Annotated in this window: 53 protein-coding genes (2 of these 53 cut by a window edge); 26 read left to right on the top strand and 27 right to left on the bottom strand. The window is 66.8% G+C overall.

The window, feature by feature from the left end; translation table 11 throughout:
* Nucleotides 1-1,990, bottom strand: the 5' portion of a protein-coding gene (locus ACT53N_RS06895) for a primosomal protein N' (protein ID WP_476063200.1). 170 nt of this gene lie to the left of the window's left edge; 1,990 of the gene's 2,160 nt are visible here — the first part of the coding sequence; it begins with the start codon at nt 1,988-1,990; its stop codon lies beyond the left edge, outside the window.
* Between the two features lie 125 nt (nt 1,991-2,115).
* Here ACT53N_RS06895 and ACT53N_RS06890 point away from each other — a divergent pair, with 125 nt between their 5' ends.
* The 3 genes from ACT53N_RS06890 (at nt 2,116) to ACT53N_RS06880 (ending at nt 5,901) form a co-directional block, all read left to right on the top strand.
* Nucleotides 2,116-2,796 (top strand): DUF484 family protein, encoded by a 681-nt coding sequence (locus ACT53N_RS06890; protein ID WP_476063199.1) that lies wholly within the window; start codon nt 2,116-2,118, stop codon nt 2,794-2,796.
* Nucleotides 2,793-3,707 carry a tyrosine recombinase XerC gene (locus tag ACT53N_RS06885; protein WP_476063198.1) on the top strand — a complete coding sequence of 305 codons (915 nt, stop codon included), beginning with the start codon at nt 2,793-2,795 and terminating at the stop codon, nt 3,705-3,707. The genes ACT53N_RS06890 and ACT53N_RS06885 overlap by 4 nt, the downstream gene beginning before the upstream one ends.
* A 172-nt stretch (nt 3,708-3,879) precedes the next feature.
* Nucleotides 3,880-5,901, top strand: coding sequence for a methyl-accepting chemotaxis protein (locus ACT53N_RS06880; protein WP_476063197.1), 2,022 nt, complete (start codon nt 3,880-3,882; stop codon nt 5,899-5,901).
* A 217-nt stretch (nt 5,902-6,118) separates the two neighbouring features.
* On the opposite strand, the gene lpdA is transcribed toward ACT53N_RS06880, so the two are convergent.
* From lpdA to ACT53N_RS06820, 12 genes are all read right to left on the bottom strand, one after another.
* Nucleotides 6,119-7,519 (bottom strand): dihydrolipoyl dehydrogenase, encoded by a 1,401-nt coding sequence (gene lpdA, locus ACT53N_RS06875; RefSeq protein WP_476063196.1) that lies wholly within the window; start codon nt 7,517-7,519, stop codon nt 6,119-6,121.
* 203 nt (nt 7,520-7,722) lie between these two features.
* Entirely contained in the window at nt 7,723-8,070 is a 348-nt protein-coding gene (locus ACT53N_RS06870) for a DUF3088 family protein (protein ID WP_476063195.1), read from the bottom strand.
* Between the two features lie 95 nt (nt 8,071-8,165).
* Nucleotides 8,166-9,383 (bottom strand): 2-oxoglutarate dehydrogenase complex dihydrolipoyllysine-residue succinyltransferase, encoded by a 1,218-nt coding sequence (odhB, locus tag ACT53N_RS06865; protein WP_476063194.1) that lies wholly within the window; start codon nt 9,381-9,383, stop codon nt 8,166-8,168.
* Between the two features lie 58 nt (nt 9,384-9,441).
* Nucleotides 9,442-12,405, bottom strand: coding sequence for a 2-oxoglutarate dehydrogenase E1 component (locus tag ACT53N_RS06860; RefSeq protein ID WP_476063193.1), 2,964 nt, complete (start codon nt 12,403-12,405; stop codon nt 9,442-9,444).
* A 178-nt stretch (nt 12,406-12,583) separates the two neighbouring features.
* Nucleotides 12,584-13,468: a succinate--CoA ligase subunit alpha gene (sucD, locus tag ACT53N_RS06855; protein WP_476063192.1), complete on the bottom strand. Its 885-nt coding sequence runs from the start codon at nt 13,466-13,468 to the stop codon at nt 12,584-12,586.
* Complete coding sequence (gene sucC, locus ACT53N_RS06850; RefSeq protein ID WP_476063191.1) at nt 13,469-14,668, bottom strand: ADP-forming succinate--CoA ligase subunit beta; 1,200 nt, start codon at nt 14,666-14,668, stop codon at nt 13,469-13,471. It abuts the gene before it with no gap.
* Between the two features lie 303 nt (nt 14,669-14,971).
* Nucleotides 14,972-16,288, bottom strand: a complete 1,317-nt coding sequence (locus ACT53N_RS06845; RefSeq protein ID WP_476063190.1) for a spinster family MFS transporter — start codon at nt 16,286-16,288, stop codon at nt 14,972-14,974.
* 68 nt (nt 16,289-16,356) lie between these two features.
* Nucleotides 16,357-18,597, bottom strand: coding sequence for a TonB-dependent receptor (locus ACT53N_RS06840; RefSeq protein WP_476063189.1), 2,241 nt, complete (start codon nt 18,595-18,597; stop codon nt 16,357-16,359).
* 172 nt (nt 18,598-18,769) lie between these two features.
* The gene (locus ACT53N_RS06835; RefSeq protein WP_476063188.1) at nt 18,770-19,480 is read right to left on the bottom strand and encodes a TetR/AcrR family transcriptional regulator; all 711 of its coding nucleotides are present in this window, start codon (nt 19,478-19,480) and stop codon (nt 18,770-18,772) included.
* Nucleotides 19,481-19,556: 76 nt separating this feature from the next.
* On the bottom strand, nt 19,557-21,008 hold the full coding sequence (locus ACT53N_RS06830; RefSeq protein ID WP_476063187.1) for a carotenoid oxygenase family protein: 1,452 nt from the start codon (nt 21,006-21,008) through the stop codon (nt 19,557-19,559).
* A gap of 10 nt (nt 21,009-21,018) precedes the next feature.
* Nucleotides 21,019-21,456, bottom strand: coding sequence for a DUF2141 domain-containing protein (locus tag ACT53N_RS06825; protein ID WP_476063186.1), 438 nt, complete (start codon nt 21,454-21,456; stop codon nt 21,019-21,021).
* A 37-nt stretch (nt 21,457-21,493) separates the two neighbouring features.
* Nucleotides 21,494-22,048, bottom strand: a complete 555-nt coding sequence (locus ACT53N_RS06820; RefSeq protein ID WP_476063185.1) for a DUF2306 domain-containing protein — start codon at nt 22,046-22,048, stop codon at nt 21,494-21,496.
* Nucleotides 22,049-22,110: 62 nt separating this feature from the next.
* Here ACT53N_RS06820 and ACT53N_RS06815 point away from each other — a divergent pair, with 62 nt between their 5' ends.
* Nucleotides 22,111-22,938, top strand: coding sequence for a LytTR family transcriptional regulator DNA-binding domain-containing protein (locus ACT53N_RS06815; protein ID WP_476063403.1), 828 nt, complete (start codon nt 22,111-22,113; stop codon nt 22,936-22,938).
* Between the two features lie 22 nt (nt 22,939-22,960).
* Here ACT53N_RS06815 and modB read toward each other — a convergent pair whose 3' ends face one another.
* Nucleotides 22,961-23,635 (bottom strand): molybdate ABC transporter permease subunit, encoded by a 675-nt coding sequence (modB, locus tag ACT53N_RS06810; protein ID WP_476063184.1) that lies wholly within the window; start codon nt 23,633-23,635, stop codon nt 22,961-22,963.
* Between the two features lie 2 nt (nt 23,636-23,637).
* Nucleotides 23,638-24,396, bottom strand: coding sequence for a molybdate ABC transporter substrate-binding protein (gene modA / locus ACT53N_RS06805; protein ID WP_476063183.1), 759 nt, complete (start codon nt 24,394-24,396; stop codon nt 23,638-23,640).
* A gap of 71 nt (nt 24,397-24,467) precedes the next feature.
* Between modA and ACT53N_RS06800 the strand changes: the two genes are divergently transcribed.
* Nucleotides 24,468-25,238, top strand: a complete 771-nt coding sequence (locus ACT53N_RS06800) for a TOBE domain-containing protein (protein ID WP_476063182.1) — start codon at nt 24,468-24,470, stop codon at nt 25,236-25,238.
* Nucleotides 25,239-25,247: 9 nt separating this feature from the next.
* Here the strand turns inward: ACT53N_RS06800 and ACT53N_RS06795 are convergent, their stop codons facing one another.
* Complete coding sequence (locus tag ACT53N_RS06795) at nt 25,248-25,796, bottom strand: GNAT family N-acetyltransferase (RefSeq protein WP_476063181.1); 549 nt, start codon at nt 25,794-25,796, stop codon at nt 25,248-25,250.
* Between the two features lie 13 nt (nt 25,797-25,809).
* Nucleotides 25,810-26,499, bottom strand: a complete 690-nt coding sequence (gene mtgA / locus ACT53N_RS06790; protein ID WP_476063180.1) for a monofunctional biosynthetic peptidoglycan transglycosylase — start codon at nt 26,497-26,499, stop codon at nt 25,810-25,812.
* Nucleotides 26,500-26,583: 84 nt separating this feature from the next.
* Here mtgA and ACT53N_RS06785 point away from each other — a divergent pair, with 84 nt between their 5' ends.
* On the top strand, nt 26,584-27,246 hold the full coding sequence (locus tag ACT53N_RS06785) for a nitroreductase (protein WP_476063179.1): 663 nt from the start codon (nt 26,584-26,586) through the stop codon (nt 27,244-27,246).
* A 143-nt stretch (nt 27,247-27,389) separates the two neighbouring features.
* On the opposite strand, the gene ACT53N_RS06780 is transcribed toward ACT53N_RS06785, so the two are convergent.
* Nucleotides 27,390-28,421, bottom strand: a complete 1,032-nt coding sequence (locus ACT53N_RS06780) for a WD40 repeat domain-containing protein (RefSeq protein WP_476063178.1) — start codon at nt 28,419-28,421, stop codon at nt 27,390-27,392.
* A 243-nt stretch (nt 28,422-28,664) separates the two neighbouring features.
* On the opposite strand from ACT53N_RS06780, the gene ACT53N_RS06775 reads away from it, so the two are divergent.
* Entirely contained in the window at nt 28,665-29,123 is a 459-nt protein-coding gene (locus tag ACT53N_RS06775; protein WP_476063177.1) for a biopolymer transporter ExbD, read from the top strand.
* Nucleotides 29,124-29,319: 196 nt separating this feature from the next.
* Here ACT53N_RS06775 and ACT53N_RS06770 read toward each other — a convergent pair whose 3' ends face one another.
* A complete protein-coding gene (locus ACT53N_RS06770) occupies nt 29,320-30,426 on the bottom strand; it encodes a CobW family GTP-binding protein (protein WP_476063176.1) in 1,107 nt (368 codons plus the stop codon).
* A gap of 42 nt (nt 30,427-30,468) precedes the next feature.
* The gene (locus tag ACT53N_RS06765; protein WP_476063175.1) at nt 30,469-31,098 is read right to left on the bottom strand and encodes a hypothetical protein; all 630 of its coding nucleotides are present in this window, start codon (nt 31,096-31,098) and stop codon (nt 30,469-30,471) included.
* A gap of 203 nt (nt 31,099-31,301) precedes the next feature.
* Here ACT53N_RS06765 and rplU point away from each other — a divergent pair, with 203 nt between their 5' ends.
* The 3 genes from rplU to ACT53N_RS06750 all read left to right on the top strand — a co-directional run bounded on the left by rplU (nt 31,302) and on the right by ACT53N_RS06750 (nt 32,834).
* Nucleotides 31,302-31,817 carry a 50S ribosomal protein L21 gene (gene rplU / locus ACT53N_RS06760; RefSeq protein WP_310217923.1) on the top strand — a complete coding sequence of 172 codons (516 nt, stop codon included), beginning with the start codon at nt 31,302-31,304 and terminating at the stop codon, nt 31,815-31,817.
* Nucleotides 31,818-31,847: 30 nt separating this feature from the next.
* Nucleotides 31,848-32,117, top strand: coding sequence for a 50S ribosomal protein L27 (gene rpmA, locus ACT53N_RS06755; protein WP_010918207.1), 270 nt, complete (start codon nt 31,848-31,850; stop codon nt 32,115-32,117).
* A 183-nt stretch (nt 32,118-32,300) separates the two neighbouring features.
* Nucleotides 32,301-32,834 (top strand): GNAT family N-acetyltransferase, encoded by a 534-nt coding sequence (locus ACT53N_RS06750; protein ID WP_476063174.1) that lies wholly within the window; start codon nt 32,301-32,303, stop codon nt 32,832-32,834.
* Between the two features lie 9 nt (nt 32,835-32,843).
* On the opposite strand, the gene ACT53N_RS06745 is transcribed toward ACT53N_RS06750, so the two are convergent.
* Nucleotides 32,844-33,803 carry a hypothetical protein gene (locus ACT53N_RS06745; protein WP_476063173.1) on the bottom strand — a complete coding sequence of 320 codons (960 nt, stop codon included), beginning with the start codon at nt 33,801-33,803 and terminating at the stop codon, nt 32,844-32,846.
* A 207-nt stretch (nt 33,804-34,010) separates the two neighbouring features.
* On the opposite strand from ACT53N_RS06745, the gene obgE reads away from it, so the two are divergent.
* The 11 genes from obgE to ACT53N_RS06690 all read left to right on the top strand — a co-directional run bounded on the left by obgE (nt 34,011) and on the right by ACT53N_RS06690 (nt 44,556).
* Nucleotides 34,011-35,075 (top strand): GTPase ObgE, encoded by a 1,065-nt coding sequence (obgE, locus tag ACT53N_RS06740; RefSeq protein WP_476063172.1) that lies wholly within the window; start codon nt 34,011-34,013, stop codon nt 35,073-35,075.
* Nucleotides 35,072-36,205, top strand: coding sequence for a glutamate 5-kinase (gene proB, locus ACT53N_RS06735; protein WP_476063171.1), 1,134 nt, complete (start codon nt 35,072-35,074; stop codon nt 36,203-36,205). Before obgE ends, proB begins: the two co-directional genes overlap by 4 nt.
* Before the next feature lie 206 nt (nt 36,206-36,411).
* Nucleotides 36,412-37,941 (top strand): UbiD family decarboxylase, encoded by a 1,530-nt coding sequence (locus tag ACT53N_RS06730; RefSeq protein WP_476063170.1) that lies wholly within the window; start codon nt 36,412-36,414, stop codon nt 37,939-37,941.
* A gap of 33 nt (nt 37,942-37,974) precedes the next feature.
* On the top strand, nt 37,975-38,514 hold the full coding sequence (locus ACT53N_RS06725) for a hypothetical protein (RefSeq protein WP_476063169.1): 540 nt from the start codon (nt 37,975-37,977) through the stop codon (nt 38,512-38,514).
* Nucleotides 38,511-39,089 carry a hypothetical protein gene (locus ACT53N_RS06720; RefSeq protein ID WP_476063168.1) on the top strand — a complete coding sequence of 193 codons (579 nt, stop codon included), beginning with the start codon at nt 38,511-38,513 and terminating at the stop codon, nt 39,087-39,089. The genes ACT53N_RS06725 and ACT53N_RS06720 overlap by 4 nt, the downstream gene beginning before the upstream one ends.
* 95 nt (nt 39,090-39,184) lie before the next feature.
* Nucleotides 39,185-39,751: a hypothetical protein gene (locus ACT53N_RS06715; protein ID WP_476063167.1), complete on the top strand. Its 567-nt coding sequence runs from the start codon at nt 39,185-39,187 to the stop codon at nt 39,749-39,751.
* Nucleotides 39,752-39,820: 69 nt separating this feature from the next.
* Nucleotides 39,821-41,653 carry a M14 family metallopeptidase gene (locus ACT53N_RS06710; protein ID WP_476063402.1) on the top strand — a complete coding sequence of 611 codons (1,833 nt, stop codon included), beginning with the start codon at nt 39,821-39,823 and terminating at the stop codon, nt 41,651-41,653.
* Between the two features lie 84 nt (nt 41,654-41,737).
* The gene (locus ACT53N_RS06705) at nt 41,738-42,139 is read left to right on the top strand and encodes an MAPEG family protein (protein WP_476063166.1); all 402 of its coding nucleotides are present in this window, start codon (nt 41,738-41,740) and stop codon (nt 42,137-42,139) included.
* Between the two features lie 55 nt (nt 42,140-42,194).
* The gene (locus ACT53N_RS06700) at nt 42,195-43,526 is read left to right on the top strand and encodes a TldD/PmbA family protein (protein ID WP_476063165.1); all 1,332 of its coding nucleotides are present in this window, start codon (nt 42,195-42,197) and stop codon (nt 43,524-43,526) included.
* Nucleotides 43,523-44,302 (top strand): 3'(2'),5'-bisphosphate nucleotidase CysQ, encoded by a 780-nt coding sequence (locus ACT53N_RS06695; RefSeq protein ID WP_476063164.1) that lies wholly within the window; start codon nt 43,523-43,525, stop codon nt 44,300-44,302. Before ACT53N_RS06700 ends, ACT53N_RS06695 begins: the two co-directional genes overlap by 4 nt.
* Before the next feature lie 20 nt (nt 44,303-44,322).
* The gene (locus ACT53N_RS06690) at nt 44,323-44,556 is read left to right on the top strand and encodes a DUF4170 domain-containing protein (protein WP_310217897.1); all 234 of its coding nucleotides are present in this window, start codon (nt 44,323-44,325) and stop codon (nt 44,554-44,556) included.
* Nucleotides 44,557-44,683: 127 nt separating this feature from the next.
* On the opposite strand, the gene ACT53N_RS06685 is transcribed toward ACT53N_RS06690, so the two are convergent.
* Nucleotides 44,684-45,349 carry a fused DSP-PTPase phosphatase/NAD kinase-like protein gene (locus ACT53N_RS06685; RefSeq protein WP_476063163.1) on the bottom strand — a complete coding sequence of 222 codons (666 nt, stop codon included), beginning with the start codon at nt 45,347-45,349 and terminating at the stop codon, nt 44,684-44,686.
* Between the two features lie 155 nt (nt 45,350-45,504).
* Between ACT53N_RS06685 and ACT53N_RS06680 the strand changes: the two genes are divergently transcribed.
* The 5 genes from ACT53N_RS06680 to lpxK are packed head-to-tail and all read left to right on the top strand — an operon-like array spanning nt 45,505 to nt 51,334.
* Nucleotides 45,505-47,328 carry an ABC transporter ATP-binding protein gene (locus tag ACT53N_RS06680; protein WP_476063162.1) on the top strand — a complete coding sequence of 608 codons (1,824 nt, stop codon included), beginning with the start codon at nt 45,505-45,507 and terminating at the stop codon, nt 47,326-47,328.
* A complete protein-coding gene (locus ACT53N_RS06675) occupies nt 47,325-48,041 on the top strand; it encodes a lysophospholipid acyltransferase family protein (protein WP_476063161.1) in 717 nt (238 codons plus the stop codon). Before ACT53N_RS06680 ends, ACT53N_RS06675 begins: the two co-directional genes overlap by 4 nt.
* 31 nt (nt 48,042-48,072) lie before the next feature.
* Nucleotides 48,073-49,080, top strand: coding sequence for a cation diffusion facilitator family transporter (locus ACT53N_RS06670; protein WP_476063160.1), 1,008 nt, complete (start codon nt 48,073-48,075; stop codon nt 49,078-49,080).
* Nucleotides 49,050-50,330 carry a 3-deoxy-D-manno-octulosonic acid transferase gene (locus tag ACT53N_RS06665; RefSeq protein WP_476063159.1) on the top strand — a complete coding sequence of 427 codons (1,281 nt, stop codon included), beginning with the start codon at nt 49,050-49,052 and terminating at the stop codon, nt 50,328-50,330. Before ACT53N_RS06670 ends, ACT53N_RS06665 begins: the two co-directional genes overlap by 31 nt.
* Entirely contained in the window at nt 50,327-51,334 is a 1,008-nt protein-coding gene (lpxK, locus tag ACT53N_RS06660; protein WP_476063158.1) for a tetraacyldisaccharide 4'-kinase, read from the top strand. Before ACT53N_RS06665 ends, lpxK begins: the two co-directional genes overlap by 4 nt.
* 36 nt (nt 51,335-51,370) lie before the next feature.
* On the opposite strand, the gene ACT53N_RS06655 is transcribed toward lpxK, so the two are convergent.
* From ACT53N_RS06655 to phoU, 5 genes are all read right to left on the bottom strand, one after another.
* Complete coding sequence (locus ACT53N_RS06655; RefSeq protein WP_476063157.1) at nt 51,371-52,660, bottom strand: metal-dependent hydrolase family protein; 1,290 nt, start codon at nt 52,658-52,660, stop codon at nt 51,371-51,373.
* A 4-nt stretch (nt 52,661-52,664) separates the two neighbouring features.
* Nucleotides 52,665-53,747, bottom strand: coding sequence for a phosphotransferase family protein (locus ACT53N_RS06650; RefSeq protein ID WP_476063156.1), 1,083 nt, complete (start codon nt 53,745-53,747; stop codon nt 52,665-52,667).
* Between the two features lie 77 nt (nt 53,748-53,824).
* Nucleotides 53,825-55,108, bottom strand: coding sequence for a phosphoribosylamine--glycine ligase (purD, locus tag ACT53N_RS06645; protein ID WP_476063155.1), 1,284 nt, complete (start codon nt 55,106-55,108; stop codon nt 53,825-53,827).
* Between the two features lie 355 nt (nt 55,109-55,463).
* Nucleotides 55,464-56,156 carry a phosphate regulon transcriptional regulator PhoB gene (gene phoB, locus ACT53N_RS06640; RefSeq protein WP_010918183.1) on the bottom strand — a complete coding sequence of 231 codons (693 nt, stop codon included), beginning with the start codon at nt 56,154-56,156 and terminating at the stop codon, nt 55,464-55,466.
* Nucleotides 56,157-56,176: 20 nt separating this feature from the next.
* Nucleotides 56,177-56,616: the 3' portion of a phosphate signaling complex protein PhoU gene (gene phoU / locus ACT53N_RS06635; protein WP_010918182.1), read on the bottom strand. It continues 253 nt past the right edge of the window; the window shows 440 of its 693 coding nt (coding positions 254-693); its start codon lies off the right edge, out of view; it ends in the stop codon at nt 56,177-56,179.

Below are 56,616 nucleotides of genomic sequence, written 5' to 3'. Positions count from 1 at the left end.
GGCCGAACACCTCCACGCCCTCGGCGTTGGGAATAACCGCCGCAAGCGCCTCGACATAGGCGTCCAGCGCCGCCCCGTCCGGCCCCGAGGCGATGACCGCCGCCAAACGCCCGAAAGGCGGAAGACCCGCGTCCTCGCGCATCGCCATCTCGGCCTCGATGAAGGCGTCACGGTCTTGCGCCGCCAGGGCCTGCATCACCGCGTGGTCGGGCGCATAGGTCTGCAACAGCGCGCGCCCGGGCTTCTCGTGCCGCCCCGCCCGTCCGGCCGCCTGGGCGAGAAGCTGGAACGTCCGCTCCCCTGCCCGCAGGTCGCCCCCGCGTAGCGACAGATCGGCGTCGACCACGCCCACCAGGGTCAGGTTCGGGAAGTTGTGGCCCTTGGCGGCGGCCTGGGTGGCCACCAGAATGTCGATCTCTCCGGCCGCCATGCTGGAGACGAGCGCCTTGGCCCCCTCCGCATCCATCACCGTATCGGACGAGAAGACCGCCACGCGCGCGTCGGGGAAGATATGCCGCGCCTCTTCCTCGACCCGCTCCACGCCAGGACCAATCGAGACCAGCGAGTCCTTGGCGCCGCAATGGGGGCAGGCCTCGGGCTTCTTCATCGAAAAGCCCGTCAGGTGACAGACCAGCCGCCCGGTGTAGCGGTGCTCGACCAGCCAGCTGTCGGTGTCGGGCGACTTCATCTTCTCACCGCAGGCCTTGCACAGAACGAGCGGCGCATAGCCCCGCCGGTTCAGAAACAGCATGGCCTGCTCGCCGCGCTGCAGCGTCACAGCCATCGCCTTGATCAGCGGCGGCGATAGCCAGCGCCCCGGTTCGGGCGGAGTCTGACGCATGTCGATCAAGCCGATATCCGGCAACTGCGCCGCCCCGTGCCGAGCCGACAGCCGCAGCCAGCGATAGCGGCCGGTCTGGGCGTTATAGAGGCTCTCCAGCGACGGCGTCGCCGAGGCCAGCAGGACGCTGGACCCCTCGATCTTGGCCCGGGCGACGGCCAGATCGCGGGCCTGGTAGATGAAGCCTTCTTCCTGCTTGAACGAGCTGTCGTGCTCCTCGTCCACGACGATCAGCCGCAGCTTGCGGAACGGCAGGAAAAGCGCCGAGCGGGCCCCGACCACGATGCGCGCGTTCCCGTTGGCGACGGCTTCCCAGACCTGCCGCCGACGCGGCGGCGACACGCCAGAGTGCCACTCGGCCGGGACCGCGCCGAATCGCTGCTCGAACCGCGCCATCACCGCCTGGGTCAGGGCGATCTCAGGCAGCAGCACCAGGACCTGCGCGTCAGGGTCCTTGAGCGCCTCCGCTACGGCTTCCAGATAGACCTCGGTCTTGCCCGAGCCCGTGACGCCGTCCAGCAGGGCGGCCTGGAAGCCGCCGCTGTCGACCATGTCCTTCAGCACCTCGACACAGGCGGCTTGACCCGGGTTCAGGGCGCGCGCCGGCAGCGAAAGATCGGGCTGCGGCAGGCCGCGTTCGGGCTCCACGAGCTCGATGGCCAGCACGCCTTCATCGACCAGGCCTTTGACGACGCCCGCGGAAACCCCCGCCACCGACGCCAGGGCCGCGCCGGAGAGCCGGGCGTTCTCTGCGGCGGCCATCACCTTCAGCCGGGCCGGTGTCACGCGGGCAGGCTGGACGCCCGTCAGCGTCAGCACCTTGTCGGGCTTGGGCGGCGGATGGCGCAGGCCGCGCAGAGCCATGGCCAGCGGCCAGCCGGGGACATCGACCGAATAGCGCGCCGCCCACTCCACAAACGCCAGTGCTCCAGGCGGGAGAGGCGGATCGTCGACCCGCTCCAGGATAGGTTTCAGCGGTCGATTGCCGCCCGCGCCGTCCCTAACCGCCGTCACCACGCCCCGGACCACGCGCGGTCCAAGCGGCACGGTCACATGATCGCCGACGGCCAGCGAGAGGCCTTCCGGTTCGGCGTAGTCAAAGGCCTCCGGCAACGGCATCGGCAGCAGGACGGAAGCAATGCGCGGCATGGCGAGAGCTTCTGCCGCGAAACCGTCCCCAGGTCGAGAGCGTCGGGCGCGGGCGGCATCAAGCCGCTGTTAACCGTCTTGGCGCTTCATCTGGTCGCCTTGAGTCTGTAGCCGGTGGGGACGAGATGAGCGACGCGACGCGAGCGACCAGAACGACGGTCGTGGATGCCGAGAGCGTGCGTGACTTCCTGCGCACCGAGCCGGAGTTCCTCCGTCAGGACGAAAACCTGCTGGGCGAGCTGGGCCTGCGGGTCGACGCGGCGAACGTCGTTGACTTCGGTCCGCGCGCCCTGGCCCGCGCCGCCGCCGCCCATCGCCGCGAAGCCAGCGTGCGACAGGCGATCGAAGCGAATGCGCGCGCCAACTACTCGGCCCAGGCCCAGACCCACGCCGCCGTCATCGACATGCTCGACGCCCGCAACCACTCCGACCTCGCGCGCCGCGTGGACGAGATGGCCCAGCTGCGGTTTGGACACGCCGCCGGCGTGATCGCGCTGGAAGGTCCCAGCCGGGTGCCAGCAGGATGGCGCGCCTTGGCCGAAAGCCAGGTCGACATGCTGTTGGGCGACGCGCCGATCGCGCGCATGGGCTTCTTCGCGCCGGCGCTGCCGCTGTTCGATGAAAAGGCCGAGACGATTCGCAGCATGGCCATCGTGCGCATGGCGATCTGGGAGCCCCGTCGCGAGGCGCTGATCGCGTTCGGCTCGACCGACCCTGAAGGCTTCACGCCGGACATGGGGACGGAGCTGGTCAATTTCCTGGCCCGCGTCGTCGAGCGCACGGCCGAACGCTGGCCCGTCCTGTGAGCGCCCGCCAGGCCTACGCCGCCTGGCTGGACCACCTGACGTTTGAGCGTCGGGCCTCGCCCCGCACGGTGCGGGCCTATGGCGACAACGTCCTGGCCTATCTGAACTTCCTCGAACGCCATCGGGGCGAGACGCTCAGCCTTGCCGCGATGGGTGAGATCTCGGCGGCCGACCTGCGCGGCTATCTGGCCGCCCGCCGCCAGGGCGAGAACGCCCTGGCCCCGCGTTCGCTGTCCCAGGCGCTGTCGTCGATCCGCGCGTTTCATCGCTATCTCGACCAGCGCTACGGCGTGTCTGACGCGGGCGTGGCGCTGGTGCGCGGCCCCCGGCTCAAGATCGGCCTCCCCCGACCGGTGTCCGAAGACCAGGCGCGTGACCTGATCACTGAGGCCGCCGTAGACACCGAGCGCGATCCTTGGGAGACGGCCCGCGATGAGGCCGTGCTGACCTTGCTCTGGGGATGCGGCTTGCGGATCAGCGAGGCCCTCTCCCTGCGCATGAGCGATGCGCCGTTGGCGGCGGCGCTGCGGATCACCGGCAAGGGCGGCAAGACCCGCATCGTGCCCGTGCTGGACGCCGTTCGCGACGCCATTGGGGTCTATCTGGACGAAATCCCGTTCGTGCTGGGCCCGGACGAGCTCCTGTTTCGCGCCAAGCGCGGCGGGCCGCTGTCGCCGCGCCACGTCCAGGGGTTGGTGCAGATCCTGCGCGGACGCCTGGGACTATCCGACCGCGTCACGCCCCACGCCTTTCGACACGCGTTCGCCACGCACCTTCTTGGGGCCGGCGCCGATCTCAGGGCTATCCAGGACCTCTTGGGGCACGCTTCGCTCTCCACGACACAGCGATACACCCAGGTAGACGCTGCAGGCCTTCTGACCGCCTATCAGGCCGCGCACCCAAAAGCTTGATGAAAAGCAAGGTCGCCATCGCGCCTAAGTTGATCGAAGGGCCCGATCCGGGTGCGGCAGACTGTCGCGACGCCTGTCTCAAGGGCGAGCGTTAACCGCGATTTTACCGCGCGAGAGCGTTCTGGAAACTGACATTTGCACGATTGCGCGTCCGCTCGTCGACGAGGCCCCTATGAACTTCGACAACTTGAAGATCTCAACCAAGGTGGCGCTGCCGGCCATCGTGTTGACCATAGTCGCCTTAGTGGTCGTCGGGATGGGGACCTACCAATCCCGTAAAGCTCAAGCGAACGAGAAGATTCTCGTCGAGCAACGGGCGCCGGCCGAACTGGCCACCGCGCGTTTTAATCGGCGGGTCGTGGCGATCGGCTATGCCGCCTACCGGACCGTTTCAAATCCCGGCAGTTCCGCCGAGGCCAAGGCGGCGAGCGAGGAAATCGACCACGCCTATAAGGAAGGCAAGGAGCAGCTAGCGAAGATCAAGGCGGCTGATCCGACTGCCGCAAAGAAGGTCGCCGATTTCGCCGCGCGGTTCGACAAGATCTATACGAGCGCGCGTCAGGGCGCGGACCTTGGCCTGCAGGACGCCAATGAGGCCGCCATCATGGTGATGGCCGTGATCGACCCTGAAATCGCCGCGCTCAACAAGGACGCGGCGGACTTCACCAATAGCCACGCCGACGAGACCGACGCCATGGTGATGGAGTCGCGCAAGGCGGCGGCCGCCAGCACGATCTTCTCGATTATATTCGGCTTGATCGCAGCAGGCGGGGCTCTGCTCTTCGCCCTGTGGATCGGCTCCAAGAAGATCGCCGCCCCGTTGATCGCCACCGCCAAGACCATGGACATCTTGGCCCAAGGCTCGGTCGACGTCGAAGTGCGCGGCGCCGATCGCAAGGACGAGGTCGGCGCCATGGCCCGCTCGGTCCAGGTGTTCAAGGACAACGCCGTGGCCCTGCGCACCGCCGAGGCCGCGCAGCAGCGCGCAAGCGCCGAGGTCGAAGCCGAGCGTCGCCGCAACCAGGAACTGGCCGAGGCCGCCGCCAAGGAGCAGGCGTTCGTGATGGAAGCCATCGCCGGCGGGCTGGCCCGCCTGTCGGACGGCGACCTGACCTATCGCCTGGATCAGCAATTCCCAGAGGCCTACAAGCGCCTACAGACCGACTTCAACGGCGCCATCGCCCAGCTGGAAGAGGCCATGGGCACCATCGTCCACGCCGCCAGCAGCATTGGCGCGGGCTCGGATGAGATCGCCTCGGCCGCCGACGACCTTTCGCGCCGCAGCGAGCAGCAGGCCGCCAGCCTGGAAGAAACCGCCGCGGCTCTGGATGAGATCACCGCCACCGTGCGGCGTTCGTCGACCGGAGCGCAGGAAGCTTCCAAGGTGGTCGGCTCCACCCGTTCGGACGCCGAGCGCTCCAGCGTCGTGGTGCGCAACGCCGTCGACGCGATGAACCAGATCGAGAAGTCCTCGCAGTCGATCAGCCAGATCATCGGCGTCATCGACGAGATCGCTTTCCAGACCAACCTTCTGGCCCTGAACGCCGGCGTCGAAGCCGCTCGCGCCGGCGAGGCCGGCCGTGGCTTCGCCGTGGTCGCCCAGGAAGTTCGCGCCCTGGCCCAACGCTCGGCCGACGCGGCCAAGGAGATCAAGACCCTGATCTCGACCTCGTCCCAGCAGGTCAATCAAGGCGTCGCCATGGTCGGCCAGACCGGCGAGGCCCTGCAGGCCATCGTGGTCAAGGTCGGCGAAATCGACGCCCTGGTCAGCGAGATCGCAGCCTCGGGCCAGGAACAGGCCACGGGCCTCAACCAGGTCAACGCCGCCGTCAACCAGATGGACCAGACCGTCCAGCAGAACGCCGCCATGGTCGAGCAATCGACGGCCGCCTCGCATGCACTCAAGAGCGAAGCCGGCAACCTGATGCAGATGATCTCGAAGTTCCGCGTCAAGGGCTCGGCGAGCATCGCCGCCGCCGGCGGTTCCAAGCGCGCTAGCCGCTCGGTCGCCCCGCCGCCTGCCGCACCGCGCGCTTCGGCCCCCGCCCCGGCGCCGTCCTCGTACTCGGCGTCGCCCGGCCCCGCCCTCGCCAGTTCGGCCAGCCGCCCGGGCGCTAACCCGGTCGCCGCCGCCCAGGCCAAGCTGGCCAAGGCCGTCGGCGCGTTGTCCAGCGACGACTGGGAAGAATTCTAAATCGTTTCAGTACGCGTAAGCCCCGCCGCCCCTCTGGCGGGGTTCCTCCCCTCGAAAAGCAGACTGGCCCCGCCTTCCCTGAAAGGCGGGGCCATTTTTCTGCGTGGAGGATCTGATCGTCGCGGCCAGACACAAAAATGGCGGGGCCCGTGCTCCGAGCCCCGCCATACTTGTCTCTAAACGATTGTCGCTCCCGCGAAGCCGGGGCGACCAGGCCTTAAGCCTGCATCGTCCATCCTTCGACGCCCATGGCCGCCTGGCGCAGGGCTTCCGAGCGGGTCGGGTGCGGGTGGCAGGTCCGGGCCACGTCTTCCGAAGCGCCGCCGAACTCCATGGCCACGCAGTACTCGGCGATCATGTCGCCGACGTTCGGGCCCACCATGTGGGCGCCCAGGATGCGGTCGGTCTTGGCGTCGGCCAGGATCTTCACGAAGCCGTCGGTCTCGTGGTTGATCTTGGCGCGGCTGTTGGCCAGGAACGGGAACTTGCCGACCTTGTAGGCGACGCCCGCGGCCTTCAGCTCGTCCTCGGTCTGGCCGACCGTGGCCACCTCGGGACTGGTATACACCACGCCCGGGATGATGCCGTAGTTCACGTGGCCGGCCTTGCCCGCGATCAGCTCGATGCAGGCCACGCCTTCGTCCTCGGCCTTGTGGGCCAGCATCGGACCCGAGGTCACGTCGCCGATCACCCACACGCCCGGGGCGCCGGTCTTGAAGTGGTCGTTGGCGATCACGCCGCGCTTGTCCGGCGTGATCCCGACCGTCTCCAGGCCAAGGCCCTGGGTGTAGGGACGACGGCCGATGGCGACCAGCACGTAGTCGGCCTCGATCGTCTGAGCGTCGCCGCCGGCGACCGGCTCGAAGCTCAGCTTGACGCCCTTGGCGCCGGCTTCAGCGCCCGTGACCTTTGCGCCCAGCTGGAACTTGAAGCCCTGCTTGACCAGGATCTTCTGGAAGGCGTTAGCCACTTCAGTGTCGGTGCCCGGCAGGATACGGTCCAGATACTCGACCACGGTGACCTCGGCGCCCAGGCGCTTCCAGACCGAGCCCAGCTCCAGGCCGATGACGCCGGCGCCGACGACCACCAGACGCTTGGGCACTTCCGGCAGCGACAAGGCGCCCGTGGAGTCGATGATGCGCTTGTTGTCGACGCTCACGCCCGGAAGCGGGGTGGGCTCCGAGCCGGTGGCGATGACGATGTTCTTGGTCTCGAGGGTGGCTTCCGAACCGTCCTCGGCCTTGACCACGACCTTGCCGGCGCCGGCGATCCGGCCCCAGCCCTTCACGTACTCGACCTTGTTCTTCTTCATCAGGAACTCGACGCCCTTGGTCAGGGCTTCGACGCTCTCGGCCTTCTGGGCCATCATCTGGGAGAGATTCAGCTTCGGCTTCACCTCAATGCCCAGCTTGGCGAACTCAGGGCCCGTCGCGGCGGCGTACAGCTCCGAGGCGTGCAGCAGGGCCTTGGAGGGCATGCAGCCGACGTTCAGGCAGGTGCCGCCCAGCTTGCCGCGTCCCTCGATGATCGCGACCTTCAGGCCAAGCTGGCCGGCGCGGATCGCCGCGTTGTAGCCACCAGGACCGCCACCGATGATGACGACGTCGTACTGAGCCATGGGTCTATCGCCTTCAGGACGCGCCATAAGCGGCGCCGGACAAATGTAGGGCCTCGCCGGCCGCTTTGTCAGACCTCTGGAGGCGCGTGTTCCTTAGAGGGAACCCGGCTAAAACGGAACCCGCTTTCGACGCGTGCGGCCTTGAATCGCAAGGGAAATGGCCGACTGCGCCGCCATCGCGCGCGCGTTCGGTCCGGCGCTTGTTACGAGAGTGGCGAAGCCAGCCCATGGCGCTCCGCCAGCCATCGCGTGATCGGCCGCGCGTCGGTCAAAAAGGACAAGCCTCTCGAAGACTGGATCTCGCCTTGCGGACCGCCGTCGGCCGAAGCCTCCGCCAGGATCAAGGTCGGGGCGTTCTGGTGATCTTCCCCCAGGCGCTCGACCAGTGCGGCGCGAGGACGGGCGTAGTCGACATAGACGATCTCCAACGCCTCGCGCAGCGCCGGATAGGTCGCCAAGTACCCTTCCATCATCGCGCAGTCCGGACAGAAGCGTTGCGCGCCGTCCTTCTCGAAAGCCGGCTTGAGCAGATACAGCGTGTCCTTGGCCATGGCGTGGGTCCCAGAAAGGCGAACGGCCCCGACGTAGGACGTCGGGGCCGCAAAAGCAAAGAAGCCCGCCGATGAAGGCGGGCTTCCCGAGTCTCTTAGAGCTCCAGCAGCAGCCGCTGCGGGTCTTCGATGGCTTCCTTGACCTTCACGAGGAAGGTCACGGCGCCGGCGCCGTCGACGATGCGGTGATCGTACGAGAGGGCCAGGTACATCATCGGGCGGATCTCGATCTTGCCGTTGATGACCATCGGGCGTTCCTTGATGGCGTGCATGCCCAGGATCCCCGACTGCGGCGCGTTGAGGATCGGGGTCGACATCAGCGAACCGTAGATGCCGCCGTTGGTGATCGTGAAGGTGCCGCCCTGCATGTCCTCGATGGCCAGCTGGCCGTTGCGGGCGCGCTTGCCAAGGTCGCCGATGGTCTTTTCGATACCGGCGAGGTTCAGGGCGTCAGCGTCACGGACGACCGGAACCACCAGACCCTTGTCGGTGCCGACGGCGACGCCGATGTCGTAGTGGTTCTTGTAGATGACGTCCTGACCGTCGATCTCGGCGTTGACGTCCGGGATCGCCTTCAGAGCGGCCACGCAGGCCTTCACGAAGAACGACATGAAGCCCAGCTTCACGCCGTGCTGCTTTTCGAAGACGTCCTTGTACTGGGCGCGCAGGGCCATCACCGCGCTCATGTCGACCTCGTTGAAGGTCGTCAGCATGGCGGCGGTGTTCTGGGCTTCCTTCAGGCGGCGGGCGATCGTCTGACGCAGGCGCGTCATCTTCACGCGCTCTTCGCGCTCGTGCAGGGCGCGCGGCGCGGCGGCGGCGGCGGCCGGAGCCGGGGCGGCGGCGCGGGCTTCCAGAGCAGCCAGGGCGTCGCCCTTGGTCACGCGGCCGTCCTTGCCCGTGCCCGCGACCTTAGAGAGGTCCAGACCGCTTTCGGCCGCGATGCGGGCCGGAGCCGGGCTGACCGGGGCGGCGGCGGGCGCAGCGGCCGGAGCCGGAGCAGCGGCGGGCGCAGGCGCCGGCTTGGGCGCTTCAGCCTTCGGAGCCGGGGCGGCGGCGGGCGCGGCCGAGGCGGTCGCGCCTTCGGCCACGACGCCCAGGACCGTGCCCGGAACGACCGTCGCGCCTTCCTCGGCGCCGATCGCCGATAGCACGCCGTCGGCGGGCGAGGCGACTTCGAGCGAAACCTTGTCGGTTTCCAGCTCGACGAGGATCTCGTCCTTCTTCACGGCCTCACCGACCTTCTTGGTCCAGCGCGCCACCGTGGCTTCGGTGACGGATTCGCCGAGGGCGGGCGTATTGATGTCGGCCATGGGGCTTTCCGAGTCTCTCTTGCTTGGTCCGGCGGGTTTGTTGGTAACGGGGCCTCGCTTACGCGAAGGCCTCGTTGAGGAAGGTTTCGAGCTCTTTCAGGTGGCGGCTCATCAGGCCTGCGGCCGTCGATGCCGAAGCCGGGCGGCCGACGTACTTGGCGCGCTTGGCCTTGATGTCCAGCTTGTCGAGCGTCATTTCCAGCCAGGGATCAACGAACGTCCAGCCGCCCATGTTCCGGGGCTCTTCCTGACACCAGATCAGGTCGGCGTTCTTGAAGCGTCCCAGCACGTTCATCAGCGACTTCATCGGCCACGGATAGAACTGCTCCAGACGCAGCAGATAGACGTCGTCACGGCCGAGCTTTGCGCGCTGGTCGACGAGGTCGAAATAGACCTTACCCGAGCAGACAATCACGCGCTTGATCTGATCGTCGCTCTTCAGCGTGATGCCACCCACGTCGCAGCCGGCCTCGGCGCCGTCCACCATCACGCGGTGGAAGGCCGAGCCTTCGGCGAAGTCCGACAGGTTCGAGACAGCCCGCTTGTGGCGCAGCAGGCTCTTGGGGGCCATGACGATCAGCGGCTTGCGGAATTCGCGGTGCATCTGACGACGCAGGGCGTGGAAGTAGTTGGCCGGGGTCGTGCAGTTGACGACCTGCATGTTGTCTTCCGCGCACGACTGCAGGAAGCGCTCCAGGCGCGCCGAGCTGTGCTCGGGGCCCTGGCCTTCGTAACCGTGCGGCAGCAGCATCACGAGGCCGCTCATCCGCAGCCACTTGCGCTCGCCCGAGCTGATAAACTGGTCGATGACGACCTGGGCGCCGTTCACGAAGTCGCCGAACTGGCCTTCCCACAGGGTCAGGGTGTTCGGATCGGCCAGCGAGAAGCCGTATTCGAAGCCCAGCACCGCCTCTTCCGACAGCGCCGAGTCGATCACTTCATAGTGCGCCTGACCGGGGCGGATGTTGTTGAGCGGCGTGTAGTGCTCTTCGGTCTTCTGGTCGATGATGTCCGAATGGCGCTGGGTGAACGTGCCGCGCACCGAGTCCTGACCCGACAGGCGGACCGGAATGCCTTCATCGAGCAGGGTGGCGAACGCCAGGTGCTCGGCCGCGCCCCAGTCGATGCCCTCGCCCTTCTCGAACGCGTCGCGACGGTTCTCGATGGCGCGGCGCACGGTCTTGTGCGCGTCGATGCGCTCGGGGATCGTCGTGATCTGGCGGCCCAGTTCGCGCAGCCGCGTCGCCGGGAAGGCCGTCTTGCCGCGACGATCCTCGTCGCCCGGCAGGGTCAGGCCGGCCCACTTGCCGTCCAGCCAATCAGCCTTGTTGGGCTTGTAGGTCTTGCCGGCGTCAAACTCGGCGTCGAGGAACTTCTCGAACTCCGAGACCCAGCCGTCGCTGTCGGCCTGGGTGATGACGCCCTCGGCGATCAGGCGGTTCGAGTAAAGCTCACGCGTCGGGGGGTGACCCTTGATCTTCGCGTACATCAGCGGCGACGTCATGGTCGGGTCGTCGCCTTCGTTGTGGCCGAAGCGACGGTAGCAGACCATGTCGATGACCACGTCCTTGCCGAACTTCTGCCGGTACTCGGTGGCGACCTTGGCGGCGAAGACAACGGCTTCGGGATCGTCGCCGTTCACGTGGAAGATCGGGGCCTCGACCATCAGCGCCATGTCGCTCGGATACGGCGAGCTGCGCGAATAGCGCGGGCTGGTGGTGAAACCGATCTGGTTGTTGACGATGAAGTGGATGGTGCCGCCCGTGCGGTAGCCCTTCAGGCCCGACAGGGTGAAGCACTCGGCCACCACGCCCTGGCCGGCGAAGGCGGCGTCGCCGTGCAGCAGCAGCGGCAGCACATGGCCACGGCCGGCGTCCGGCTGTTCGCGCAGGGTGAAGGCCTGCTTGGCGCGGGCCTTGCCGATCACGACCGGGTTGACGATTTCCAGGTGCGACGGGTTGGCGGTAAGCGACAGGTGGACCTTGTTGTCGTCGAACTCACGGTCCGACGAGGCGCCCATGTGATACTTCACGTCGCCCGAGCCCTCGACGTCCGAGGGCACCGACGAGCCGCCTTGGAACTCGTGGAAAATGACGTGGTAGGGCTTGCCCATAACGGCGGCCAGCACGTTCAGGCGGCCGCGGTGCGGCATGCCCAGGACGATGTCCTTCACGCCCAGCGCGCCGCCGCGCTTGATGATCTGCTCCAGCGCCGGAACCATCGCCTCGCCGCCGTCCAGGCCGAAGCGCTTGGTGCCGGGGAAGCGCTTGTGCAGGAACTTCTCGAAGCCCTCGGCCTCGATCAGCTTCTTCAGGATGGCGACCTTGCCCTCCTTGGAGAAGGTGATTTCCTTGTCGCGGCCCTCGATGCGCTCCTGCAGCCAGGCCTTCTCGGCCGGGTCGGAGATGTGCATGTACTGCACGCCGACATTGCCGCAGTAGGTGCGGCGGACGATCGACAGGATCTCGCGGACGGTGGCCGTCTCCAGGCCCAGCACGTAGTCCAGGAAGATCGGGCGGTCGTAGTCGGCTTCCGAGAAACCGTACGAGGCCGGGTCCAGCTCGCTGGCGTCCTTGGGCGGATCCAGGCCCAGCGGGTCGAGATTGGCGGCCAGGTGACCCCGCATCCGGTAGGCGCGGATCATCATGATGGCGCGCAGGCTGTCCAGCGTGGCGGCGCGGACGGCCTCGGCGTTGGCGCCGGGCGCCTTAGCCTCGATGGCCTTGGAAACCTTGGCTTCGACGGCGGGGGCGACGGTGGCCCACTGGCCATCCAGGGCCGACAGCCAGTCCGGACGGACGGTGGCGACCTTCTTGGGGGTCCAGGCCGGATCTTGCGCGGCGCGCTTAACCTGGTCGGCCTGTTCCTGCAGGCTGGCGAAGAAGGCGTTCCACGAGGGCTCGACCGAGGCGGGATTCTCCGCCCACTGGGCGTAGAGATCTTCCACGAACGCCGCATTGGCGCCGTAGAGGAAGCTGGTCTCGGTCAAGACCTGGTTGATGATGCCTGCGTCGTCCGCCATGGATTTGTCGCCTTCAGATCCGCTGCTTACGGGAGCGCTACCGCACAGCCCGTAAATATAGTCTCTCAATCACCCGGGCGCCCGTCGCTTAGCGGGGGCCCAGGTGATTTTTTCGGATCGTCGACTGGCGGTCGCAAAAAACCTGGGCCCCGCGCGAGGCGGGGTCTCGGTGTCTAGTTTAGCCCTTCAGGACTTCCAGCAGGGTCTCGCCCAGCTTGGCCGGCGACGGTGAGACGCGGATGCCCGCCTCTTCCATCGCCGCGATCTTGTGCTCGGCGCCGCCCTTGCCGCCCGACACGATGGCGCCGGCGTGGCCCATGTGACGACCGGGAGGAGCCGTGCGGCCGGCGATGAAGCCGACCATCGGCTTCTTGCGACCGCGTTTGGCTTCGTCCTTCAGGAACTGGGCCGCTTCTTCTTCGGCCGAGCCGCCGATTTCACCGATCATGACGATCGACTTGGTGGCTTCGTCGGCCAGGAACATTTCCAGGACGTCGATGAACTCGGTGCCCTTGACAGGGTCGCCGCCGATACCGACGGCGGTCGTCTGGCCAAGGCCCGCGTTCGTGGTCTGGAACACCGCTTCATAGGTCAGGGTGCCCGAACGCGACACGACGCCGACCGAGCCTTCCGAGAAGATCGAGCCCGGCATGATGCCGATCTTGCACTGCTTGGGCGTCAGCACGCCCGGGCAGTTCGGGCCGATCAGGCGCGACTTGGAGCCAGCCAGAGCCTTCTTGACCTTGACCATGTCCAGCACCGGGATGCCCTCGGTGATGCAGACGATCAGCGGGATCTCGGCTTCGATGGCTTCCAGGATCGAGTCGGCCGCGAAGGGCGGCGGGACATAGATCACCGAGGCGTCGGCGCCGGTGCGGTCCTTGGCTTCGGCGACGGTGTCGAACACCGGCAGGCCGATGTGGGTTTGACCGCCCTTGCCCGGGGTGACGCCGCCGACCATCTGCGTGCCGTACGCGATGGCCTGCTCGGTGTGGAACGTGCCTTGAGCGCCGGTGATGCCCTGGCAGATGACCTTGGTGTGGGAACCGATCAGAACCGACATTTAGCGGGCGCCCTTCACAGCGGCGACGATCTTCTCGGCGCCGTCAGACAGATCGTTGGCGGCGATGACGTTCAGGCCGCTTTCCGAGATGATTTTCTTGCCGAGTTCGACGTTGGTGCCTTCCAGACGGACGACCAGCGGAACCTGGAGACCGACTTCCTTCACGGCGGCGATGACGCCTTCCGCGATGATGTCGCAGCGCATGATGCCGCCGAAGATGTTGACCAGGATGCCCTTCACGGCCGGATCGGCGGTGATGATCTTGAAGGCCGCGGTGACCTTCTCCTTCGAAGCGCCGCCGCCGACATCAAGGAAGTTGGCCGGCTCGGCGCCGTACAGCTTGATGATGTCCATGGTGGCCATGGCCAGACCGGCGCCGTTGACCATGCACCCGATTTCGCCGTCGAGGGCGATATAGGCCAGGTCGTACTTGCTGGCTTCGATTTCCTTGGGGTCTTCTTCGCTCTCGTCGCGCAGCGCCTTGATGTCCGGGTGACGGAACAGGCTGTTGCCGTCGAACGACAGCTTGGCGTCGAGGACGCGCAGGTGATCATCCGCCGTCACGATCAGCGGGTTGATCTCCAGCATGGCCATGTCCTTGGCCATGAACGCCGTATAGAGCTGGTTCAGCAGCGAGGCGGCTTCCTTGGCCAGACCGCCGGTCAGGCCCAGAGCCTTGGCCAGGGCGCGCTGATGGGTCGGCCACACGCCCGTCGCCGGGTCGATGGTGAAGGTGTGGATCTTCTCGGGCGTCGAGTGAGCGACGTCTTCGATGTCCATGCCGCCTTCGGTCGAAGCGACCACCGAGACCTTGCTCGAGGCGCGGTCAACCAGCAGCGACAGATAGAATTCCTTGGCGATCGCCGCGCCTTCTTCGATGTAGAGGCGGTTGACCTGCTTGCCCTTGGGACCCGTCTGGTGCGTCACAAGGACGCGGCCCAGCATTTCCTCGGCGTTCGAACGGACTTCGTCGACCGACTTGACGACCCGGACGCCGCCCTTGGCGTCGGGGCCCAGGCCCTCAAACTTGCCCTTGCCACGGCCGCCGGCGTGGATCTGGCTCTTCACGACGAAGACCGGCCCGCCCAGCTTTTCGGCGGCGGCGGCGGCTTCATCGGGCGTGAACGCGGCGAAACCGCGCGGCACGGGGGCGCCGAACTCGGCGAGTACGGCTTTGGCTTGATGTTCGTGGATGTTCATGTGGGCCCGGTCTCGACGACGGCTTTCTGAAATGTGGCCGGGTTATAGGAGCGCTATTTCGCAGGCGCAACCGCGCGCGGACGATAAGGTGAAGGCTTGCGCGGTTATCTTGTCCGATAGGCCGCAGTCGCCGTCTGTTTGGGCGGGCGCGGCAAGGAAGCCCTTGACGGGGCGGCATTGTTACCGGTCCCATCCCTTTCACGCCACAGTGCTGGTCGAGCGACTTGAGAGCGTCCGCGCAATGGCAACGTTGTCATTGCGGGAATGCAGCCTCAGACGGTCGACGTAACGGCCCTGCGGGCCCTACTCAGCCCAGTCCTTTTGCAGGCGACGCGAGGCGATGATCAGCAGAGCGGCGGCGAGGACATAGAAGCCAAGCCCGTAGTAGAGCGCGTAGCGCATCGACTCCGCGCCATAGCGCGGGGTGAGCAGGTCCGACACAAAGCCGAAGAACCAGAGCCCGACCGCCAGGCCCAGTAGATTGTTGATCAGCAGGAAGAGCGCCGAAGTGGTCGTCCGCATCGACGCCGGCGCCAGATGCTGCACAGCCGCCACCACCGGACCCAGCCACGCCAGGTTCAGGCCCGTCGGGATCAGAAAGAGCAGGAACGCCACGACCATCGACTGGACGTTCATCGCCAGCAGGAAGCACGGCAGAGCCACCAGGAAGCAGATCGCCGGCGCCAGGGCGTAGGCGGCCTTGTTCTTGGCGCCGAAGCGGTCGGCCAGAACGCCGCCCAGCCAGATGCCCGCCACGCCGCCGATCAGCGACAGAGCGCTGTAGTAAAGCGCGCGGTCGGTCAGCGAGAGCCCGAAGCTGCGCTGGAAGAAGGTCGGCAGCCAGAACGCCACGCCATAGCCGCAGATCGACGAGCAAGCCGCGCCGAACGACAGCAGCCAGAAGCTGGGTTTGGGCATGATGGTGGCCAGCACCTGGCCGAACGCCGGCGCCTTGGGCGGCTCGATCGGCGCGACCTCGCCGGGCGCGCGGTCGAGACCGCCGCGCACAGGGTCCTTGACCACCCACTTGAAGATCGGCGCAAGCACGACGCCAGCCAGACCGACAGCGATGAAGGCGAAGCGCCAGTCGACATAGGCGGCGATCAGGCCGCCGAACAGCACGCCCAGCGCCGTGCCCAGCGGAATGCCGAAGGAATAGACCGCAAGCGCCCGGGCCCGCTGCTCCTTGGGGAAGTAGTCCGCAATCAGCGAGTAGGCCGGCGCCACGCCGCCCGCCTCACCGACGCCGACGCCCATGCGCGCCAGGAACAGACTCCAGAAGCCGCCGGCAAGGCCGCAGGCGACGGTGAAGCCGCTCCATACAGTCAGGGCCACGGTCATGATCCAGGTGCGGCTGACCCGGTCAGCCAGCCAAGCCAAAGGCACGCCCAGCGTCGTGTACAGCGCGGCGAAGGCGACCCCGCCCATCAGGCCCAGCTGGGTGTCCGTCAGATGCAGCTCGGCCTTGATCGACCCAGCCAGGATCCCGAGGATCTGCCGGTCGAGGAAGTTGAAGGTGTAGGCCAGGATCAGCATGGCCAGCACCACGTAGCGGTAGCGGCCGCCCCGCCCGGCCGTTTCGGCCTTGTTCACGTCCTCGCTCATGCTCGCCCTCCTCAACGCCCGTCCAGATACAAAAAGGGCGGGACCTGTTGCAGCAAGTCCCGCCCGAGCAGCTATCGCCTAGATTAGAACGCCACCTCGATGGAAGCGGCCACGGTGCGCGGCGGACCGTAGAAGCCAATCACCGCATTGTTGTAGGTCGGGACCCCGAAGTTGTAGCCACCGGTGCGGTACTTTTCGTTGGTCAGGTTCTTGCCGGTCAGGGCCAGCTTGTAGCGGCCGCCCGGAGCGGTCCACTGGGCCGTCAGGTCCACCAGGGTGAAGGCCTTCTGGTCCAGCAGCGGCAGGGGCTGCTCGAACTGCTGGTAGGCGTCGCGATAGCTGACCATCGGCGTGATCGCCAGATCACCGCCCGCCAGTTCGCCGCGCCAGGTCAGGCTGACATTGCCCGTCCACTCCGGCGTGTTCTGGAAGCCGTAGAGGTCGGCCACGTTGATGATCTGGCCGGTGGCCAGGGTCGTCGACGGGTTCAGCGGGTTCGGCGCGCCGGCCGGCACGAAGCGGCTGAAGGTGTCGTACTCGGCGTGGATGTAGCCCAGAGCGACATTGGCCGACAGGTTCGCGCTCAGCTTGGCGTTGGCTTCAAACTCGACGCCGTAAAGGGTCGAGGCGCCGGCGTTGTCGACAGAGCTGGCGATGCCCGAGGGCACCACGACCTGGGTCGTGACCTGCTGGTCGGTATATTTCGATAGGAAGGCCGCCGACGAGAACGAGACCCGGCGGTCGAGCATGTAGCCCTTCAAACCGGCTTCGTAGGTCTTCACGACCTCGGGTCGGTAGCCGTTGACCGTCTGCGGGGTGATGAACGCGTCGCCGCGCATGTCCCAGCCGCCCGACTTGTAGCCCTTCGAGAACGAGACGTAGGTCGTCAGGTCGTCGCTGAGGTCATACGAGGCCGAGATGCGCGGCGTGAACTGCTCGAAGGTCTTTTCGGCGTTGTAGTTGGTGCGCGTCTGCAGGATCGGACGGGGCGTGCCGCCCTGATAAGGCGTGCGCGTCGCGCCGAGATAGAAGAAGCGATAGGCGTTAACGCGCTTGGCGTCGCGGGTGGCGCGGGCGCCCAGCGAGACCTTGAACTTGTCGGTGAAGTTGGCGCTGAAGTCGAAGAACGCCGCGAAGCTCTGGGTGTTGACCTTGCCGCCGTTGGCGATGGCCACGCCGAGGTTTCCGGCGATGGTGTCGAACTCGCCCGAGGCCTGGCTGTTCATGTAGTAGAGGCCAAACACGCCCTGGACGGTGTCGTCCGAATAGACGGCTTGCAGTTCCTGCGAGAACGAACGGTCGTCATAGGTGGCCGGCACGTCCAGCGTCGGCAGCGGGGTGCCGTCGAAGTCGATGACGGTGTCGGTGTGGCCGCGACGGTTGGCGGTGATCGACTTGAGCGTGACTTTATCGGTGGCGTTCCACTGAGCGGTCAGCGATACGCCCTTGGTCATCACGTGGTTCTTGTCGCCCAGGCCACTCTGAGTGTCATAGATGTCCAGCACCTTATAGCCACCGACCAAGGCCGGCAGTTCACGGTGGCCGTGGCGGGCGTTGGAGTCGTCCACGACCTTGTCATAGGCCAGGCGGAAGAACAGGTCCTCGGTCGGCTGATACTCGGCGCTGAGACGGAAGGCCTCAACGTCCTTGTTGTAGTGCTCCGCGCCGGTCGTGATGTTCGCGCCATAGCCATCACGCTTGTAGAGCGCATAGGCGCCGCCGACCGACAGGCCGCCGCCGACCGGGGTCTGACCCGAGACCAGAACGTCGGTCTGATTGTAGCTGCCGTACGTGCCCTTGATCTTGGCGCCGGCTTCGTCACCAAGACGCTTGGTCACGTACTTGATCGCGCCGCCGATGGTGTTGCGGCCGTACAGCGTGCCCTGCGGGCCGCGCAGCACTTCGATACGCTCGACGTCGAAGATGTCGAGCACTGCGCCTTGCGGGCGATAGATGTAGACGTCGTCGACATAGAGGCCGACGCCGGGCTCAAAGCCCCAAAGCGGATCCTGCTGGCCGACGCCGCGGATATAGCTGATCAGGGTCGAGTTCGAACCGCGAGCGGTCTGCACCGTGATGTTTGGCGTCGTCTGCGACAGGACGGTGATGTCCGTGCCGCCCGAGCGCTCGAGCTTCTCGGCAGAGAAGGCCGAGACGGCGACAGGAACGTCCTTGAGATTTTCCTCGCGACGACGCGCGGTGACCGTCACCTCGTCGACCGAGACCGAGCTGTCAGCGGCCGGAGCCTGCTGAGCCGACGCAGCGCCGGCGATCGTGCTCCACGCAGCGCCAGCCAGCAGCGCAGCCTTCCACATCGAAGTCATGGGTTTCCCCTCCCTAGTGTTCCGCCCTCCCAAGCCGGATCCGTCTTTCGCGGACGCGAGCTCAGGGTTCGCCAATTCATCGAACAGCGAATTGCAGCCACCATCACCCGATCAGGCGCGGGACGCCAGCCCTTTTTCATCAAGTGATGAAAAATGGAGCGCGTGTGGCGGATCAGACGCGGGCCAGGGCCTTGTTCTGCTTGGCGATCACGGCCTCGAAGCCTGCTGCGCAATAGGCGAAGAGGCGCTGACGGACGGACTCAAGATCACTGGAGTGGCACTCGCCCTCAGACAGGGAGTCGATCCGTCCCGTTTCTGAAAGGGTCAGCATCATCGAGCCGGTGAGAAACTGGTAGCACCAGTAGAGGTCACGATAGGCCGCCTCGGGCCGCACCGCCTTGAGCGTCTCGACCAGTTGATGAACCACCGGATCGAAGAAGCGGGTCATGGTCTCCCCACCCCAGGCCGGGGTGTTGTTCACCTGGGCGACCAGGACGAAGTAGCTCTTCCAGCCCTGCCCCCCGTCCTGCGAGATCCGCAACAGCGGGTCGATGAAGGCCTCAATGACCCCCTCGACCGTCATCGCGCCGGCGTTGGCCTTCACATAGGCGTTCATCGAAGCTTCGCGGGCCTGGTTGAGGATCTCGGCGCGACGCAGGAACACCGCGTCGAACAGCTCGCGCTTGGCCCCGAAGTAGTAATGGATCAAGGCGGTGTCGACGCCAGCCTCGGCCGCCACCTGGCGCGTGGTGACGCCATAGAAGCCGTGACGCGCGAACAGCCCCTCGGCCGCATCGAGGATGGTTTCCTTCAGGTCCAGACCCTTGGCCTTGGACGGGCGCCCCCGTCCGCCGACGCGGGCGCGAGACTTGGTTGCGGTCATGGGAAGGGCCCGCCTTGATGAAGCTCCGCCCCCGGATAGGCGCAACCCAGCGGCCCTGGCAAGGACCGCTGTTCGCTCAAGCGCCGGCGAACACCCCATGGAACGTCACCGGCAAGGCCACCGGCGCGCGCCAGGTCGCCATCGGCCCCCGATCCACGTGGCGAGCGTCGAACACGTGCAGCTCGGTCGCGCGGGCGTCGAGGTTGATCGTCGTGCCGACCAGCCAGCCGTCCAGTTCCGCCGAAGATCCGGGGCGCGGTGCGAAGACCATCTCCTCGACAAGATGACGCGCGCCGAAATCGAAGACCTGATCGCGGTCCGTCTTCCAGTCGCGGACAGCCACGCCCTGGAAGAGCGGGCGATCGGGCCGTTCGTTGGTCAGGTGAACCGAATAGCGCCGGGCGAGACCCGCAAAACGCGGATCCGAGCGCGGGAACTCAGCGCTGACCGCCTCTGCGGCCAGCTCGGCCTGGCCGTTGGCGCGCAGCGTGATCATGGCCCGGCGCGGCGGCGGCGCCTTGAGGAACTCGCCGCGCACGATCGCCCCGCCGTTCGCCGCGGTTCCGGAAGGATCCTTGTCGATGCAGGCGTCGAAACGGATCGTCCCGTCCGCCTCTTCCCAGGCGTCGCCCAGATGGAAGAAGAAGAAGGGGGGCAGCTCGAACACGCGACGCTTGGAAAGATCGTCCTTGTCGAGCACCAGGACCTTGGTCCCCAGCTCCGGCCGCCAGACCATGTTGGTCGCGATCGGCATGCGCATGCCTTCCTGCACCCAGGGCTGGAGGATGATGACGAGACTGCGCGCGGTGGCGGTGAAGTCATGCATGTAGCCGGCGCGCGGCAGGGTGATGACCTCGGCCTTGCGCAGGGCGCCGTCGGCCGAGAGGTTCCATACCACCGCCCGCTTGCCCGCCAGGCCCAGGTTCCAGACCGTGCCATCCGGCTCGACGCGCGGATGGGCCAGGAACGGCATGCCCTTCATGTCGGGCCTCAGCGCCTTGAACCCGCGCGTCTCCAGGGAGACCGGATCCATCGCCGTCGGCGAGCCGGCTTCCCACAGCGCCCAGAGCTCGCCGCCCGCCATCATCACCGAAGTGTTGGCCGCGTTGGCGTCATCGGCCGACCCGACCCGCGCGCCCGCCCCTCCCGTCGTGCCATAGCCAGGAGTGATCACCGCATCAGCGGCGGTGTCTTGGCGGCGCTTGACGGTGTCGACGAAGCGAGCCGCCATGCGCGCCTGACCATCGCCCATCTGGAACTTGCGGACCATGCCGTCGCCGTCAAACCAGTGGCCGACCGAACCGCCGGGCCTACGGAACTTGGCCGGACCGTTGCGGAAGAGCGTGCCCTTCAGGTCGATGGGCGCACGACCGTGAACCAAGGTCATGCCCGTGGGGGCGATATCGGCCTCGACATCGGCCATGCCCAGGGTCCAGTCGCTGACGGCGGCCGCCCAAAGCGTTTCGGGGGTGAGGATAGCGGCGGCGCCCGTCAAGACTGCGCCGCGGAGGATGTCACGCCGGTTCATGGCTGGGCTCTCAGTTCAGGCGGAGGGATTGCGCGTTGGCGCCGGCCTTGACCTCAAAGGCGGCGGCGTCGAACGACGGCGGGCCCATGTTCGGTTGAGCGTCGCGCGAGAATCCGTAGGGCTCGGTCGGCATACCGAAGGGGTTGGTCCCCATCTTGCCGTCGCCATCGACGTCCTGGAAGGCGCGTACGGCGTAGAAGCCTGGCGGCAGAGCCAGGATCTTGGCGGCGGCGGGATCGGCGGCGGCGGACGCCATGGCGACCCGGACGGGTTTGCCCGCCGCCCAGCCCTGGGCGCTGTCGAACACGGCGATCATGATCTGGCCCTGCTTGGCCTTCAGGCCGGGGAAGGTGAGCGTCACCTCGCCCATAGCGTCCTGAGCGCGGGCGGCGGGAACCAGAAGGGCGGCAGCGGCCAAGGCCAGGCCAAGGGTGCGAGCGAAGGTCATGTCAGAGGTCCTTTGTGGAAGCGAAAAGGGAGAGGGTTCAGCCCAGGAACACCGTCCAGAGCAGGCGACCAGGGAGGAAGGTGAAGAGACCAGCCACCAGCAGGCCGCCGACGAACATGCCGGTCATGGCGCGGCGGTGCGCCGAGACCTTGCCGCGCTTGATGGCGTAGACCGCGCCGGGCAGGCCCACGATCGTCCAGCCCGACAACAGGTGGATGAAGCTGAAGGCGCCGTGGTTGATCTCGCGGATGAACAGCGAACTGAGCGCCGTCGAGCCCATCGCCAGCACCCAGGTCCACCCCAGGAGCTTGTGCAGGGTCGTGCCCTTCACCCGCATCATCAGGACGACGCCGATGGCCAGAGCGGTCAGCGCCGAGAACAGGTGCAGTTGGACCACCGCCGGCGCGGCGGCGATGCGCGAGAGATCGGGCGCGTGAGGCTGGAGCCGTTCGGCAAGAGCGCCAATGTCGGTGAACACGCCCGGCGCCGTCAGCGCGACGATCAGTGTCGCCGCGCCGACGCCCAGGGCGGCGTTGCGCAGACCGCTCCAGCGATCCGAAGCCTGCGAGATTGACTTGCCATGCGCGGCCATCTTCCTTCACTCCCGGTTCGAGCGGGGCGGTGGATCGCCTCGCTGTCGAAAGCCTTGGTGGAGTGGTCGGGTTCGTGTCTCAATCGTCGTTGCGCCAGTCACCGGCCTCGTTTCGTGAACGGCTCGCCGGCGCCGTTCACGCTTCGCGAACGGCCATGGTCCGGCAGGACAGTCTTCGAGGCTTTGGCGTCTCGGCGGCCGCCGGCGTGTTCCTGGCGCTGATCGGCGCGTTCGGCAGCGACGCCGCGCCCGTTGGTGTCCGCCTGGCGTATTGGGTCGGTTTGTGTCTGGCCGGCGCCGTGGTCGGCACGGGGATCACGCATCTGATCGGCCGTGAAGGCCGAGCCGATGCGCGGCCTTGGCTTTACGGCGCGCTGACGGCGATCAGCATCACCTTGCCCTTCACAGTGGTGGTCTGGCTGGTCAGTGAGCTGGCCTTTCACGGCCCGCCCCGACCACGCACCTTGCCCTTCTATCTCGGGCCTGTGTTCATCGTCACCGTGGCGATGACGGCGCTGAACTTCATGGTTCAACGGCGCCCCGTGGAGACCCACGCCGCGCCGACCGGGGCCTCGCCCCCCCGCTTCCTCGAACGGCTGCCGCCCAAGCTGCGCGGCGCCGAACTCTACGCCGTCGAGGCGCAAGACCACTATCTGCGCCTGCACACCTCGCGCGGTCAGGACCTGATCCTGATGCGCCTCTCCGACGCCGTGGCTGAGTTGGAGGGGATCGAGGGCGCCCAGACGCACCGCTCGTGGTGGGTCGCCAAGAGCGCCGTCGAGGACGCCCGTCGCGGCGATGGTCGGGCGACGCTAAAGCTCAAGGGCGAGATCGAGGCGCCCGTCAGCCGGGCCTACGCCAAGGCGCTGCGCGAGGCGGGCTGGTTCTGATCGGTCAAGCGGTCGCCGCGCCTCAAGCCCGCGTACGCAGCACGATCTTCGACCGCGCCTCCAGCGCCAGCAGGACGAACAGCACCAGGAACGCGAAGGCCAGCAGCAGCAGCGACAGGCGGTGAGCCTCGCCCCATTCCAGCGCCTCGACCAGGCGGTAGATCTCGGTCGACAGCATCGTGGTCTCGCCCGGGATGTTTCCGCCCAGCATCATCACCACGCCGAACTCGCCAACCGTGTGGGCGAAGGTCAGGATCGCGGCGGCGACATATCCCGGAACCGCCAAGGGCAGCGCCACCCGCCAGAAGGTCTGCGCGCGCGAGGCTCCGAGGCTAGCGGCGGCTTCGAGCGGCTCGTCGCCGATGGCCAGGAACGCGTTGCGCAGCGGCTGAACGGCGAACGGCAGCGAATAGATCAGCGAACCAATCACCAGCCCTTCGAAGGTGAAGGCCAGGGTCCGCACCCCGAACGGCTGCAGCAGCGCCATCAGCGGGCTGTTGGGTCCCAGAGCGATCAGCAGATAGAAGCCCAGCACGGTCGGCGGCAGGACGATCGGCAGTGCGACGATGGCGGTGACGGGCGTGCGCAGCGGTGAACGGCCTCGGGCCAGCCACCAGGAAAGCGGCGTGGCCAGCAACAGCAGAAGCAGGGTGGTGATCCCCGCCAGCTTCGCCGTCAGCCATAACACCTCGGCCATCCTCAACGCACCTCGTAGCCGTAACGGCGGATGATGGCCTTGGCCTCGGCGCTCTTCAGGAACGCCAGAAAAGCCTTGGCGGCGTCGCTGTTCGCGCCGATCTTGAGCAGCACCGCCTGCTGCTCGATCGGGGTGTGGTTCGCGGCCGGCACGATCCAGCGCGAACCGCTCTTGTCGTCAACGACCTGCGACAGCGCCACGAAACCCAGCTCCGCCGCCCCGGTCTGGGCGAACTGATAGGCCTGAGTGATCGATGCGCCTGTGACGATCTTCGGCTTCAGAACGTCGTAGAGCTTGAGCTTGTTCAGGGTTTCGAGCGCCGCCTGGCCATAGGGCGCGGCCTTGGGGTCGGCGATGGCCAGCTTGTCGAACCGGCCGCTCTTCAGCACCGCGCCCCCGCCGTCGACAAGGCCCGGCGTCCGGCTGAACAGCACAAGACGCCCGGTCGCGTAGGTAAAGCGCGTTCCAGCCACGGCCAGCCCCGCCGCCTCGGCCTTCTGGGGGCGTTCGACGTCCGCCGACAGGAACACCTCGTACGGCGCGCCGTTGGCGATCTGGGTGTAGAACTGGCCCGACGAGCCGAAGCTGAGCACGACCTCATGACCGGTCCTGGCCTTGAAGCGCGCGGCGATCGCCTTGGCGGGCTCGGTGAAGTTGGCCGCGACCGCGACCTTGGTCTCGCCGGCCAGGGCCGCACCGGCCACCGCCAGCGACCATAGGCCAGCCAGAGCGGCGATCAGCGTCGGACGGCGAGCGATCATCTGATATGCCTTGAGGTCAGCGCTACGGTTATGCAGTCAGACTACATAACGACGAATTCGAGATCCGACCAGTGAGCAACGCCGCCGATTTCAGCGCCTCCTTGATCCTCAAGCGCGAGGGGCTGGCGCGGGTGGGGCTGGAGCGCATCGCCCTTCTGGAAGCGGTGGCGCGGCATGGCTCGATCACGGCGGCCGCCAAGGATGTCGGTCTCTCCTACAAGGGCGCCTGGGACGGCGTGCAGGCGCTGAACAATCTGTTCGAGACGCCGCTGGTCAGCGCCGCGCCGGGCGGGCGCGCCGGCGGCGCGGCGCAGGTGACCGCCCGGGGTCACGCGGTGATCCGCGCCTTTCGCGCCGCCGAGCGAGAGATAAGCGCCGCCTTCGCGCGGCTGGAAGCCGACCTGACCAGCGACGCCGAGCTGCTCTGGGGCCTTGGCCTGCGCACCAGCGCCCGCAACGCCCTGCGCGGCCTCGTGACGAAGGTCAGCGCAGACGATGTCACCGCCGCCGTCACCCTGGACGTCGGCGAGGGTCTGGCGGTGATCGCCCGGGTCACCCGGCGCAGCGTGGAGGACCTTGGCCTCGCACCAGGTCACCCGGCCATCGCCTTGATCAAGTCCAGCTTCATCCGGCTGGACGGGGCGCCGGCGGAAAACAGGCTGGAGGGGCGGATTCTCGACCGCGAGGGCGGTCAGGCCGCCGCCGAAGTGACGATCGGTCTGTCCGCGGGGAAGTCGCTGGTGGCCACGGTCGCAGCCGGCGCGCCCGGCTGGGCGCTTGCCGCCGGCGATCCTGTTATCGCCTCGATCGCCGCAGCCGACATCATCCTGGCGGTGGATTGAGCGTCCGCACTACCTCTTGCGACGGGCTCGCCATTGGTCGGCGGTCTGCCCCCAGATCTCGATGACATGATCCTCGAAGGGCGGCGGCAGACGCCCCAGCCCGCGATTGACCGAACCCAGTCGCGCAGCCACCGCCTGGGAGGGCGTGTTCTCAGGACCGATGCAGTGGATGACGTCGGTCCAGCCTAGGTGATCCACGACCCAGTCGATCGTGGCGGTGGCGGCCTCGACCGCATAGCCTCGACCCCAGGCCTCAGGATGCAGACCCCAGCCGACCTCGGTCCCCGGCCAACCCTCAGGCCGCCAGGGCCCGATGCGGCCAAGCCATTGGTCAGAGGCCTTCTCGATGACCGAGAACATGCCAAATCCGTTGAGGGCCCACGAGCCGGCCATGGTCGCCATGAACCGCCAGGCCGTGGCGCGGGGTTGCTGGCCACCAATAAAGCGCGCCGCGACCGGATCGGCCATCATCTGCGCCCAGCGGTCCAGATCCGCGTCAGCCGGCGGTCGCAGGATCAGGCGTTCGGTCTCAAGCGTCGGGCCGGGGGCGACAGGCATGGCGATCTCCGTCTCAGGCCACGCAGTCAGCCAGACCGTCGCGCCGCACCGCGCCCGAGGCCTTGCCGATCTTCTTGGTGCGCTTGGCGACGTACTTGCCCGGCTTGATCACCTTCCACTTCAGGGGGCTGGGCAGGATGGCGGCCAGACGCGCGGACTGGGCCTGGGTCAGCTTGGCGGCGCTGACGCCGAAATAGCGCTGGGCGGCGGCCTCGGCCCCGTAGATGCCCGAGCCGTACTCGATGGAGTTCATATAGACCTCCATGATCCGCTTCTTGCCCCAGAAGGTCTCGATCAGCACCGTGAACCAAGCCTCCAAGCCCTTGCGGACATAAGAGCGCCCCGGCCACAGGAAGACGTTCTTAGCCGTCTGCTGGCTGATCGTGGAGCCGCCCCGGATCTTCCGGCCCGACTCGTTGTTCTCGTAGGCCTTCTGCAGCGCTTCGAAATCGAACCCGCGGTGGTCGCAGAACTTGGCGTCTTCCGCCGCGATCAGCGCTCGCGGCAGGGCGGGTGAGATCTTGTCCATCGGTCGCCAGCGATGATCCAGCCCGCGTCCCTCGACAGCGCGGATCACCATCAGCGGGGTCACCGGCGGCGGAATGAAGCGATAGAGAATGACCGCCACCACGGGCCCGGCGACCAGCACCAGGAACACCGCCAGCAGAAGATTGCGCAAAAGCCGCCGCACGAAACGCCCCACTTGTCTTGACGCAGCGGACGGATGCTAACCACAGCCAACGCCGCTGTCGCGCGGGATAAATCTATTCGGTTAAGGGAGCCTTCGATGGACGTGATCGACGCCGTGAACCGCCGCATGTCGGTGCGCGCCTTCAAGCCCGATCCGGTGGACGCCGGACTGATCCGCGACCTTTTGGAAGCGGCCGCGCGGGCCCCGTCGGGTGGCAATCTCCAGCCCTGGCGGGTGCAGGTCGTGGGCGGCGCGCCGCTGGAGGCGCTGAAGGCCGCCATGCTGCAGCGTGTGGCCTCGCCCGATCCCACCGAATATGACGTCTATCCGGCCAACCTCTGGGAGCCGCTGCGCAGTCGCCGCTTCCAGGTCGGCGAGGACATGTACGGGGCGCTAGGCATACCACGCGAGGACAAGCTGCAGCGCCTGCAATGGTTCGCCAACAACGGCCAGGGCTTCGGCGCGCCGGTGCAGCTGTTCTTCTCGATCGATCGCCGCTGCGGTCCGCCGCAGTGGAGCGATGTCGGCATGCTGATGCAGACCTTCATGCTGCTGGCCGTCGAGCGCGGCCTCGACACCTGCCCGCAGGAGTTCTGGTCGCATTACAACAAGCTGGTCGACGAGCATGTCGGCCTGCCCGAGGGCCACATGCTGTTCTCGGGCATGGCGCTGGGCTACCGCGACGCTGACGCCCCCGTGAACAATTTCCGTTCACGCCGAGCGCCGTTCGAAGAGTGGGCGGAGATCAAGGGGTTCTGAGGGCCTTACTTCCGATCCCCCGGCGAACGCCGGGGCCCAGATCCAAAGGCATCCGGGTGATTGGAAGAGCGCCGAGCTCGTGGCGGACACGTCAGCGCTTTTCCATCTTGGTCCCGGCATTCGCCGGGAAGGTCGGATGGACGTTACCCCACGAACTGGCGCGGACCGGAAAGGTCGGGGATCTCGATGACCCCGGCCTCGCCGCTCTCGTCGCCCCACGCCATGCGCTGGCCGTCGGCGCTAACCGACAGGGCGCTGATCGGCGCGCCCTTCTCGGCCTTGAGGGTCTCGATCCGGCCGTTGCGCATGTGGGCGGCCCAGATCTTGCCGTTGTCCTGGCCGGCGATGCAGACGGGCTGAGGGTCGATCCCCGCCACCCGAACCACCATCGAATCGCGGGAAAAGCCGATCTCGGCGGCTTCCTTGCCCATCGGACCGTTAGCGCCCGCGAACGGCCAGATCACCGCGCCCGAAGCGCCGGCCGTCGCCAGGAGATTGCCCTTGTCGAAGAAGGCCACGCTCTTGATCTTGGACGGATAGCCGCCCATCCGCATGTCCTTGCCGTCGGACAGCCGCCAGCCGTGCAGTTGGTTTTCCTGCATCGACGAGATCAGGAACTTGCCGTCCGGACTGAACGACACCGCGATATGGCTGCCGGCCCATTTGAGGATCGTCGGCTTCTGATCGGCGATGCGCGCATACCAGAGATAGGCGCCGCCATAGGTCGCCGAGGCCAGGCGGCGGCCCTTGGGTTCGAACGTCAGGCCCGACACCGTCTTCTCGTGCGCGAACACCCGCGCGAAGGCCGGGTCGGCTGCGTCGCGGACATGGACCTCCTTGCCGGCGGTGAAGGCGATCAGACCCGAAGCGGCGCTCGTCGCCACGTGCTCGATCCACCTGTTTTTCACCTCGGCGATCAGGGTGGCGGCGACCTCGCCCCCTTCGATTCGGCTCCAGACCACGCGGCCGTCGTCGCCACCGGTGACGATCCCGATCCCGCTAGGGTGAACAGCCGCCGCCAGGACGGCGCCGCCGAGCGGGCCGCCGTGCGCCTCGACCGTGACGAATCCCTCCTCGGTCTGCAGGCGCACCGTGCCGTCTCCGAGAGCAAACATGGCCCGGCCGGAGCGGTCGAACAGGGCGTTGGTGACGAAGGCGTCGAACGAAAAGATCATGCGCGCGAGATAAGACAGGAGGATCGCGACGACTAGACTCTTTCGAAAAGCGTCACATTCGCGCGTCGCGCGAACCCCGGTGCGGCCAGGCGCCCATTCGAACGGCGTTCCGCCAAAAAGAGTCAAAAAGGGGGTTGCTATTGCGCCGCGTCGTCGGGCTTTACTTCCGCGCCCGTCTGCGCCAGACGTGGCGAGGTAACGACATTTCAGGCCTGTGCGACGCGCGCGGCCTTCTGGGAGACAGTGCAGGCTATGGCGGCTAAACTTGCTGGCGGCGGTGGTGGCCGTTACGATCTGGGCCAGAACTCCGAAATCAACGTCACGCCCTTCGTGGACATTCTGTTGGTTCTGCTGATCATCTTCATGGTCGCCGTGCCGATGGCCGTGACCTCCATCAAGATCGACCTGCCGCCGGCGGTTCCGCCGCCGCCGAACGCGCCGAAGCCGAAGGAGCCGGTCTTCATCTCGATCCAGAAGTCGGGCGCGATCTTCATCGCTGACAAGCAGAGCAGCCTCGACAACCTCGAGTACGATCTGAACGCCAAGTTCACGGCCACCGGTCAAGCCGGCCCGAAGGACGAGCAGCGCATCATGATCCGCGCCGACGCCGACGTGCTGTACGCCGACTTCATGGGCGTGCTGAACCAGCTGCAGACCTCGGGCTGGTTCAAGGTCGGCCTGATCAACGAGGACATCCACTAAGGATCCTCAGGCGGAAGCCAGAAACACGAAAGCCCCGGAGCTTAAGGCTCCGGGGCTTTTTGTTTGTCCGAAATCCTCTCCCAAGGGAGAGGTGTCGGCTCGAAGAGACGACGGAGAGGGAAGAACCAAGGCCCAGGAAAACTCCCCCTCCGGTCGCTTCGCGCCCACCCTCCCCGCTGGGGGAGGATTTAAGCACTTAGGCCGCCGTCGCCTCGAAACCCGCGCGCAGCTCGGCCTCGTCGAGATCGCGGCCGATGAAGACCATGCGGCTGTAGCGCTTGTCCTTGTCGGTCCACGGGCGCTGGAAGTCGCCTTCCAGGATCATGTGCACGGCCTGGAAAACGAGGCGCTTGTCCTCGCCCTTCACGTCGATGATGCCCTTGGCGCGCAGGATGTCGGGGCCGCGACGGGCCAAGAGGTCGTTGAGCCAGGCGGTGATCTTCTGGCCATCCACCGGCTTGTCCAGCGTCAGCGAGATCCCTTTGACGCCGTCATCGTGGACGTCGCTCTTGTGGTCGTGATGATGATGATGGTGGTGGTCGTGGCCGCAATGCTCGTCATGCACATGGCCATGATCATGGTGGTGATGATGGTCGTGGTCGCAGTGCTCATCGTGCACGTGGCCGGGTTCGACGTGAGCGGGATTGAGGAAGTCCGGCTCTAGGTCGGTGATCCGCTCCAGGTCGAAGCTGTGCTTGCCCAGGATGGCGTCCAGCGGGACGTTCGAGCGCTGGGCGCGATGGATCGGGGCCAGCGGGTTGATCCGACGGATACGCGCCTCGACGTGGCGCAGATCGTCCTCGGACACGAGGTCGGTCTTGTTCAGCACGATCTGGTCGGCGAAGGCGATCTGCTCGACGGCCTCCTTGCTGTCCGACAGGCGCAGCAGGATGTGCTTGGCGTCGACCACGGCGGTGACCGAGTCGAGCGCCGTGCGCGCCTTGACGTCGTCATCGACAAAGAAGGTCTGGGCCACGGGGCCGGGATCGGCCAGGCCCGTCGTCTCGACGATGATCGCGTCGAAGCCGCCCTTGCGCTTCATCAGGCCCTGGAGAACCCGGATCAGGTCGCCGCGCACCGTGCAGCACACGCAGCCGTTGTTCATCTCGAAGACTTCTTCGTCGGCGCCGACCACAAGGTCGTTGTCGATGCCGACCTCGCCGAACTCGTTGACGATCACGGCGTAGCGCTTGCCGTGCTCCTCGGTGAGGATGCGGTTGAGCAATGTGGTCTTGCCGGCGCCGAGGTAGCCGGTGAGCACGGTGACAGGGATCTTGCCGGAGGTCGGAACAGTCTGGGTCATGGCCGCTATTTAGGCGCCCTGACCGCCGAACGAAAGCGGGCTTTACGTCTTGAGGAACGCGACGGCCAGGCCGACCAGAACAAGGGCGACGCCTAGGATGGTTTCCTCGTAGCGCTCGACCCATTGCAGGCCCAGGCGCTTGAAGCCGGCCAGGCTCAGGCTGGTGAAGATCAGCATGCCGGCTGCGGTGGCGGCCATCAGAACGCCGCTCAGCACCAGGAAGGCGACCCAGCCGTGCTCCATGCCCGCCAGATAGTAGGGCAGAAAAGCCTCACAGGGCGACAGCGTCAGGAGCGTCACCAAGGCGGCGACCGCCGCGCGGTCTGAAGCGTAGACCCGGCGACTGGCCTCAGGCAGCGCATGGTTGTGCCGCCCCCGAATAATATAAAAGACGCCGACCGCGATCATCAGTCCGCCCACGATCAGGTGGAACAGCCCGCCTAGCGACGGCTGCAGGGCCATCCCCGCCAGCACCAGCGCCAAGCCCAACGCGATCGTCAGGCCGACGTGGCCGACACCGGCCAGCAAGGTCACGCCCAGCGTGCGGCCGGTGGACCATTTCTGCGCGCGCCCGACCAGCACGAACGGCAGCCAGTGTGTCGGCAGCGCGGCGTGCAGGAAGGCGACCGCGAAGGCGGTCACAGCGATCGAGGCGAAGAAGGGCGAGGTCACGGAAGGGCATATAGCGTGTTATAAAGTAACATTCCAGAGGCTTCCCACCCACTTGCGTGCTTTCGTCGCGCGCCGCGGCTGAATCCTCCGCTACGCCGTTGACTCCCGGGCCTTGGGCTGTATAAGTCGCGCCCTCTTCGCCCGCCGGGTTTCCGAGCGGGCGTTCCCTATTTTGCGAACGCACGTTTTTAAGGCGCTAACCTATGTACGCGGTGATCAAAACCGGCGGCAAGCAGTACCGGGTTCAAGCCGGCGACCTGCTGGTGGTCGAAAAGCTCGAAGGTGAACCCGGCGCGGCCGTGGCCTTCGGTGAAGTCCTGATGCTTGGCGAAGGCGAGGCCGTGACGGTCGGCGCCCCCACCGTGGACGGCGCTGTCGTCTCCGGAACCCTGCTCGAAACCCGCAAGGGCGAGAAGGTGAAGATCTTCAAGAAGATCCGCCGCCAAGGCTACCGCCGCACGCGCGGTCACCGCCAGTTCGAATCCGTCGTGCGCGTCACGTCGGTCGCCGGCGCTGGCAAGGAAGCCAAGTGGGAAGGGTCGATTGACCTGACCCCGAAGGTCATCCTGAACGCTCGCGCCCGCGGTCTCGGCGACGCCGCCGTTCCGGCGACGATCCCCGCCCCGGTCGAAGCGGCTCCGGCCAAGGCCGAAGCCGCCCCGAAGAAGAAGGCCGCCCCTAAGAAGGCCGCCGCCAAGACGGAGGAAGGCGAAGCCTAAGGGCGACGCCTTCTAAGGTAGGAGAGCAAGATGGCTCACAAGAAATCAGGCGGCTCGTCCAGCAACGGTCGCGACTCAGAGTCGAAGCGCCTTGGCGTAAAGAAGTTCGGCGGCGAGAAGGTTCTTGCCGGCAACATCCTCGTGCGTCAGCGCGGCACCAAGTTCTACCCGGGTTCGGGCGTGGGCATTGGCAAGGATCACACCCTCTTCGCGCTCGTGCAGGGCGCGGTGGGCTTCGTGACCAAGAAGCACAATCGCACCTACGTGACCGTGACCCCGGCCGCTCAGCCGGCCGAGTAAGCACGATCCAAGGTTCTTTCGGGTCGTGCTTCGCAAGAAGACGATCCGGACAGACGATCTCTAGCGGGGAGTCCGGAACGCCGGGCTCCCCGCTTTTGTTTTGTCTCGTCGCCAAACAGGCTTCGCCATGGCGGCGTCACGGTCCCGAATGAAAGAGGACCGGAGGAACTCTGGGAGGCGCCGATGTGCGTCAAAAGCGAAAGTCCTGTCGTCGAAACCCAGCGCCTGACGCTGCGCGCGCCGGCTAGAGCCGACATCGAGCGCGTGGCGGCGTTTTGCACCGATCATGACGTGGCGCGCATGACCACGCGCATGCCTTCGCCCTATACCCGCGCCCATGCTGAGGACTTCGTGGCCCGGTGCGGGACCCAGGATCGCTCCCGAGACAACACCTTCGCCATCGAACTGGCGGACGAGGGCCTGATCGGCGTCGTCGGCCTGTTCACCAATCCCGATGGACCGGTGGAAATGGGCTACTGGATCGGCCGGCCCTACTGGGGCCGCGGCTACGCCACTGAAGCTGCGCGCGGCGCGCTGGACTGGGCGCGTTCGGCCTGGCGAAAGCGGTATGTCACGGCGGGCCATTTCGCCGACAACGAGGCCTCAGGGCGCGTGCTGGTCAAAGCCGGCTTTCTCTATACCGGCGTCGTGGAGCATAAGCCGTCGATCGCGCGGGGCGAGCCGGCGGCGACGCGAATGATGGTCTGGTTAGCTTGAAGCCGAACCTCAGGCCGCGCGGTGGGTGTGGATCACCTTCTGCGGACCTTCACGGAAACGCTTCTCGGCGGTGACGATCCGCTCGCAAAGGGCGTCCAGGTCGCTGAGCAGCGAATAGGTCGCGTAGATGGGGATCTCCATCATCGCCACCTGAGCGCGCGGCATGAACTCGGTGTACTTCTTCCACGCCGGGTGATTGTCGCGCGCGTTCAGCGCACGCTGGCCCAGCGGATTCCACAAATCCAGATCCATCAGTTCGTCGCGGCACTGCTTCATGACCGGCAGGGCGATGTAGAGGAAGAGGAACGTCGGCGTCGCGGCGCGGCCGAACTGCGGCTGAACCTGCAGGTGCCAGATGCGGTAGGCCTCGAAGAAGCCGGCCTTGCGGACCGGGTCTGGCGGGAGCCAGGTAGCATTCTCATTGATCAGATCAGCCGACGTCGCGGCCCGCTTGACCAGTTCATCGGCGCTGGAGCCCGGGGGCATGGTCTTGGAAAGCGCATTGACCGGAATGGCCAGACGCTTGGCCACATCAGGATAGGTGACCAGCTTGCCGCCCATCGGCGTCCATTGGCCAAACGACGGCGCGCCCGGCGTGCTGGCGCGCTTGGTGGCGGCGGCCTTGTGCAGGAGCAGTTGCTCTTCGCGCATCTGTTCGGCGCGGAGGCGATCGAACTCGGCTTCGTGCGCGGCCTGTTCCTCGGCGGTCATCCAGCGGGCGCGGCCCGGGCCATACGTGCGCTCGTATCGATTGAGCAGGACGAGCGTGTGATCGGCGGACGGCTTGGGGCCTACTTCACCGATGAAGACCTTGAAATCGCGCCACTGCGGCGCGACGCCGGTGCCTCGCCCGATCAAGATGTTGCGATGCGCAGAGGCCTCAGCGCTATACTTGCGGTGGAGTTCCTGCGTCGACAGATCGCGCAGATCCTTCGCCAGCAACGCCATGCCCTCTTCTTCGCTCGCCAAGGTCAGCCTCCTGCTCCGCCGTAGCAAAAACCACGGTTTTGCTGCCAAGACTCTTTGTCGCACTCTGTGGTTTAACATTTCGTCACGACGGCGAACGTCGATCGCGGTTTCAGGGCAACCCGGCCCGTGACCAAGCGACACAGGCCCTGAAGCGTCGGAACGGCGTTTGGGCTCGACGCGCGGGACGCCTTGGGACAAAAGAGCCCCATGAAATTCTTGGACCAATGCAAGATCTATATCCGCTCCGGAAACGGCGGCGGCGGATCGGTGTCGTTCCGTCGTGAAAAGTACATCGAGTACGGCGGCCCGGACGGCGGCGACGGCGGTCGCGGCGGCGATGTGTGGATCGAGGCCGTGGAAGGCCTCAACACCCTGATCGACTATCGCTACCAGCAACACTTCAAGGCCGGGACCGGGGTCCATGGCATGGGCCGCGCGCGCCACGGCGCCGCTGGTGAAGACGTCGTCCTGAAGGTTCCCGTCGGCACCGAGGTGCTGGAGGAGGACAAGGAAACCCTGATCGCCGACCTCGACCACGCCGGCATGCGCATCCTGCTGGCCAAGGGCGGCAACGGCGGCTGGGGCAATCTGCACTTCAAGGGGCCGGTCAACCAGGCGCCGAAATACGCCAATCCCGGCCAGGACGGCGAGGAACGCTGGATCTGGCTGCGACTGAAGCTGATCGCCGATGTCGGCCTGGTGGGCCTGCCCAACGCCGGCAAGTCGACCTTCCTGGCCGCAGCCAGCGCCGCCAAGCCGAAGATCGCCGACTATCCGTTCACCACCCTCACGCCGAATCTCGGCGTCGTAGATCTGTCGAGCAGCGAACGCTTCGTCCTGGCCGACATCCCCGGCTTGATCGAAGGCGCCTCCGAAGGCGCCGGCCTTGGCACCCGCTTCCTCGGCCACGTCGAACGGTCGGCCACGTTGATCCACCTGATCGACGCGACACAGGAGGATGTGGCGGGGGCTTACGAGACGATCCGAGGCGAGCTTGAGGCCTATGGCGACGAACTGGCCGACAAGGCCGAGATCCTGGCCCTGAACAAGATCGACGCCCTCGACGAAGAAACCCTCGCGGAAAAGGTCGCCGAACTGGAAGCCGTCTCGGGGATTAAGCCTCGGCTGGTTTCGGGCGTCTCCGGTCAAGGCGTGACGGAATTGCTGCGCGCGGCCTACAAGCAAGTGCGCATCCGCCGCGGAGATCTTGAGGAAGAGATCGACGACGACGAGGATCACGTGGACGAGACGCCCGGAGGCTGGACGCCGTGACATCGGGCTCCCGGGAGGCCTTCGAGACCGCCTGTCGCATCGTATTCAAGGTCGGCTCGGCCCTGTTGGTCGACGCCGAGACGGGCGCGGCCAACCGCGCCTGGCTGGAAGCCTTCTGCGCGGACGCCGCCGCCCTGCGGGCCGCCGGGAAGCAGGTTCTCGTGGTCTCGTCGGGCGCAGTCGCGCTGGGTCGCCGTCGCCTTGGCCTCAGCAGCCAGCGCGCCACTCTTCCTGAGAAGCAGGCCGCCGCAGCGGCGGGTCAAAGTCTTCTGATGCGGGCCTGGGAAGAGGCTTTCGAGCCTCACGGGATCAGTGTCGCCCAGATCCTGCTGACCCGCGACGACACCGAGATGCGTCGCCGCTGGCTCAACGCTCGGGCGACGACCGAGACCTTGATGGGTCTTGGGGTCGTGCCGGTGGTCAACGAGAACGATACGGTCGTGACCGAGGAGATCCGCTACGGCGACAATGATCGGCTCGCCGCCCGCGTCGCCCAAATGGCCGGCGCCGACCTGCTGGTCCTGCTGTCGGACATCGACGGCCTCTACACCGCCGACCCGCGCAAGAACCCGAAGGCGGCGCATATCGCGCTCGTGTCGGAGATTACGCCGGAGATCGCCGGCATGGCGGACGGCGCCAACGCCGCAGCCGGAGTCGGCACCGGCGGCATGGCCACCAAGATCGCCGCCGCCCGCATCGCCCGCGCCGCCGGCTGCGCCACCTTGATCACCCTGGGCTCGCGCCCGCGTCCGCTGGCCGCCATCGCCGAGGGCGAGAAGGCCACCCTGATCGAGGCGGGGGCCTCCCCGGCCGCTGCCTATAAAGCCTGGATCGCCGGATCGCTCGCGCCTCAAGGCTGGGTGACGGTCGACACCGGAGCCGCCGCCGCCCTGGTGTCGGGCAAGAGCCTGCTCGCTGCAGGGGTCCGCGCCGTCGAGGGCCCGTTCGACAAGGGCGACGCGGTGCGCGTTCGCGACGAGACTGGCCGCGAAGTGGCGCGGGGTCTTATCCGCTACGACAGCGCCGACGCTCAGCGGATCGCGGGTCTGCGCTCGGACGCGATTGAGGCAGAACTCGGCTTCACCGAAGGCCCGATGATCCACGCAGACGATCTCGCCGTATCGGCTTAGCGCTTGAACTGCCGATCTCCCCGGCGAGCGCCGGGGCCCAGATCGAATTCGCAAGCGTCTGAATAGACTGGCTCGGCGGTTGGCGCGATCGCGCCGGAAGCTCCAGATGAATCTGGGTCCCGGCGTTCGCCGGGAAATTCGGATGAATTGGGTGATTCCGCTCAGCGTTCCGCCGGTCTAGTTTCCGCGCGTTCCCAGGAGTCTCCATGGCTTACCGATCCCTTCGTGAATTCATCGACGTCCTGGAGGCCAAGGGCGAGCTGGTGCGCGTCAAGGAGCCGGTCTCGAGCGTCCTGGAGATGACCGAGATCCAGACCCGCCTCCTGGCGACCGGCGGACCGGCGGTGCTGTTCGAGCATGTGCTGCTGCCCGATGGCTCGCGCTCGGCGATGCCGGCGCTCGCCAACCTCTTCGGTACGGTCAAGCGCGTGGCCATGGGCGTGACCCTGGGCGGCGAGCCGCGCGAGACGGCCGGCGAACTGCGCGAAGTCGGCGAACTGCTGGCCTTCCTGCGCCAGCCCCAGCCGCCCAAGGGCCTCAAGGACGCCCTCGACATGCTGCCATTGGCCAAGACGGTCATGAGCATGCGCCCTGGCACGGTGAAGAAAGCGCCCGTGCAGGAGGTTGTCCTGACCGGCGACCAGATCGATCTCTCCAAGCTGCCGGTCCAGACCTGCTGGCCGGGCGAGCCCGCGCCGCTGATCACCTGGCCGCTGGTCGTCACCAAGGGCCCGAGCAAGGACCGCGAGGACGACTTCAACCTCGGCATCTACCGCATGCAGGTCCTGTCGAAAGACAAGTGCGTCATGCGCTGGCTGGCCCATCGCGGCGGCGCCCAGCACTACGCCCGCCACAAGAAAGCCGGCTCCAAAGAGCCCCTGCCCGCCTGCGCCGTCCTGGGTGCGGACCCCGGCACGATCCTGGCCGCTGTGACGCCGGTGCCCGACACCCTGTCGGAGTATCAGTTCGCCGGCCTGCTGCGCGGCGCCAAGGTCGATCTCGTGCCGGCCAAGACCGTACCGCTGATGGTCCCGGCCCACGCCGAGATCGTCATCGAGGGCCATGTCCTGCTGGACGAGTACGCCGACGAGGGCCCCTACGGCGACCACACCGGCTACTACAACAGCGTCGAGAAGTTCCCGGTCTTCCAGGTGACGGCGATCACCATGCGCAAGGACCCGATCTACCTGACCACCTTCACCGGCCGCCCGCCGGACGAGCCTTCTGTGCTGGGCGAGGCGCTCAACGAGGTGTTCATTCCGCTGATCCGCCAGCAGTTCCCCGAGATCGTCGACTTCTGGCTGCCGCCCGAAGGCTGCAGCTACCGCATCGCCGTGGTGTCGATGAAGAAGGCCTATCCCGGCCACGCCAAGCGCGTGATGCTGGGCGTCTGGAGCTACCTGCGCCAGTTCATGTACACCAAGTGGGTGATCGTCGTGGATCACGACATCAACGCCCGCGACTGGAAGGACGTGATGTGGGCGATCAGCACCAAGATGGACCCGGCAAGGGACATCACGGTGATCGAGCACACGCCGATCGACTATCTCGACTTCGCCAGCCCCGAGAGCGGCCTCGGCTCCAAGATCGGCCTCGACGCCACCGACAAGTGGCCGCCCGAGACCAAACGCGAATGGGGCGAGGAGATCCGCATGGACCAGGCCGTGGTCGACAAGGTCAGCGACATGTGGGGCCGGCTGGGCCTGCCGGGTGACGGTAAGCCGATCTGGAAGTAGCTTGAGCTAGAAGTCGCGGTCGGGGGGCCATCGATGAGCGCGTTCGAGTATATCTTCGCCTTCTACAGCCTGATCCTCGGCCTGGCGGCGGCCGAGGTCGTCCAGGGCTTCGCCGAGATGTGGCGGGACCGTCAGAAAGTCAGGGTTGGTGTTGCAACCCCGATTTTCGCCCTGTGCGTCCTGCTGGGCGTGATGAACGCCTGGATCACCTTTTGGGCCCGTCGCGACACCCTCGATGTGGGGGCGGAAGCCATGTTGCTCGCGGTGAGCATGGCGCTGCCCTATGTCTTCGTCAGCCGGCTGATGTTTCCACGCGTCGGCGAGTCGGCGACGCTTGAAGAACACTTTCTTATGCACCGCCGCCTTCTTCTGGTGGGCTTGGCCGGACCGCCGCTGATTGGCCGCCTGTACGGATTTATCGCCGGCGCCGGCTTTCCGACTGGCTTCGCGGGCGTCTATTTCGCCGCCCGCATCCTGCTGCCCTTCGCGCTGGTTTTCGTGACTGACCCGCGCTGGATACGCGTCGGTCTCATAATAATGGCGCTTCTAATGATCGCAGGCCTGTTCCGATGAGCGCCTTCGAGTTCTTTTTCTCGCTTTACGGGCTGGTTCTGGGCCTTTCGGTCGTCGAGATCATCGGCGGCGTCGCCCGACTGACCCATGACGCCAAGGGTGTCCAGATCGGGCTGCTGACACCCGTCCTGATCGCGGTGTTGCTGACGGATTTGTGCGGCTTCTGGGTCACCGCCTACCTGCTCTACAATGACAAGCACCTGAACTATCTGGTTATCGTTCTGAGCCTCTTTGCGGCGTCGCTCTACTATCTGGCGGCCTCGATCGTCCTGCCGCGCGACCTGGCGCAAGAGCCCGACCTCGACGCCGTCTATTTGCGACACCGCAGGCTGATCATGGCCTGTATCGCCGTCGCTGGGTTGGTGATGTTCGAGCTTATCCCCTCGCTGACGCCTGCGGGCTTCGCCCAGCGGCTGGCGTTCTGGTCGAACCTTTCTCAGAGCTGGCAGCCCCTCACCTTTTTCCTCTGCGTCGGCGCGATCATGCTGACGCGAAGCAAGGCGGTGAACCTTGCGCTGATGGTGTTGATGCTCTCGACGAACGTCGCATCGTTCCTCAGATTGCCGTCCATCTGAGGGGAATTGGAAGGCCGCCGCCGAGCAGACCCGCACGCTCTCGATGACGCCCGCTCGCCAAGCCGCTAATCTGTGACTCGCCGCCCGGGGGACACATGGACGCGATCGAGATCTTCTTCACCGTCTACGGCGCGTTGCTGGCCCTGGCTGTCGCCAAGCTGCTGTCCAACGTGGCCCGTATCGCTCGGGCGCGGGACAGGGTGCGGATCGGCTGGTCGATGCCCCTGTTCACGCTGTTATTGCTGCTGGACATCTGCAGCCTGATCAACAACGGCGGTCGGATCCTCGGCCTCGCCGACTTGAGCCTCAGACTCGTCACGAACGGGGTGATCACTGCCAGCCTTTACTATTTGCTGGCGACGCTGACAGCGCCGGACGACGGAGGCCAGACCACCGATCTGGACGACTACTATGATCGGCATCGCCCCCTTCTGATCGGCGGGATGGCCTTGGGCAGCGTTCTCGGCTTCGAGGTCAATTCTGTTCTGATCCGAGGCTTCAGCGAGACGCTCGAAGCGCGCTGGATGGGATTGAACGCGGCGCTGATGCTCGCCTTCTACCTCCTGATCGCGGTGCTTCTGTTCGTCCGCAACCGAGCGGTCAATCGCGTCGCGCTGGCGGTCCTAAACGCGATCTTCCTGGTGGTTCTCTTTACCTTCTAGCCGCCCACGCCCCAACGGCTCTTGCCAGGGCGGCCCGAAGGCGCGACGACAGCGGCCATGCGCCGCTCGATGCTTATCGCCGCCTCCGCCCTGTTCGCCTTCGGAGCCCCTGTCATGGCCCAGACGCCCTCGCCTCCATCCGTCGGCGCAGCGCCGTGGGACCAGCCATTTTTGCCGCCCGCGCCGCATTGGCAGGGGGCCAGCCAGGCGCTGATCCGCGACAAGGCCGACCCATGGGTGACGCCGTTCGAGGCCGACCCCGAGCACAATTTCTCGCCGACCTACGCCGACACCCGCGCCTGGTTCCAGAAGCTGGACAAGGCCAGCCCCCTGATCCGCGTCGAGGACTTCGGGGTCTCGCCGCAGGGCCGTGAGATCTTCGCGGTGATCGCGTCCAAGGACGGCGAGAAACTCGATCCCAAGAAGCCGCTGCTGCTGGTCCAGGCGGGCATTCACCCCGGCGAGATCGACGGCAAGGACGCCGGCATGATGCTGCTGCGGGACATGGCGTTCCACGGCAAGGATGAGCTGCTCGACAAGGTCAACCTCGTCCTGATCCCGATCCTGTCGGTCGACGGCCACGAGCGCGCCAGCGCCTATTCGCGTCCCAACCAGCGCGGACCGCGCATCCAAGGTTGGCGCAACACCGCGACCAACCAGAACCTCAACCGCGACTTCATGAAGCTGGACCAGCCGGAGATGCGGGCGCTGAAGCGCCTGCAAGCCAAGTACAAGGCTGATCTCTATGTCGACGTCCACGTGACCGACGGCATGGACTACCAGTACGACGTCACCTACGGATTCAACGGTGAGAACGGCGTCTGGAACCGCTCGCCGGCGATCGCCCAATGGCTGGACAGGGTGCTGAAGCCCGCCATGAACAAGAGCCTGGAGGCCGAGGGCCATATTCCGGGCGAACTGGTCTTCGGCATTGACGAGCACAATCCCAAGGCCGGCTTCTCGGACGGTGGCCTGGGCGAGCGTTTTTCGAACGGCTGGGGCGCAGCCGCCCACGTCCCGACCATCCTGATCGAGAACCATAGCCTCAAACCCCACGCCCAGCGCGTGCTGGGAACCTATGTGTTCATCGAGACGTCCCTGAAGCTGCTGGCCGACAAGGGTGGCGACCTGCGCACCGCCATCGCCGCCGACAGCGCCCTGCGCCCGGCGGAGATCCCGGCCAACTTCGTCGCTGATCCCAAGCCCGCCTACACGCGCGCCTTCAAGGGCATCAAGTACGAGTACTACGACAGCCCGGCCTCGGGCCGGAAGGAAGTGCGCTGGCTGGGCGAGGCTGATCCGGAGATCTGGAACGTCCCGTTCTATGGCTCCAAGCCTTCGCTGACGCTCAAGCGTCCTGCCGCCTACTATGTGCCCAGCCACCGCGCCGACATCATCGAGCGCCTGAAGCTGCACGGCGTCGCGCTGGAGCCCCTGACCACCGACCAGACGCTCAAGGTCGAGATGATCCGCCTGGTCGAGCCCAAGATCGCCCCGCGCGCCAATGAGGGCCACGTGCAGATCAGCGTCGAGAAGGTGACGACCGAGGCCCGCGACTGGACCTTCCCGAAAGGCTCGGTACGCGTGCCCACTGACCAGCCGCTCGGCGATCTTGTCGTGCTGCTGCTGGAGCCGCAGTCCAGCGAAAGCCTCTTCGCCTGGGGCATGGTTCCCGAGGTGCTGAGCCGCGTGGAGTACATCGAGCCCTATGCGATCGCCCCGCTGGCCGAGAAGATGATGGCCGCCGATCCCGCCCTGAAGGCCGAATTCGACGCTAAGCTGTCGGCCGAGCCCAAGTTCGCCGCCGATCCCGCTGCGCGCCTGGCCTGGTTCTACAAGCGCACCCCGTTCTACGACGACCATCACCTGCTCTATCCGATCGCTCGCGAACTCGCGCGATAAGGTCGCCGGGTTGCCGAGCCCGGGCGGAAGGCCTCATATGGCGCTCCGCTCGGGGGGAGCGGGCGCAAGGACGACGAGAAGACCATGGATACGATCGTTTCGGGCCACGCCGCCGCCCTATGGGCCGGCCTCAACCTTTTCCTGCTGCTGATCCTCTCGCTGCTGGTCGTTCGCTTGCGCCAGAAGCACAAGGTGGCGCTGGGCGACGAGGGCATCCCGGAGCTCGCCCGCGCCATCCGCGCCTTTGGCAATGCGTCGGAGTATATCCCGTCCGGCGTCGCCGCCCTGGCTGTGCTGGCCGTCGCCGGCGCCGCGCCCTTGGCCATCCACGTCGTCGGCTTCATTTTGTTTGCTGGCCGTGTGGTTCACGCGATCGGCCTATCCAACAGCGGCGGCGCCTCGATCCCGCGCGCGATCGGCATGGTCGCCACCTGGCTGGCCTACATCTTCGCCGGCGTAGCGCTGCTGCTGTCGGCGATCGGCTAGCTACGAATTGTCCTCCCCCGTTGCACGGGGGAGGAGATCACGTCCATAAGACCCCATGGACGATAATCTGCTGCATGACGTGGTCGCCGCCGCGCGCAAGGCCGGGGCCGACGCGGCCGAGGCTGTCTTCGCCGAGCGCCAATCCCTTTCGGTTTCGGTTCGCCTGGGCGAGCTTGAGGAGGTCGAACGCGAAGAGGCCCGCGATCTGGGCCTCCGGGTGTTCATCGGCCAGCGCAGCGCCACCGTTTCCGGCTCCGACATCTCGCCCGAGGCCCGCGCCAAACTGGTCGAGCGCGCCGTCGCCATGGCGCGCCTGGCGCCGGAAGATCCCTACGCCAGCCTCGCGCCCCAGGATCGTCTTGCGCGAGGTCCGTTCCCGGATCTTGATCTGATCGACGCCTACGAGCCCTCGGCCGAGACGCTGGAAACCCAGGCCCGCATCGCCGAGGAGCACGCCCGCGCGGTCAAGGGCGTCACCAATTCCGATGGCGGCTCGGCCACCTGGTCATCGTCGCGCTGGGCCCTGGCCACGAGCGACGGCTTCCACGGCGCGCATGCCGCCACGGGTCACTCGATCTCGGCCTCGGCCATCGCCGGCGAAGGCGCGGGCATGGAGCGCGGCGGCGAGGGTCGGTCGGCGCGGCACTTCGGCGACCTGCCCGCCGCCGGCGACATCGGCATGGAGGCCGGCCGCATGGCGGTCGCCCGCCTGAACCCCCGCAAGATCGCCTCGACCACCGCGCCCGTGATCTTCGAAAATCGCCTGGCCATGAGCCTGATCGGTCCGCTGCTGGGCGCGATCTCCGGCCCGTCGATCGCACGCGGCACCTCGTTCCTGAAGGACAAGCTGGGTCAGGCGATCTTCGCCAAGGGCGTCAACCTGCTGGAAGACCCGCACCGAGTGCGGGGTCTTGGCTCGGCGCCGTTCGACGACGAGGGCGTGGCCACGCAGGCGCGCGCCCTGATCGAGGACGGCGTCCTCACCACATGGCTTCTGAACACGAGCGCAGCCAAGCAACTGGGCCTCGCGACGACCGGCCATGCCTCGCGCGGCCTGGCGGGTCCGTCCGGGGTCTCGACCCACAACCTGACGCTTCAGCCCGGCGCCAAGGATCTGCAGGGCCTGATGAAGGACGCTGGGACCGGCCTCGTGGTCACCTCGATGTTCGGACCCTCCCTGAACGGCAACACCGGCGACTGGTCGGTGGGCTGCTCGGGCTACTGGTTCGAGAACGGCGAGAGCACCGGCCCGGTCACCGAGATCACCGTGGCCGGTAACCTGATCGACATCTACGCCCGTCTCGTGCCGGGCTCGGACCTGCAGTTCCGGGGCGCCAGCAATAGCCCGTCCCTCTTGGTCGACGCCCTGGCGATCGCGGGCAAATGAACGATCTGGACCTGATCATCGCCGCGGCGCGGGAGGCGGGCGAACTGGCGCTCAGCGCCCGCGAGAACGGCCTGAAGATCTGGTCCAAGTCGGGCGGCTCGCCGGTCACGGACGCCGACCTCGCGGTCGACACCCTGTTGCGTACGGAGCTGCGCGCCGAACGCCCCGACTATGGATGGCTGTCGGAAGAGACCGCCGACGATCCGGCCCGCCTCTCCACCGGTCGACAGTTCGTGGTCGACCCGATCGACGGCACCGTCGCCTTCATGAAGGGTAAGCCCTGGTTTGCGGTGTCGATCGCCGTGGTCGAGAACGGCAAACCCGTCGCGGGCGTGGTCCACGCCCCGGCCCTGGACGAGACCTACGCTGCGACCTTCGATGGTCCCGCGACGCTGAACGGCGCGCTGATCGCCCCGAGCGCAACCGAGGTTCTAGAAGGCTCGGCGATGCTGGGCGACGCCAAGATGTTCGCCCACCCCGCGTGGCGCGAGCCCTGGCCGACGATGCGGATCGAAACCCGAAACTCCATCGCCTACCGAGCCTGTCTTGTGGCGGCGGGGGCCTTCGATGCGGCGGTGGCGCTATCACCGAAGAGCGAGTGGGATGTCGCGGCCGCCGACCTGATCTGCCAGCGCGCCGGCGCGGCGCTCAGTGATCACAAGGGCCGCCCCTACGCCTATAATCGGCCCGTTCCACTGGTTCCGAGCCTAGTTTGCGCCAATCAGGCGCTTGCGCCATTGATCCTTAACCGTGTCGGGCATATCGAGCTGCCATAATTACAATTCCTCGCAGGAACGTGCTCCAAATGCCTGACAAGCAGCTTCTTCATATCGTGGTCGGCGGTGAACTGAAGGACGTCGCGGGCGTCGAATTCCGCGATCTCTCGAAAGTCGAATTCGTCGGCGCCTATCCGAGCTACGACGAGGCCCACAAGGCCTGGAAGGCCAAGGCCCAGGCCACGGTCGATAACGCCCACGCCCGCTACTTCATCATCCACGCCCACAAGCTGCTGGATCCGAGCGAGGGCTGATCTGGTCTGAAATCCTCCCCCTAGCGGGGGAGGTGTCGGCGAAGTCGACGGAGGGGGAAGAGGCCGGATAGCCGGTTACGCCCCCCTCCGGCCTTCGGCCGCCTCCCCCACGGGGGGAGGATTTGGATCACTCCCGCCGCAAAATCTTGTCCGTCAGCACCTTGCCCAGCATGCCCGCCCGGAAGGTCTTCTTCATCTCGACCGGGTCGTAGTCGTCGCTCTCGACCCATTCGCTGAAGGTCAGGCCCTTGGGCTCACCCTTCTCGAGATACTGCTCGAACACATAGTCCAGCACGCCCGTGTTGCCGTGCTTGATGTGCAGGTAGCGCGGGCCCAGCTGCTGCATCGCCTCGCGGATCGGCTGACCCAGCCGATAGTGGGCGTAAAAGACGCTCATGATGCCCGCCCGGTCCGCGCCGGACTTGCAGTGCATGAGGGCCGGATATTCGATCCGCTCAAACAGTTCCTTGGCGCCGCGCACCCGCTCGCGGATCGGGACCTCGCGCGAGGTGATCACGAAGTCGACGAAGTTCAGGCCCAGGCGCTCGCAGGCGTCCTTCTCCAGCGCATAGAAGCTGCCGTCAAAGCCGCCGCGCAGGTTCACGATCGTCTTGATCCCGCGCCTCTTCCACCACGCCAGCTGGAACGGCCAGGGCTGGTTGGCGCGGACCAGCTCCGGGCTGATCCAGTGGGCGTTCGAAAAGCCCAGGCGCAGATAGGCGTGATCGTTCCACAGATAGTGGAGATAGGTCTTGAACCGGCCCCAGCGGGTGGTCAGGTCGAACTTGGCCAAGGCGGCGCGATCCTTCGGAAACTCGGGGTCTAAGTAAGGACATAGGCCACGAAAGGCAAAATCCCGCGACGATCCGCCTTCAGAGCGTCGCTTTTCGCCGCCATTGCGTCCCACGCGTCCTTGACAGCCTCCTCCCGAAATCCGACCCCTCGCCCATGACCGCACAGGATCCTCCGCAGCCCTCGAACCGCGCCCTGATGGGCCGGATGTGGCGCGAGTTCCTCCAGCCCCGCTGGAAGGGCTTTCTGGTCTCGATGATCAGCGCCGTGATCGTGGCGCGGCTGACAGTGATGCTGGGCGAATATGTCGAGCCGGCCGTCGATCAGCTGATCGCCCATCCCAAGCCGGGCGCCCTGATCTGGGTGCCGCTGACCATCGCCGCCCTCGCGGTCGCGCGGGGCGTCTTCCAGGTGATCCAGGCCAGCCTGATCAACCGCATCGGCAACGGCGTGGTCGGCGACATGCAGACGCGCCTGTTCGGTCGCCTGATCCGGGCGGATTTGGCCCGCCTGCGCGGCGCGCATTCGGGCTCCTATGTGGCCTCGGTGCTCTACGACGCCGGCCTGATCCGCGAGGCGGCGACCACCGGCGTCATCAACTATGTCCGCGAAGCCCTGATCGTCGCCATCACCCTGTGGGCGCTGTTCAACAGCGATCCGATCCTGGCCGCCGGCGTGCTGATCATCGTGCCGGGCGTCAGCGGCGTGATCCGTCACTTTTCCAAGCGCACGACCAAAGCCGCCAAGGGCGCCATGGGCGAGACCTCGAACCTCTCCACCGCGATCATGGAGAGCCTGGACGGGGTCAAGATCGTCAAGATGGAGAACCGCGAGGCCTACGAGGAGGCCCGCGTCGCCGCCGTGGTCGAGCGCCGCCAGCGGCACTTAATCAAGGGCAGCAACGCTCGCGCCATGGCCGCTCCGGCGACCGAGCTGTTCTCGCAGCTGGTTATCGCCGCCGTCTTCGCCTACGCCGGCTGGCGGGCGATCACCGGCGCGCTGGTCGTCGGCCCCTTCACTCTGCCGCCGATCACGCCCGGCGGTTTCCTCAAGTTCGTGATCCTGCTGGGCATCGCGGCCCAGTCTCTGCGCCAGGTCGCCAACTTGCAGACCGTGTTCAGCGAGGGCCTGACCGCCGCCCGCCGCCTGTTCGAGGCGCTCGATGTGGCCCCAACCATCGTCGATCCCGCCGACGCCAAGGCGCTGCCGCCAGGCGAGAGCATGATCGCCCTGGCCGACGTGACCTTCTCGTACGGCGCGGACGTTCCGGCCCTGTCGAACGTCAATCTGCAGGCGCGCAAGGGAGAGACGGTAGCCCTGGTCGGCCCCTCGGGCGGCGGCAAGAGCTCGATCCTGAACCTGATCCCGCGCTTCTACGACGTGAACGCAGGCGCGGTGACCATCGACGGCCACGACGTGCGTTCTGTGACCCTGGCCTCGCTGCGCGACCGCATCGCCCTGGTGACCCAGGAGCCGTTCCTGTTCGATGACAGCATCCGCGCCAACATCGCCTACGCCCGTCCCGGCGCCAGCCAGCTGGAGATCGAGGGCGCCGCCCGCCAGGCCGCAGCTCACGACTTCATCCTGGCCCTGCCAGAGGGCTATGACACACCTGTCGGCGAAGCCGGCGCCCGCCTGTCGGGTGGCCAGCGCCAGCGCATCGCCATCGCCCGCGCCTTTTTGAAGGACGCCCCGATCCTGCTGCTCGACGAAGCGACCAGTGCGCTCGACACCGAGAGCGAGGCCCAGGTCCAGGCCGCGCTGGAGCGCCTGATGGCGGGGCGCACGACCATCCTGATCGCTCACCGCCTGTCGACGGTGAAGAACGCCGGTCGCATCTATGTGATCGACAAGGGACGGGTCGTGGAGACGGGCTCGCATGCCGAACTGGTCCGCGCCGGCGGCCTCTATGCCCGCCTCGCCAAGGCCCAGGATCTGGACCACCCGGCGCCCGGCCACGACGGGGAGATCACGGCGTGAGACCGCTCCGTTCGCCCTGGGTGATGGGCGCGCTGACCCGCGTCTTCTCGGGCTACATCGCGCTGACCTACAAGACCCTGCGCTGGACGCGCGAGGGCCAAGAGATCGCCGACCGCGTTCAGGCCGAGGCCCTGGCCAGCGGAAGCGGCGCGATCCTGGCGTTGTGGCACTCGCGGGTCCCCGTGGGGCCGGCGACCTGGCCGCAAGGACCAGACAAGCCGGAGATCCGGGTTCTGGTCAGCCAGTCGCGCGACGGCGAGTTCATCGCTCGGGTGATCGCGCGCCTGGGCCTGCCGTCGATCCGAGGCTCGTCCCTGAAGAAGACCGCCGACACCAGCAAGAACAAGGGCGGCGAGCAGGCCTTCCGCGACATGGTAAAGTGGGTGAAGGACGGCGGGGCCATGGCCATTACGCCCGACGGCCCAAGAGGTCCCGTCGAGGTCATGCAGAAGGGCGCGGTCGCCCTGGCCCGGGTCAGCGGCGCGCCGGTGCTGTTCGTCGGCGTCGCGGTCAATCCCTGCATCCGCCTGAAGACCTGGGACCGCACCATCATTCCCCTGCCCTTCGCCAAGGCGGCGATGGTCTGGGACGGCCCGGTTCACGCGGGTCGAGACGATGACCCCGACGTTTTGGTCGAGACGTGGGGCGCGCGGCTGAGCGCCGTTTCGCGACGCGCGGAAGCTATTGTCGGCGAAGCCGCGCCCAAAGATTGATCCTCGCCCGCCTTGGTGGGATGTAAGCCCCATGCCTCACGACGCCCACGGACACGCTCACGATCATGGCCACAGTCATGGCCACCATGGTCATGACCACGCGCATGAGCATGGGCATCATCACCACGGCCATGGGCATCACGGCCACCATCATCACGCCCCCAAGGACTTCGGCCGAGCGTTCGCGATCGGCACGGCGCTGAACCTAGGCTTCGTCGTGGTCGAGGCCGGCGCGGGCATTTTCACCCATTCGCTGGCGCTGCTGGCCGACGCCGGTCACAACCTCTCAGACGTTCTGGGCCTGCTGATGGCGTGGGGCGCGACGATCCTGGCCAAGCGCGCACCCAGCGCGCGGCGCACCTATGGCCTGCGCAAGGGCACGATCCTCGCCTCGCTGGCCAACGCCGCCCTGCTGCTGGTGGCGGTGGGCGCCATCGCCTGGGAGGCCATTCGTCGCTTCGCCGCGCCTCAACCCATCGAGACCGGCCCGGTGATGATCGTCGCCGCCATTGGCATCCTCATCAACACCGCTACGGCGCTGATGTTCATGAAGGGCTCGAAGGAGGATCTGAACGTCCGGGGGGCTTTCCTCCACATGGCGGCCGACGCCGCCGTCTCGGCCGGGGTGGTGATCGCGGCCCTGGCCATGACCTTCACCGGCTGGCTGTGGCTGGACCCCGTGGTGAGCCTCGTCATCGTGGCGGTGATCGTGCTAGGCACCTGGGGCCTGCTGCGCGACTCTCTGGACTTAGCCCTCGACGCGACGCCGCGCGGTATCGACACCCATGCCGTCCGCGAGTGGCTGGTCGCCCGCCCCGGCGTCAGCGAGGTGCATGACCTGCACATCTGGGCGATGAGTACGACCGAAACGGCCCTGACCGCCCACGTCGTTCGCCCGCTCGACGCCGACCACGACGCGTTCCTGCACGACGCCTGCGCCGGACTGGCCAGCCAGTTCAATATCGGCCACGTGACCATCCAGGTGGAAAGCGGCCACGGCGGGCATGCGTGCCGCCTCGCGCCGGCGGACGTCGTGTGATCCGGCCCGACGCGCTGAACCTCTACCGGGCCGCCACGGGCCTGCTCGAACCGGTCGCCCCGGCCCTGCTGAGCCACCGCGCCCGCAGGGGCAAGGAGGATCCCGCCCGTCTGGCCGAACGACTGGCGCGGGCCGATACGACGCTGCGGCCTGACGGCCCGCTCGTCTGGCTGCACGGCGCCAGCGTCGGCGAAAGCCTTTCGATCCTGCCGTTGGTCGAACGTCTGCGCGCCGAGAAGCCCAAGGTCACCGTGCTGGTGACGTCCGGCACCACCACCTCGGCCGCCCTCCTGGCCAAGCGCCTGCCGCCCGGCGCCATCCACCAGTACGCGCCCATCGATGCGCCCGGCGCCGCCAGACGCTTCATCGCGCGGTGGAAACCTGACCTCGCCGTCTTCGTCGAGAGCGAGCTGTGGCCAAATCTGTTGCTGGAGGCCAAGGCGGCCGGGACGCGCCTCGCGCTGGTCTCCGCCAAGCTGTCGGATCGCAGCTTCGCCAGTTGGTCCACGCGTCCGCAGGCCGCGCATCGGCTGCTATCGGTCTTCGACCTGATCCTGGCCCAGGACGCCCGCGCCCATCAGCGTTTCGAAAGTCTAGGCGGCAAGGTCGCGGGCGAGGCCGACCTGAAGTTTGGCGCTGCGCCGCTGCCTGTTGATCCAGCGACCCTGACGATCGAGCAGGAGCGGTTCCCGACCGCGCCCTGGCTGATCGCCAGCACGCACCCCGGCGAAGACGAGATCACGCTGGACGCCATCGCCGCCCTGCCGCATCGCCCCCCCGTGATCCTGGCGCCACGGCACGTTGAGCGAGGCTCCGCCATCGTAGCCCAGGCCCAAGCGCGGGGCCTGTCGGCGTCGCTTCGCAGTCAGTCGCCCGGACAGCCCGCCGACGTGGTGGTCGCCGACACCCTGGGCGAAATGGGCCTGTGGTTCCGCTTGGCGCGCACCAGCGTGATCGCCGGTAGCCTCGTTCCCGACATCGGCGGTCACAATCCGCTGGAAGCCGCGCGGCTGGACTGCCCGGCGATCAGCGGTCCCTTTGTCGAGAACTGGACCTCGGCCTATGCAGGTCTCGAAGCGGTCGCCGGCGTGGTCATGACCGGGCCAGGCGACCTAGCCACGGCCATCGCGGCCGATCTGGCCGATCCTGACGCAGCGAAGGCGCGCGCGACCCGCGCCCGCGACTTCGTCGATCGTCGCGACCGCGAGGCGCGCGATGGTCTCTCCCGCATCCTAGAGCTGGCGCCATGAAACTCGGCACGCCACGCTGGTGGTACGTCAAGAGCGGCGCGCCTGCGCCGATCGCCCGCGCGCTGCTGACGCCGCTGTCCTGGCTGTGGGCCGGGGCCACCCGCCGCCGCATCGCCCGCGCTACGCCGGCGATCGTCGGCGCGCCGGTGATCTGTGTGGGCAATGTCACCATGGGCGGCGCCGGCAAGACGCCGATCGTGCGGGAACTGCTGCTGACCCTGACCCAGCGGGGCGTCGCCGCCCATGGCCTGTCGCGCGGCTATGGCGGCAAGCTCAAGGGGCCAGTACAGGTCGACACCGCTCGCCACACCGCCGCCGATGTCGGCGACGAGCCGCTGATGCTGGCGCAGGATTTCCCGATGTGGATCGCCGCCGACCGCGTCGCCGGCGCCAAGGCGGCGGTTCGGACCGGCGCGCAGACGATCGTTATGGACGACGGTCACCAGAACCCCAGCATCAGGAAGGCGCTGTCGCTGGTCGTGGTCGACGGCGAGACGCGGGGCGGCGAATGGCCGTTCGGCGATGGTCGGGTGTTCCCCGCCGGACCAATGCGCGAACCGCTAAAGGTCGGCCTGTCCCGTGCGGATGCGGTGATCGTGTTACTGCCCGTCGAGATGGAGCAGCCGGACATCGAGCTCCTGACCGCGTTGGGCGACATCCCCGTGCTGGTCGCTCGACTGGAAGCCGCAGCGCCGGTCCCAAAGGGGCCGCAGGTGGGCTTCGCGGGCATCGCCAAGCCCTGGAAGGTCGAGAAGGCCCTGACCGCCGCCGGCTGTCAGCTGGTCGACTTCGCGCCGTTTCCTGACCACGGCGCCTATAGCGAAGCGACGCTCGCTTTCCTGGAAGACCGCGCCAAGGTCTATGATGCGGGGCTGGTGACGACCGAAAAGGACTGGGTCCGACTTCCCCCGGCCTGGCGCGACAAGGTCACGCCCTGGCCGGTGCGCGCCCGGTTCGATGACCCGGAGGCGCTGGACAAACTGCTCAACAGCATCGGTCTGTAGGGAGCCAAACCCTCCCCCTCGAGGGGGAGGATCGGACTACTTGTAGACCACGCCGCCCTTGATGACCGCAGTCACGCGCTCAAGCTCGGTCACGTCCTTCAGCGGATCGCCCTTCACTGCAATCAGATCGGCGGCCTTGCCGGGCGTCAGGCTGCCGATCTCGCTGCTGAGCGAGAAGTGATCGGCGGCGTTGACAGTGGCGGTCTGGATGGCCTCCAGCGGGGTCAGGCCCGCCTTGACCAGCAGGGCGAACTCACCGGCGTTGTCGCCGTGGGCGGAAACGCCGCTGTCGGTGCCGAAGGCGATCTTGACGCCGCCGGCGTGAGCGCGGCGAACCATGTCCAGCATCTTTGGCCCCGCCTCAAGCGCCTTGGCCGTCTGGGCGGGGGTGAAGTAGTTGTTCGGCCCCAAGGCGATGCGGGTGACGAAATCGCCGGCCATCAGGGTGGGCACCAGATAGCCGCCGGACTTCTTCAGCAAGGCGATGCCTTCGTTGTCGAGATAGGTGCCGTGCTCGATCGAGTCCCCGCCCGCCTTGAGGAAGGCGTTGATGCCGTCGCCGCCGTGGGCGTGGGCGGTCACCTTTCGGCCCATGCTGTGCGCAGCCTCGACGATCGCGGCCAGTTCGGCGTCAGAAAACTGCTTGGCCAGACCCGCAGCGGTGTTGGACAGCACGCCGCCCGTCGCCGTGATCTTGATGAGGTCGGCGCCCAGCCAGATCTGCTCGCGCACGGCGCGGCGACAGTCATCCGCGCCCGAGCAGACCGATTCCGGCCGCAAGGCGTGCATGACGTCCTCGCTGTAGCCGTTGATGTCGCCATGGCCGCCATGGACGGAGATCGACGAGCCCGACGCCAGGATGCGGGGCCCGGGCACATCACCGCGCCTGACGCCTTCGCGCAGGGCGAAGATCGCCTGGCTGTGGGCGCCCAGATTGGCCACGGTTGTAAACCCGGCCATCAGGGTCTTACGAGCGAAGCCGGCTCCGACCATGGCGCTGTCGGACGGCGACTGCGTTACCGCCTGAAGCCGTCCGTTCGGGTTCTGCTGGCCGGTCAGGTGGACGTGGCTATCGATCAGGCCAGGCAGCACGAAGCTGTCTTTCAGGTCGACGACCTTGCCGGCAGGCTCGGCGACATAGCCGTCGAGGACGCGCGTCACCTTGCCGTTCTCGAGGACCAGGGTCTTGGCGGTCTCGACCTTGCCCGTCGCGGGATCGGCGAGCAGGCGTCCCGCCTGGACGAACGTCGCCTGAGCGTTGGCCGCGCCGGCCAGCGCGCTCGTCACAACCAGGGCGCATGCGCCCGCCATCAGTTTCCGCATCACGTCCTTACGCCCCCGCTTTGCGCGCGAAGTCCCAGGCCCCCTTGGCCAGGACCGGCACGCGCGCCTCCATCAACTGCGCGTGAGCGCTGGCGGCGGTTCCGTCACGGACGCGGCCGACGATGCCCTGGCAGATGCCGGCCAGTCTGAAGAGGTTGTAGCTGAAATACCAGTCGAGTTCCGGCAAACCGTCGCGACCGGTGGCCTTGCAGTAGCGGGCCACGGCCTCAGGGATCGTCGGGATCCCGTAGGCGGTCAGATCGTCGATGCCCGACAAGCCGCCGCGCTGGTCGGACGGCATCACCCAGTTCATCAGGAAATAGCTGAAGTCGGCCAGTGGATTGCCCAGAGTCGACAGCTCCCAGTCCAGAACCGCGATCACGCGCGAGTCCGTCGGGTGTAGGATCATGTTGTCGAGGCGATAGTCGCCGTGGACGATCGAGGTCTGGTCGTCCGCCGGTACGGTGGCGGGCAGCCATTCCATCAGGCGGTCCATCTCCTCGATGGTCTTGGTTTCGCTGGCCTTATATTGCTTGGTCCAGCGGTCGATCTGGCGCGCGAAATAGTTGCCGGGCTTGCCGTAGTCGGCAAGGCCGACGGCCGCGTAGTCGACATTGTGCAGAGCCGCGAGCGTGTCGATCTGGGCCTCGTAGATGGCCCGCCGCTCAGCCGGCTGATAGTCGGGCAGCGTGCCGTCCCAGAGGATCCGTCCCTCGACGTTCTCCATCACGTAGAAGATCGTGCCGATAACGTCCTCGTCCATGCACAGCGCATAGGCCTTGGCGACGGGGAAGTCGGCCTTATTCAGACCCGAGATCACCTTGTACTCGCGGTCAACAGCGTGGGCGCTGGGCAGCAGCTTGCCGGGCGGCTTGCGGCGCAGGACATACTTTCTGGCCGGGGTGACCAGCTGGTAGGTCGGGTTGGACTGGCCGCCTTTGAACTGACGCACTTCCAACGGGCCGGCGTAGCCTTCCACATTAGCCTCGAGCCAGGCGGCCAGCTTGGCCTCATCGATGGCATGGCGGGGGTCGACGGGCTTGGTGCCGGAGTTCAGGTCCTGAGCGGACAGTTCGGCGGCTTCGGCCATGGCGCTTTCTCCCCAACGCTTGTTTGAATGGGGAGTTTAGAGACCACGTCGGCGGAGGCAAGCCTTCGCCTGCGGACTCAGGACTGGGAAAGCGCCCGCCAGCCGATATCGCATCGATAAAAGCCGCCTTCCAGGCTGATGCTCTCCAGCGCCGAATAGGCGGCCTCACGCGCCTCCGCCAGGGTCTCACCTAGGGCGCACACATTCAGCACCCGGCCGCCAGAAGCCACCAGCCGCCCCTCAAACTCGCGCGTCGTGCCGGCGTGGAACACCACGACACCGTCCCCGAAGTCGGCGTCGGCGCCCTGGATGCGGCCGCCGGTCTTGGGCGCGTCGGGATAGCCCTCGGCGGCCAGCACCACGCAGATAGCGGCCTCCCCGCGCCACTTGGGCGGTTCAGCCGAGGCCAGCTCGCCCTTCGCCGCCGCCAGCAGGATCGGTACGATGTCGCTCTCCAGACGCAGCATCAGGGTCTGGCACTCGGGATCGCCGAAGCGGGCGTTGTACTCGACGAGCTTCGGGCCCGTCGGGGTCAGCATCAGGCCAGCATAGAGCACGCCGATATACGGGTTGCCCTCGGTCGCCATGCCCTCGACGGTAGGAACGATCAGCTCGCGCCAGGCCTGCTCGATCAGGTCCTTCGTCAGCACCGGGGGCGGGGAGTAGGTGCCCATGCCGCCGGTGTTGGGACCCTTGTCACCGTCATAGGCGCGCTTGTGGTCCCGGGCCGCGCCGAACAGCACCGCTGTCTTGCCGTCGCAGATCGCGAACAGCGAAGCTTCCTCACCGTGCATGAACTCCTCGATCACCACCCGCGCGCCGGCCGAGCCGAAGCGGCCGCCCAGCATGTCGAGCACGGCCGCATCGGCCTCGGCACGCGTCCCGGCGATGACCACGCCTTTGCCCGCCGCCAGGCCGTCGGCCTTGATCACGAACGGCGCGTCCAGCGTATCGAGGAAGGCCCCCGCTGAAGCCGCGTCCTCGAACACGCCGTAGGCCGCCGTCGGCAGCCCGTGGCGCTGGCAGAAGTCCTTGGTGAAGGCTTTGGAAGTCTCCAGCTGAGCCGCGCGCTGGCTACCGCCGAAGCAGGGAATGCCGACCACGGCCAGCTTGTCAGCGAGGCCGACCTCCAGCGCCGATTCCGGGCCGACCACCACGAGGTCGGCGCCGATCTCCTGGGCTAGGGCGACGAGGCCGTTGGCGTCGGTCGCCTTGACAGAGCGCAGCTCGGCCACGGCCTCGACGCCCGGATTGCCCGGCGCCGCGACAAGACGCCCGCAAAGCGGCGACTGGGCGATCTTCCAGGCCAGGGCGTGCTCGCGCCCGCCGGACCCGACGAGGAGAATGGTCAGCTTTTCCATGAGCGCGGGGTGTCGCTTGGTAAGCTCCGGCGGTCAAGTCGTCGTCTCGCCCCGAGGGCCCTCCATTCGCCCCCGTACGATGGCGAGAAGGCGATCATCCCGGCTCCCTGGTCGCCATGGACAAGCTCTTCTCCCCGACCCTGGCCTTACACATCGGCTGCGGCTTCGCCTTGGTCGCTGTTGGCCTGATTCCGATGCTGACCCGCAAGGGTTCCCGGCTGCACCGCCTGTCGGGGCGGATCTTCGTCGCCTTGATGAGCGTGCGGCGCGGAGGTCGTGACCAGCCGCACCTATCGGCGGGAGCTGCTGGAGCGGCTGGGACTTTGAGGCCCGCAGCTTCGCCAACGAGCGCCCTCTAGGCCGCGTCCATATCCAGCGAATAACCCGCCGATCGCACGGTGCGGATGGGATCGGCGTCAGTCGTCCCGTTCAAAGCCTTGCGCAGACGGCCGATGTGGACATCGACGGTACGCGCCTCGACATAGACGTCCGAACCCCAGACTGCGTCTAGCAGCTGCTCGCGGCTGAAAACCCGTCCCGGATGCTGCATCAGATAGTCGAGCAGACGGAACTCGGTCGGACCAAGGTGGATCTCTTTGCCGCTGCGCTTCACGCGGTGGGCGACGCGGTCGATGATGATGTCGCCGACCGTGATGCGGTCGTCGGCCAGGCCCGGGCGGATGCGGCGCAGCACCGCGCGGACGCGAGCTGTCAGCTCGACCATCGAGAAGGGCTTGACCACATAGTCGTCCGCGCCCGTGTCGAGGCCCCGAATACGATCGGTTTCTTCGCCGCGCGCCGTCAGCATGATGATCGGCACGTTGCGCGTCTCGGCCCGGCCGCGCAGGCGACGGCAGACCTCGATGCCCGAGACTTTGGGCAGCATCCAGTCGAGGATCACCAGGTCCGGGGCCCGCTCGTTGGCCATGATCAGGGCTTCTTCGCCGTCGCCAGCGACGCCGACGCGGTAGCCCTCCTTGTCGAGATTGTAGTGCAGCAGGGTGGCCAGGGCGTCTTCGTCTTCGACCACCAGAACGTAGGGAGTCACTTCAGGCCGCCTTTTCCAGACTACTGCGAGAGCACGTCAAGCTTGGGACGTTGCGAGGTCAGCTCCTCGCCCGTCAGCTCGAAGTGGATGATTTCGGCGATGTTGGTGGCGTGGTCGCCGATCCGCTCGAGGTTCTTGGCCACGAAGAGCAGGTGCGTGCACGCGTTGATCGTACGCGGATCGCCCATCATGTAGGTGAGCAGCTCGCGGAAGATGGCGTTGTAGTGCTCGTCCACCTCTTCGTCCCGGCTCCAGACGCCGATGGCGCGCTGCAGGTCCGAGGTCGTGTAGGCGTCGAGCACGTCTTTCAGACGGCCCTGGACCAGCTTGCCCATCCGTTCGATCGACCGGGTCAGGGCGCTCATCGGATCAGCTTCGGTCAGGATCAGCGCACGCTTGCCAATGTTCTTGGCCATGTCGCCACAGCGCTCGAGGCTCATGGAGATCTTGAGCGCAGCCA

The organism is Caulobacter sp. DMC95, from assembly GCF_056313785.1.
This window is presented reverse-complemented; position numbering and strand designations above follow the sequence as displayed.

Bases quoted from the DNA above. Each gene is read 5' to 3' on its own strand.
- ACT53N_RS06890 (WP_476063199.1), top strand. From the start codon at position 2,116: ATGAGCGACGCGACGCGAGCGACCAGAACGACGGTCGTGGATGCCGAG.
- ACT53N_RS06880 (WP_476063197.1), top strand. From the start codon at position 3,880: ATGAACTTCGACAACTTGAAGATCTCAACCAAGGTGGCGCTGCCGGCC.
- lpdA (WP_476063196.1), bottom strand. From the start codon at position 7,519: ATGGCTCAGTACGACGTCGTCATCATCGGTGGCGGTCCTGGTGGCTAC.
- ACT53N_RS06870 (WP_476063195.1), bottom strand. From the start codon at position 8,070: ATGGCCAAGGACACGCTGTATCTGCTCAAGCCGGCTTTCGAGAAGGAC.
- odhB (WP_476063194.1), bottom strand. From the start codon at position 9,383: ATGGCCGACATCAATACGCCCGCCCTCGGCGAATCCGTCACCGAAGCC.
- ACT53N_RS06860 (WP_476063193.1), bottom strand. From the start codon at position 12,405: ATGGCGGACGACGCAGGCATCATCAACCAGGTCTTGACCGAGACCAGC.
- sucD (WP_476063192.1), bottom strand. From the start codon at position 13,468: ATGTCGGTTCTGATCGGTTCCCACACCAAGGTCATCTGCCAGGGCATC.
- sucC (WP_476063191.1), bottom strand. From the start codon at position 14,668: ATGAACATCCACGAACATCAAGCCAAAGCCGTACTCGCCGAGTTCGGC.
- ACT53N_RS06840 (WP_476063189.1), bottom strand. From the start codon at position 18,597: ATGACTTCGATGTGGAAGGCTGCGCTGCTGGCTGGCGCTGCGTGGAGC.
- ACT53N_RS06835 (WP_476063188.1), bottom strand. From the start codon at position 19,480: ATGACCGCAACCAAGTCTCGCGCCCGCGTCGGCGGACGGGGGCGCCCG.
- ACT53N_RS06830 (WP_476063187.1), bottom strand. From the start codon at position 21,008: ATGAACCGGCGTGACATCCTCCGCGGCGCAGTCTTGACGGGCGCCGCC.
- ACT53N_RS06825 (WP_476063186.1), bottom strand. From the start codon at position 21,456: ATGACCTTCGCTCGCACCCTTGGCCTGGCCTTGGCCGCTGCCGCCCTT.
- ACT53N_RS06820 (WP_476063185.1), bottom strand. From the start codon at position 22,048: ATGGCCGCGCATGGCAAGTCAATCTCGCAGGCTTCGGATCGCTGGAGC.
- modB (WP_476063184.1), bottom strand. From the start codon at position 23,635: ATGGCCGAGGTGTTATGGCTGACGGCGAAGCTGGCGGGGATCACCACC.
- modA (WP_476063183.1), bottom strand. From the start codon at position 24,396: ATGATCGCTCGCCGTCCGACGCTGATCGCCGCTCTGGCTGGCCTATGG.
- ACT53N_RS06795 (WP_476063181.1), bottom strand. From the start codon at position 25,796: ATGCCTGTCGCCCCCGGCCCGACGCTTGAGACCGAACGCCTGATCCTG.
- ACT53N_RS06785 (WP_476063179.1), top strand. From the start codon at position 26,584: ATGGACGTGATCGACGCCGTGAACCGCCGCATGTCGGTGCGCGCCTTC.
- ACT53N_RS06780 (WP_476063178.1), bottom strand. From the start codon at position 28,421: ATGATCTTTTCGTTCGACGCCTTCGTCACCAACGCCCTGTTCGACCGC.
- ACT53N_RS06770 (WP_476063176.1), bottom strand. From the start codon at position 30,426: ATGACCCAGACTGTTCCGACCTCCGGCAAGATCCCTGTCACCGTGCTC.
- rplU (WP_310217923.1), top strand. From the start codon at position 31,302: ATGTACGCGGTGATCAAAACCGGCGGCAAGCAGTACCGGGTTCAAGCC.
- rpmA (WP_010918207.1), top strand. From the start codon at position 31,848: ATGGCTCACAAGAAATCAGGCGGCTCGTCCAGCAACGGTCGCGACTCA.
- ACT53N_RS06750 (WP_476063174.1), top strand. From the start codon at position 32,301: ATGTGCGTCAAAAGCGAAAGTCCTGTCGTCGAAACCCAGCGCCTGACG.
- obgE (WP_476063172.1), top strand. From the start codon at position 34,011: ATGAAATTCTTGGACCAATGCAAGATCTATATCCGCTCCGGAAACGGC.
- ACT53N_RS06730 (WP_476063170.1), top strand. From the start codon at position 36,412: ATGGCTTACCGATCCCTTCGTGAATTCATCGACGTCCTGGAGGCCAAG.
- ACT53N_RS06725 (WP_476063169.1), top strand. From the start codon at position 37,975: ATGAGCGCGTTCGAGTATATCTTCGCCTTCTACAGCCTGATCCTCGGC.
- ACT53N_RS06720 (WP_476063168.1), top strand. From the start codon at position 38,511: ATGAGCGCCTTCGAGTTCTTTTTCTCGCTTTACGGGCTGGTTCTGGGC.
- ACT53N_RS06715 (WP_476063167.1), top strand. From the start codon at position 39,185: ATGGACGCGATCGAGATCTTCTTCACCGTCTACGGCGCGTTGCTGGCC.
- ACT53N_RS06710 (WP_476063402.1), top strand. From the start codon at position 39,821: ATGCTTATCGCCGCCTCCGCCCTGTTCGCCTTCGGAGCCCCTGTCATG.
- ACT53N_RS06705 (WP_476063166.1), top strand. From the start codon at position 41,738: ATGGATACGATCGTTTCGGGCCACGCCGCCGCCCTATGGGCCGGCCTC.
- ACT53N_RS06700 (WP_476063165.1), top strand. From the start codon at position 42,195: ATGGACGATAATCTGCTGCATGACGTGGTCGCCGCCGCGCGCAAGGCC.
- ACT53N_RS06695 (WP_476063164.1), top strand. From the start codon at position 43,523: ATGAACGATCTGGACCTGATCATCGCCGCGGCGCGGGAGGCGGGCGAA.
- ACT53N_RS06680 (WP_476063162.1), top strand. From the start codon at position 45,505: ATGACCGCACAGGATCCTCCGCAGCCCTCGAACCGCGCCCTGATGGGC.
- ACT53N_RS06670 (WP_476063160.1), top strand. From the start codon at position 48,073: ATGCCTCACGACGCCCACGGACACGCTCACGATCATGGCCACAGTCAT.
- lpxK (WP_476063158.1), top strand. From the start codon at position 50,327: ATGAAACTCGGCACGCCACGCTGGTGGTACGTCAAGAGCGGCGCGCCT.
- ACT53N_RS06650 (WP_476063156.1), bottom strand. From the start codon at position 53,747: ATGGCCGAAGCCGCCGAACTGTCCGCTCAGGACCTGAACTCCGGCACC.
- purD (WP_476063155.1), bottom strand. From the start codon at position 55,108: ATGGAAAAGCTGACCATTCTCCTCGTCGGGTCCGGCGGGCGCGAGCAC.